Source organism: Streptococcus oralis, from assembly GCF_001075875.1.
Taxonomy (GTDB): domain Bacteria; phylum Bacillota; class Bacilli; order Lactobacillales; family Streptococcaceae; genus Streptococcus; species Streptococcus oralis_I.
The window spans coordinates 1-51,796 of record NZ_JUOS01000134.1 but is presented as its reverse complement, the minus strand read 5'-3'; the positions used below and the strand labels follow the sequence as shown (position 1 = coordinate 51,796).

Below are 51,796 nucleotides of genomic sequence, written 5' to 3'. Positions count from 1 at the left end.
CGCGGGGCTGGGACTACGAAATCGAGACTTTGTCTATCGATTTCTGTCCCACCGCCTTTTTAAAATATAATGGAGCCGGTGGGAGTCGAACCCACGTCCAAACACCTGCTAACATATTTGTCTACAACCATAGGTTATGTATTGTTTTAACAGCCCCTCGACACATAACTCAAGCCTAGAAACTGCGAGTCTATAAATCTCTTATCAAACTGCTAGACAAAGCTTGATCGTATCTCGCTAATAATAAGACCTGTCATTGAACACGAGCAATCCAAATCGGGTCACGCCTGCTGGTTTTTAGGCAGCTAGAGCGTAAGAAGTGTTATTTTTTGCAGTTATATTTAACTGAGCGTTTACGTCGCCACACGAGTCGCAAAATATGCCTCATAATGCCTGTCGAATCCGTAACGACCCCAAAAGACAATACAATTATTATACCTTATCTGAGGGGATATTGCAAAAATCAAGTAAAAAAAGAATGACACTTTGGCATGTATATGTTTTAAAAGTTACTGTTTAGAGCGATGAAGAGTCATCAAATTAGTTAGAAAATCAAGAGAAAAACTGAAAATCATGTTATAATAAAACGATAGAATCGTAAGAAAGAGTGGATGATTTTTTTGATAATTCCTACTTATAATTGGCAATTTGCTCCGCAAGTTGAGGATGCGGATTTTACAAAGATAGCTAAGAAAGCTGGTTTGGGACCTGAAGTAGCTCGTTTGTTATTTGAACGAGGCATCAAGGATGAGACTAGTCTGAAAAAATTTTTAGAACCTTCTTTGGAGGATTTGCATGATCCCTACCTTTTACATGATATGGAAAAGGCAGTGGAGCGGATTCGCCATGCTATTGAGCAAGGGGAACTGATTCTGATTTACGGGGACTACGATGCGGATGGGATGACTTCGGCTTCCATTGTCAAGGAAAGTTTAGAGCAGATAGGTGCTGAGTGCCTGGTCTATCTTCCCAATCGCTTTACAGATGGTTATGGTCCAAATGCCAGTGTCTACAAATATTTTATCGAACAGCAGGGTGTGTCTTTGATTGTGACGGTGGACAATGGTGTGGCGGGGCATGAAGCCATTGATTTGGCTCAGTCTATGGGAGTGGACGTCATTGTGACCGACCACCATTCTATGCCTGAAGTTTTACCAGATGCCTATGCTATTATTCATCCTGAACATCCAGGGGCGGACTATCCTTTCAAGCATCTAGCAGGTTGTGGAGTTGCTTTTAAGCTAGCTTGTGCCCTTTTGGAAGAAGTGCAGGTTGAGTTGTTAGACTTGGTTGCTATCGGTACAATTGCCGATATGGTCAGCCTGACGGATGAAAATCGTATCATGGTCCAATATGGTCTTGAGGTCTTGCGCAATACTCAACGAATGGGTCTGCAAGAAATGTTTGAAATCGCTGGGATTTCGAGTAGTGATGTGACAGAAGAAACGGTCGGTTTTCAGTTAGCACCACGTTTAAATGCCCTAGGACGCCTGGATGATCCCAATCCAGCTATTGATTTGTTGACTGGATTTGACGATGAGGAAGTGCATGAAATCGCCCTTTTGATTCATCAAAAGAATGAAGAACGTAAGGAAATTGTTCAGTCGATTTACGATGAAGCCAAAGGCATGGTAGATCCTGAGAGAAGTGTTCAAGTTTTGGCTAAAGAAGGCTGGAATCCGGGAGTTCTTGGAATTGTAGCTGGGCGCTTACTTGAAGAACTGGGTCAGACAGTCATTGTCTTGAATATCGAAGAAGGACGCGCCAAGGGGAGTGCTCGTAGCATTGAAGCAGTCGATATCTTTGAAGCCTTGAACCCGCATCGAGAACTATTTATCGCCTTTGGTGGTCACGCAGGCGCTGCAGGTATGACCCTTGAAGCGGATAAGTTGGAAGTCTTATCTGATCTTTTGGAAGCCTATATCCGAGAAAAAGGCGCAGATGCCCAAGGTAAAAACAATCTATTTTTAGATGAAGAACTGGATTTAGAGACCTTGAGTCTGGAGACGGTGAAAAGTTTTGAACGTCTAGCTCCTTTTGGGATGGATAACCAAAAACCTGTCTTCTATACTCGAGATTTTCAAGTTGAAAATGCTCGCGTTATGGGGGCTGGGAATGCTCATCTCAAGCTGAAAATTTCCAAAGGTGAAACCAGTTTTGAGGTGGTCGCTTTTGGTCAAGGGAAATGGGTGACTGAGTTCTCGCAGACCAAGCAACTGGAATTGGCGGTGACTCTCTCTGTCAACCAATGGAATGGACAAACCACCTTGCAGTTGATGATGGTTGACGCCCGTGTAGAAGGTGTCCAGCTTTTTAACATTCGTGGCAAGAATGCCCTGTTACCAGAAGGGGTAGCCGTTTTGGACTTTACACAAGAGTTACCTGATGTGACCTCTTGTTCTGCTATTGTCGTAAAAAATATCCCTGAGGATATATCCCTCCTTAAGAAAATCTGTCAGGAGCAGGAATTTTCAGCTCTTTACTTTAAAAATGATATAGCTAAGGCTTACTACTTGACGGGCTATGGCACAAGAGAGCAGTTTGCAAAATTGTATAAAACCATCTATCAGTTCCCAGAGTTTGATATTCGCTATAAACTCAAGGATTTGGCGGCCTATCTCAAGATTGAGCAAATCTTGTTAGTCAAAATGATTCAGATATTTGAAGAGCTTGGCTTTGTGACCATTGAAAATGGAGTCATGAGGGTGAATAAAGAGGCTGAAAAGCGTGATATAGCTGAGAGTCAGATTTATCAAAAGCTGAAACAAACTGTTAAAGATCAAGAGATTATGGCTCTTGGAACAGTTCAGGAAATCTATGATTTCTTAATGGAAAAAAGTGAATAGAGATAGAAAGAGTTGGCTTGCTGACTCTTTTTGTTTGATGTCAAGTGGAAGTTAGTTGAAGTAGAAAATGGAGAAAGAAGTGGAAAAGAAATTCCTGATAGATTACAAACCCTAACAGGGAAAAGGATTGAAGTGAGTTTATCTTTGTTCAGGGGATGCTTTTGGATATGTATGATTTTTGTGATAAGAGATAAAGTTGCTTGCCATGATGATTTTTATTAGAAGCTTATGTCTAAAGGTATGTGATATAAAGGTTGATGAGGGAGAGATGTTGGGAGCAAAGAGACCTGCTGTGGCCGAGAAGTACTTGTTAATCTTGTCGAAGTAGTTGAAGATTCGAGGTAATCTGACGGCTTAGTCGGAATTTAGCCATCTTGTAATTATAAGATAAAAACAGATGGTTGAAGTCGGATTATCTGTGAGATTCATTTTGAAAATTAGTAAAAAAATGGTATAATGAATGGAAAAGATTCGGCTGAAAGTGAATTGGACTTTCAGAAAAAGAGAGCATTTAAAGCTCTACAAACAGTTGAAGTGACTATTCGGAGGAAAAATGAATACTATTAAACTAACAACACTTGGGGGTGTACGTGAAAATGGTAAAAACATGTACATCGCAGAAATTAACGACTCGATTTTTGTATTAGATGCAGGTTTGAAATATCCTGAAAATGAACAGTTGGGTGTCGATGTCGTTATTCCCAATATGGACTATTTGTTTGAAAATAGCGACCGTATTGCTGGGGTTTTCTTAACACACGGGCATGCGGATGCGATTGGCGCCCTTCCTTATCTCTTGGCAGAAGCTAAGGTTCCTGTATTTGGCTCAGAGTTGACCATCGAACTGGCTAAACTCTTTGTTAAGGGAAATGACAGCGTCAAGAAATTTGATGATTTCCATGTGATTGATGAAAATACAGAGATTGATTTTGGTGGAACGATAGTGTCCTTCTTCCGTACAACCCACTCTATCCCAGAAAGTTTGGGTGTTGTTTTGAAAACATCTGAAGGCAACATCGTCTATACAGGGGATTTCAAGTTTGACCAAACGGCTAGTGAATCTTACGCCACTGACTTTGGACGTTTGGCAGAGATTGGTCGCGAAGGGGTCTTGGCTTTGCTTAGTGACTCAGCAAATGCAGATAGCAATATCCAAGTAGCTAGTGAAAATGAAGTTGGTGTAGAAATCACGCAAACCATTTCTGACTGGGATGGACGTATCATCGTTGCTGCAGTTGCAAGTAACCTTTCTCGTATCCAGCAAGTTTTTGATGCAGCTGCGGAGACAGGGCGCCGTGTTGTCTTGACAGGATTTGACATTGAAAATATCGTCCGTACAGCGATTCGCTTGAAAAAATTGTCTCTAGCAAGTGAAAATCTTTTGATTAAGCCAAAAGATATGTCTCGTTTTGAAGACCATGAATTAATTATCCTTGAAACTGGACGCATGGGTGAACCCATTAACGGCCTACGCAAGATGTCTATTGGTCGTCACCGTTATGTTGAAATCAAAGAAGGTGACCTAGTTTATATCGTTACAACACCATCAATCGCCAAGGAAGCAGTGATGGCACGTGTAGAAAATATGGTTTACCAAGCAGGTGGAATTGTCAAACCAATTACTCATAGCTTGCGTGTGTCAGGACATGGGAATGCGCGTGATTTGCAATTGATGATCAATCTCTTGCAACCTAAGTATCTCTTCCCAATCCAAGGAGAATACCGTGAGTTGGATGCCCATGCCAAGGCTGCTATGGCAGTTGGTATGTTGCCGGAACGGATTTTTATCCCTAAAAAGGGAACAACCATGTCTTATGAGCATGGAGACTTTGTTCCATCTGGTGCAGTTACAGCAGGCGATGTCTTGATTGATGGGAATGCCATCGGAGATGTCGGTAATGTCGTTCTTCGTGACCGTAAGGTCTTGTCAGAAGATGGAATTTTCATCGTGGCTATCACTGTTAACCGTCGCGAGAAGAAAATCATTGCTAAAGCTCGAGTGCACACGCGTGGATTTGTCTATCTCAAGAAGAGCCGTGATATCTTGCGTGAAAGTACAGAGCTAGTCAATCAAACAGTAGAAGACTATCTACAAGGTGAAGACTTTGATTGGGCCGAACTCAAAGGTAAGGTACGTGATCATTTGGCCAAGTTCCTCTTTGACCAAACCAAACGTCGTCCAGCTATCTTACCAGTAGTCATGGAAGCAAAATAGGATCAAATAGCAAGAGAAAGTCGAGTTTCGGCTTTTTCTTATCTTAAACGAATAAGGAGCAAGTTATGGCAGTAATGAAGATTGAGTATTACTCAGAAGTTTTAGATATGGAGTGGGGAGTGAATGTTCTCTACCCAGATGCGTCTCGGGTTGAGGAGCCAGATTCTACGGATATTCCTGTCCTCTATCTCTTACATGGGATGTCAGGAAATCATAATAGCTGGCTCAAACGGACTAATGTAGAGCGCTTGGTGCGAGGGACTAATCTAATTGTTGTCATGCCAAATACAAGTAATGGCTGGTACACAGATACTCAGTATGGCTATAACTACTGTACAGCTTTAGCAGAAGAACTGCCTAAAGTGCTCAAACGCTTCTTCCCTAATATGTCTAGCAAGCGTGAAAAAACTTTTATCGCTGGCCTTTCAATGGGAGGCTACGGTTCCTTCAAGTTGGCTTTGTCAACCAATCGTTTCTCACACGCAGCTAGTTTTTCTGGTGCTCTTAGTTTCGAAGAGTTTTCTCCAGAAAGTCAAAATCTTGGAACGCTTGCTTACTGGCGAGGAGTTTTTGGCAAGCTTGATAACTGGGAAACTAGTCCTTATTCACTTGAAACCCTTGCTAACAAGTCAGACAAGAAGACCAAGCTTTGGGTTTGGTGTGGCGAGCAAGATTTTTTGTATGCTGCCAATAACCTAGCGGTGAAGAACCTCAAAAGGCTTGGTTTTGATGTGACCTATAGCCATAGTGCAGGAACTCATGAATGGTATTATTGGGAAAAACAATTGGAACGGTTTTTGGCTACACTGCCGATTGATTTTGTTTTGGAAGAGAGATTGAGCTAGTTTTTTATCGATAAAATAATATAGACTATTTCTCTAAGGTTAAAAATGAAAATGAGAGTTTATTTTCACTAGACTTTTTAATTGAAAGTAGTAAAATAGTAATGAGATACTAGGTGAAAGAGAGTGAGATATGTATCGTTATCAAATTGGTATTTCTTCGTTAGAGCATGATCGATTTATCGAACAACATGAGTTGGTCAATATATTACAAAGCAGTGCCTGGGAAAAAGTGAAATCTGATTGGAATCATGAGAGACTTGGTGTTTATGAAGGGAAAACATTACTGGCTGTGGCTAGTATTCTCATTAAGTCTCTGCCTTTGGGGTATAAAATGTTTTATATTCCAAGAGGTCCCATATTGGATTATAGGGATACAGAACTTTTAAAGTTTGTCCTGCAGTCTATTAAGTCTTATGCTCGCAGTAAGAGAGCGGTTTTTGTGACTTTTGACCCAAGTATTTGCCTATCTCAAAGTTTAATCAATCAGGAAAAGACAGAATATCCTGAAAATTTGGCTATTATTGATAGTTTGCAACAAATGGGAGTAAGGTGGTCAGGAAAAACGGAGGAAATGGGAGACACTATTCAACCTCGTATTCAGGCGAAAATATACAAGGAAAATTTTGAAGAAGATAAACTTTCTAAGTCAACAAAACAGGCTATTCGAACAGCGCAAAATAAGGGAGTAGAGATCCAATTTGGTGGAACTGAATTATTAGCGCCTTTTTCCTTTTTGATGAAAAAAACCGAGAAGCGAAAAGAGATTCATTTGAGGAATGAAGATTATTATAAAAAATTGTTAGATAATTTTAAGGACAAGGCCTATATCACGTTGGCAACCTTGGATGTCTCTAAACGTTCGCAAGAATTAGAAGAACAGTTAGCGAAAAATAGAGCCTTGGAAGAGACGTTTACTGAGTCGACTCGCACTTCAAAAGTAGAAGCGCAGAAGAAGGAAAAAGAACGTTTGTTAGAGGAATTGACTTTCTTGCAGGAATATATAGATGCAGGTCAAGCAAGAGTTCCTTTAGCAGCTACCTTGACTTTAGAATTCGGACAAACTTCTGTCAATCTATATGCTGGTATGGATGATGTTTTTAAACGTTATAATGCACCAATTTTAACTTGGTATGAAACAGCTCGCTATGCCTTTGAGCGAGGTATGGTGTGGCAAAATTTAGGTGGTGTTGAAAACTCTCTCAATGGTGGACTTTATCATTTTAAGGAGAAATTTAATCCAACGATTGAAGAATACTTGGGTGAATTTACAATGCCCACTCATCCTCTCTATCCTCTGTTAAGACTTGCTCTTGATTTCCGTAAAACATTAAGAAAAAAACATAGAAAGTAAGTACATGGCACTAATTACACTCACGAAAGAAGAGTTTCGTACTTACTTCTAATCAGGTTTCTTCTCGTTCCTTTATGCAATCTGTCCAGATGGGTGATTTGATAGAAAAAAGAGGAGCTCAAATTGTTTATCTTGCTTTAAAACAAGAAGGAGAAATTCAAGTTGCAGCTCTGGTTTATAGCTTGCCTATGCTAGGTGGTCTGCATATGGAGCTCAATTCGGGGCCGTTTTATACCCAACAAGATGCCCTTCCAGTTTTTTATGCGGAGTTAAAAGAATATGCCAAGCAAAATGGTGTATTAGAGTTGCTTGTAAAACCCTATGAGACCTGTCAAGCTTTTGACAGTGATGGGAAGCCAATAGATGAAGAAGAAAAAGTATTATCCAAGATTTGTGTAATTTAGGCTACCAATTTGATGGTTTGCCAACCGGTTATCCTAATGGCGAAGTTTTTTGGCATTTTATCAAAGATTTGGAGGGTTACGATGAGAAATCTTTGCTGAAATCCTTTAATAAAAACAGTATTCGAAATATTCAATCAGCATATGATTTTAATCTGATTGTAAGAAATATAGAACGAGATGAAATTTCGAAATTCAAACAAATTATTGAAGAAACAGGGAAAAGACAAGGGTTTAAGGATAAGAATTTAGATTATTACTGTAAATTGTATGATGCTTTTGAGGACAAGGCGGCTTTTCTAATTGCTGAAGTGAATCCTAAAAAATCAATCGAAGCTCTCGATGTGAAGCAGGCTGGTCTTGATGAAAGATCAAAGCAATTTAAACAGCAATATCAAGCTTTACAAAAGAAAAAAGATCTTTTGAGGAACTTGGATAGTGAATCTGACAACATTGCTTTAGCTTGTGCTTTAATCATTTACACAAATACGTAAGTAGCATATTTGTTTGGAGGCTCATTTACAGAGTATCAGAAGTTTTCTGCTCCGTTTTTGCTTCAATATCATGCAATGAAGCAGGCTCTGGAAAGAAAAATTGGCAAATACAACTTTCTGGGTATTCAAGGGATTTTTGATGGAAGTAATGGCGTATTACGATTTAAGCAGAACTTTAATGGTTATATTGTGAGAAAGGCAGGAACTTTCCGATATTATCCAAATCCAATCAAGTTTAAGTGTTTACAATTTTTGAAAAAAATAATCGGAAGATAAGTGAACAAAGTGGTTTTAGTTTTCTTTCAGCTTACTAGAGTAAAATAAGGAATCTATCTTTAGAATGGGAATCCATGGCTTAAAGATGGGTTCTTATTTTTTTAGAAAGGTGGGCAATTATGGGCTGGATTATTCGTGTGTTATGTCGATTTTTACTAGGGATTTTTCGCATTTTTTGGCGCCTTATATGGACGCTTATCTTCTTCATTCTCATCACTTTTGGGATCCTCTGGTATGTGACAGGTGATTTACCTGCTACTTTAAATCAAGTTAGCAAAGTGGTCCAAGTCGGCCAAGCAGGTTGGCAACAATGGCAAGAAACTGGCACGTTGCAAGGTTTGTCTCAGACAGATCATCATCAAGATTCAGGAGCAAAATGGTCAAAGGCGCAAGCAACTATCTATATTGATTCTCAAATGGATGCCACTTTCCAAAAGGCCTACCTTGAAGCTATTGCCAACTGGAACCAGACTGGTGCTTTTAATTTTGAGCTTGTAACCGAACCGGACCAGGCCGATATTTTCGCTACTGAAATGAATGATGGTTCGACAGCTGTAGCAGGTGAGGCGGAGAGTCAGACAAATCTCCTAACCAAACAATTCATTTCAGTGACCGTTCGCTTGAATCATTATTATTTATCCAATCCAAACTATGGCTATACCTATGATCGTATCATGCATACAGCAGAGCATGAACTAGGTCATGCGATTGGTTTGGAACATACCAATGAAGTTTCGGTTATGCAACCAGCAGGCTCTTATTATGGAATCCAAGCTCAAGATGTAAAAGAAGTTCAAGAACTATATGAGTCTGGAGAATAAGTGATTTTCTAAGGGAACTGGAGCTCTCTGATTTAAGCAATACAGGGCGCTTTTTGCTATAATGGAACTATGAATAACTTAATTAAATCAAAACTGGAGCTCTTGCCGACTAGCCCTGGTTGTTACATTCACAAAGATAAAAACGGCACTATCATTTATGTAGGGAAGGCTAAAAATCTGCGCAATCGGGTGCGGTCCTACTTCCGTGGGAGCCATGATACTAAGACAGAAGCCCTGGTGTCTGAGATTGTGGATTTTGAGTTTATTGTCACGGAGTCTAATATTGAGGCCCTTCTTTTAGAGATTAATCTCATCAAGGAAAACAAGCCTAAGTACAATATTATGCTCAAGGATGATAAGTCCTATCCTTTCATCAAAATCACCAATGAGCGCTATCCTCGCTTGATTATCACCCGTCAGGTCAAGAAGGACGGAGGACTCTACTTTGGTCCCTATCCGGATGTGGGCGCGGCCAATGAAATCAAACGGCTATTGGATCGGATTTTCCCTTTTCGCAAGTGTACCAACTCGCCCTCTAAAGTCTGTTTTTACTACCACATCGGGCAATGTATGGCCCACACCATCTGTCAGAAAGATGAGGCCTATTTCAAGTCTATGGCTCAGGAGGTTTCTGACTTCCTAAAAGGACAGGATGACAAAATCATCGATGATCTCAAGGGTAAAATGGCAGTGGCAGCCCAAAGTATGGAGTTTGAACGTGCAGCGGAATACCGTGATTTGATTCAGGCTATTGGCACCCTTCGGACTAAGCAACGAGTCATGGCTAAAGACCTCCAAAACCGTGATGTATTTGGTTACTACGTGGATAAGGGTTGGATGTGTGTTCAGGTTTTCTTTGTCCGTCAAGGTAAACTGATTGAACGCGATGTCAATCTCTTCCCTTACTACAACGATCCAGACGAGGATTTCTTGACCTATGTGGGGCAATTTTACCAGGAGAAATCTCACCTGATTCCCAATGAAATCCTGATCCCTCAAGATATTGACGAAGAAGCTATCAAGGCTTTGGTGGATACAAAGGTTCTCAAGCCCCAACGAGGGGAGAAGAAGCAACTGGTTAATCTGGCTATCAAAAACGCTCGTGTTAGTTTAGAGCAGAAGTTTAATCTGTTAGAGAAATCAGTTGAAAAGACTCAAGGAGCTATTGAAAATCTTGGACGACTTCTACAAATTCCAACCCCAGTCCGTATCGAGTCTTTTGATAACTCTAATATTATGGGGACTAGTCCAGTCTCTGCCATGGTTGTTTTTGTTAACGGAAAACCGAGCAAGAAGGATTACCGTAAGTATAAAATCAAGACTGTGGTCGGACCAGATGACTATGCAAGTATGCGAGAGGTTATTCGTAGACGTTATGGACGAGTCCAGCGTGACGGTTTGACACCACCAGATTTAATCGTCATCGATGGTGGTCAGGGTCAGGTCAATATCGCTAAACAGGTCATTCAAGAAGAGTTGGGGTTAGATATTCCGATCGCAGGCCTGCAAAAGAATGACAAGCACCAAACCCATGAATTGCTCTTTGGAGACCCACTTGAGGTGGTAGAGTTGTCTCGCAATTCTCAAGAATTTTTCCTCCTGCAACGCATTCAGGATGAAGTCCACCGCTTTGCCATTACCTTCCACCGACAACTACGTTCTAAAAATTCCTTCTCCTCTCAATTGGATGGAATTGAAGGCTTGGGTCCCAAACGCAAGCAGAATTTGATGAAATATTTCAAATCTCTGACAAAAATCAAGGAAGCCAGTGTGGATGAGATTGTCGCTGTTGGTATACCAAGAGCAGTGGCAGAGGCAGTTCATCATCACCTGAATCCAGAAGTAGACTCAGGGCTAGCTCAAGTAGCTGAGAAGCCTGTCGAGTATAAGGAATAAAGCAACAGTGGAATGTTTTAGCTTTAGCGAGTGCAAGCTAGTCAGAATTGTGGTAAAATAGATAAGATATGACTAAAGAATTTCATCATGTAACGGTCATGCTCCATGAAACTATTGATATGCTTGATGTGAAACCTGACGGTATTTACGTTGATGCGACCTTGGGTGGAGCAGGCCATAGCGAGTATTTATTAAGTAAACTAAGTGAAAAGGGGCATCTCTATGCCTTTGACCAGGACCAGAATGCCATTGACAATGCCCAAAAACGTCTGGCACCTTATATCGAAAAAGGAATGGTCACCTTCATCAAGGATAATTTCCGTCATTTGAAGGACCGCTTACATGACTTAGGTGTGACTGAAATTGATGGAATTTGTTATGATTTAGGTGTGTCAAGCCCGCAGTTAGATCAGCGTGAACGTGGTTTTTCCTATAAGAAGGATGCACCACTGGATATGCGCATGAATCAGGAAGCTAGTTTGACCGCTTATGAAGTCGTTAATCACTACGACTACCATGATTTGGTAAGAATCTTTTTCAAATATGGAGAAGATAAGTTTTCCAAGCAGATCGCTCGGAAGATTGAACAGGCGCGTGAGTTGAAACCGATTGAGACAACGACTGAATTATCCGAGATTATCAAGTCTGCTAAGCCTGCCAAGGAACTCAAGAAAAAAGGTCATCCGGCCAAGCAAATTTTCCAAGCCATCCGTATTGAGGTCAATGATGAACTTGGGGCTGCAGATGAGTCCATCCAACAAGCTATGGAATTACTAGCAGTGGATGGAAGAATCTCAGTCATTACCTTTCATTCGCTGGAAGATCGCTTGACCAAGCAATTGTTCAAGGAAGCTTCAACAGTGGAAGTGCCAAAAGGCTTGCCTTTCATCCCAGATGATCTTAAGCCCAAGATGGAATTAGTCTCTCGCAAACCGATTTTACCAAGCAAGGAGGAGTTGGAGGCCAATAATCGTTCCCACTCAGCCAAGCTACGAGTAGCTCGAAAAATTCACAAGTAAGGGGATAAAATGGTAGAAAAAAGAGAAACGACGAGCCAATTACTACAAGCTCGTATCAAGAGATTTTCACGTGTTGAGAAGGCTTTTTACCTTTCGATCGCCATTACAGCCCTTGTCTTAGCCATCAGTGTTGTTTATATGCAGACTAAGCTCTTGCAAGTCCAGAGTGAACTAACGACTGTTAATGCTCAGATTGAAGAAAAGAAGACAGAGCTGGATGATGCTAAGCAAGAAGTCAATGAATTGATCCGTTCAGAGCGTCTGACAGGAATTGCGGATTCGCAAGAACTGCAACTGAATAATGAAAATATCCGATCGGCGGAGTAGTATATGAAAACCTGGAAAGAAAAAATAGTACACTTTGCCATTAAGAATCGCAAATCTCCCCTTGAAAACCGCAGACGAGTTGGGAAGAGCCTTAGTCTCTTAGCCGTCTTTCTCTTTGCTGTTTTTTTGGTTAACTTTGCGGTGATTATTGGTACGGGGAAGAAGTTTGGCGTTGACCTGGTCAAAGAAGCCAGTAAGGTTCACCAAACGACTCTAACAGTTCCTGCTAAGAGGGGAACCATTTATGATCGTAATGGAACTCCGATTGCAGAAGATGCAACCTCCTACAATGTTTATGCGGTCATTGATAAGGATTATAAGTCTGCGAATGGAGATATTCTATATGTTGAGGAATCTCAGTACAATAAGGTAGCCGAAATTTTCCATAAGTACTTGGATATGGAGGAAACCTACGTTAAAGATCAACTCTCTCAACCAAATCTCAAACAGGTTTCCTTTGGTGCTAAAGGAAATGGGATTACCTACGCTAATATGATGTCCATTAAACAGGACTTAGAAGCTGCCAAGGTCGAGGGTGTCAATTTTACCACTAGTCCCAATCGAAGTTATCCAAATGGAAAATTTGCTTCATCCTTTATTGGTTTAGCCCAGTTACATGAAAATGAAGATGGCACGAAAAGTCTAATTGGGACATCTGGTATCGAGAGTTCCTTAAATAGTTTATTGGCAGGGACAGATGGTATTATTACATACGAAAAAGACCGTCTAGGTAATATTGTTCCTGGTACAGAACAAGTCACCCAACAGACCGTAAACGGGAAAGACGTCTATACGACCCTATCTAGTCCTTTGCAGTCCTTTATGGAAAGTCAAATGGATGCCTTCCAAGAAAAACTAAAAGGCAAGTATATGACAGCAACCTTGGTCAGTGCTAAAACAGGGGAAATTCTTGCAACGACGCAGAGACCAACCTTCGATGCTGATACTAAGGAAGGGCTGACTAAGGACTTTGTTTGGCGTGATATCCTCTATCAAAGTAACTATGAGCCGGGGTCAACCATGAAGGTTATGACGCTCGCTGCTGCTATTGATAATAACACTTTCCCAGGAGGAGAAGTTTTCAATAGCAGTGAATTAAAAATAGCGGATGCGACGATTCGAGATTGGGATGTTAATGCTGGTTTGACTACTGGTAGGATGATGACTTTCTTACAAGGTTTCGCTCTCTCCAGTAATGTTGGAATGAGTCTACTTGAACAAAAAATGGGAGATGCTACTTGGTTGGATTATCTCAATCGCTTTAAGTTTGGGGTGCCGACGCGTTTTGGTCTGACTGATGAGTATTCAGGTCAATTGCCTGCAGATAATATTGTCGATATTGCCATGAGTGCATTTGGTCAGGGGATTTCTGTAACGCAGACCCAGATGCTACGTGCTTTTACAGCCATTGCGAATGACGGAGTTATGTTAGAACCAAAGTTTATTAGCGCCCTTTATGATCCAAATGATCAGTCAGTTCGGAAGTCGCAAAAAGAAGTTGTGGGTAATCCTGTTTCTAAAGAAACGGCTAGTTTGACTAGGGAAAACATGATTTTGGTTGGTACAGACCCTATTTATGGGACCATGTATAATCGTAATGATAATAAACCAGTAATTACTGTTCCTGGTCAGAATGTTTCTGTCAAATCTGGAACAGCTCAAATTGCCGATGAGCAAAACGGAGGATATTTAGTTGGGAAAACCAATTATATCTTTTCTGTAGTAACCATGCATCCTTCTGAAAATCCTGATTTTATTCTTTACGTAACAGTTCAACAGCCAGAACACTTTTCTACACCTTGGTTTGGAGAATTTGCTAATCCTATTCTTGAACGAGCTTCTGCCATGAAAGATATTTTAAATCTTCAATCAACTGCTAAGAATTTAGACCAAATAACTACTACAACTAGTTATGCTATGCCTAGCATTAAGGACTCTAGCCCTGGAGATTTAGCTGAAGAACTCCGTCGTAACCTTGTACAACCAATTGTTATCGGTTCGGGAACAAAAATCAAAGAAAGCTCTGTAGCAGAAGGAACCAATCTAGACGCAAATCAGCAAATCTTACTCCTTTCAGATAAGGTAGAAGAGATGCCTGACTTATATGGCTGGTCTAAGAAAAATGTTGAAACCTTTGCCAAATGGCTGAATCTTGAAGTTGAGTTTGAAGGCACAGGAGAAACTGTTAAAAAGCAAAGTGTTCGTTCTAATACAGCTTTAAAAGATTTACAGAAAATAAAAATAACATTAGGAGATTAGAATGCTTATTTCTATCTTTGCTGGAGTGATTGCCTTTATTCTAACAGTCATAGGAATTCCAGCCTTTATCCGTTTTTACCATAAAGCACAGATTACCGGTCAACAGATGCATGAGGATGTCAAACAACACCAAGCAAAAGCTGGGACACCAACAATGGGAGGACTCGTCTTTCTCCTAGCAGGAGTTTTAGTTAGTCTGGTCCTTGCTCTCGTGACTAATCAATTAACCAATAATGTCGGAATGATCCTCTTTGTCCTGGTCTTATATGGTTTGGTCGGTTTCTTGGATGATTTCCTCAAGGTTTTCCGCAAAATCAATGAAGGACTCAATCCTAAACAGAAGCTTTTGCTTCAGTTGGTCGGAGGGGTTATCTTCTATTTCTTCTATGAAAGAGGAGGAGATATCTTAAATGTATTCGGTTTTCCCTTGCATTTAGGTGTTCTTTATATTCTCTTTGCCCTCTTCTGGTTGGTCGGTTTTTCAAATGCAGTTAATCTGACTGACGGAATCGATGGCTTGGCAAGTATTTCGGTGGTGATTAGCCTATCTGCCTATGGAGTCATTGCCTATGTGCAAAATCAGCTTGATATCTTACTAGTGATTGTAGCTATGATTGGTGGTCTTCTTGGCTTCTTTGTCTTTAACCACAAGCCTGCTAAAGTTTTCATGGGAGATGTTGGTAGCCTAGCTCTTGGAGGGATGTTGGCGGCTATTTCCATGGCGCTACACCAAGAATGGACGTTACTCTTGATTGGTTTGGTCTATGTTTTTGAAACCACATCTGTTATGATGCAAGTCACCTACTTTAAGTTGACTGGAGGAAAACGTATCTTCCGTATGACACCAGTTCATCACCATTTTGAGTTGGGTGGTTTTTCTGGGAAAGGTCAAGCTTGGAGTGAGTGGAAGGTCGACTTCTTCTTCTGGGGAGTGGGCTTGCTCGCTAGTCTCTTGACTTTAGTTTTCATGTATTTGTTCTAAAAAGAGAGTGTGAAATTATCAGATAGAGAAGGATTAAGTTCCTTCTCTTTTCTATTTCCATCAGTTTATTGCATCCCCTTCTCAAAAATAGGTAAATTTATGGTAAAATGGAAATAGAAAGTTGAAATGATGAGTTATTTTAAAAAGTATAGATTTGACAAATCCAAGTTTAAGTTAGGGATGCGAACTTTCAAGACAGGGATCGCTGTTTTTTTAGTTCTCATGATTTTTGGTTTTTTTGGTTGGAAAGGACTTCAGATTGGAGCCCTGACTGCAGTGTTTAGTTTGAGAGAAGACTTTGACAAGAGTGTTCATTTTGGTACTTCTCGTATTCTCGGAAATAGTATCGGTGGTTTTTATGCGCTGATGTTCTTTCTCTTGAACAACTTTTTTCATGGAGCCTTTTGGGTAACTCTCCTTGTGGTTCCGATTTGCACCATGTTAACCATTATGACAAATGTTGCAATGAACAATAAAGCAGGTGTTATCGGTGGAGTTGCGGCTATGTTGATTATTACCTTATCAATTCCAAGCGGTGAGACAGTTTTGTACGTGTTTGCCCGAGTTTTTGAAACCTTTATGGGTGTTTTTGTAGCAATTCTTGTAAATTACGATATTGATCGTTTACGGAGTATTTTATTGAAAAAAACAAAATAATGTCACAAGATATAACATTATTGATTGACGATTGAATTTTTTTAGACTATAATAGACAGAAAGAAGGAAGTGTACATGAAGGAAAAAGAATTTCGTCGCAATATGGCAGTTTTTCCAATTGGTAGTGTTATGAAACTGACCGATCTTTCGGCGCGCCAAATTCGTTATTATGAAGACCAGGAATTGATTAAGCCTGATCGTAACGAGGGCAATCGTCGTATGTATTCTTTGAATGACATGGATCGATTACTTGAGATTAAAGATTATATCTCTGAAGGTCTTAACATTGCTGCCATCAAGAAAAAATATGCTGAACGTGAGGCGAAGTCTAAGAAACCAGTGAGTCAAACTGAAGTACGAAGAGCCCTTCGGAATGAAGTTCTCCAACAAAGTCGCTTCGCTTCTCAACAATCACCTTTTGGTCGCGGTTAGGCAACCGCAAGTCGTCATATATAAGGAGAAAAACCATGCCAATCACAGCTGCAGATATTCGTCGTGAAGTTAAGGAAAAAAATGTAACCTTTATCCGTCTCATGTTTTCAGATATTTTGGGAACTATGAAAAACGTCGAAATTCCTGCTACAGATGAACAACTAGACAAGGTCTTGTCAAATAAGGCTATGTTTGATGGATCTTCTATTGAAGGGTTTGTTCGTATCAACGAATCAGATATGTACCTCTACCCTGACTTGGACACTTGGACAGTCTTTCCTTGGGGAGATGAGAACGGTAGTGTCGCAGGATTGATCTGTGATGTCTATACAACAGAAGGGGAACCATTTGCAGGAGATCCTCGTGGAAACCTCAAACGTGCTCTTCGTCACATGGAAGAAGTTGGATTCAAATCTTTCAACCTTGGACCAGAGCCAGAATTCTTCCTATTTAAGCTTGATGAAAATGGAGATCCAACTCTTGAGGTGAATGACAAGGGCGGTTATTTTGATTTGGCGCCTACAGACCTTGCGGATAATACCCGTCGTGAAATTGTTAACGTCTTGACCAAGATGGGATTTGAGGTAGAAGCAAGTCACCACGAAGTTGCCGTAGGTCAACATGAGATTGACTTTAAGTATGATGAAGTTCTTCGTGCTTGTGACAAGATTCAAATCTTTAAACTTGTTGTAAAAACAATTGCGCGTAAACATGGTTTGTATGCAACCTTTATGGCTAAACCTAAATTTGGTATCGCTGGTTCAGGAATGCACTGCAATATGTCCTTGTTTGATGATGAAGGGAACAACGCTTTCTTTGATCCAAATGATCCAAAAGGAATGCAATTGTCAGAAACAGCTTATCACTTCCTTGGTGGTTTGATCAAGCACGCCTACAACTACACAGCTATCATGAACCCGACCGTTAACTCATACAAACGTTTGGTTCCAGGCTACGAAGCGCCGGTTTACATCGCTTGGGCTGGTCGTAACCGTTCACCACTTGTCCGCGTTCCTGCTACTCGTGGAATGGGAACACGTTTGGAATTGCGCTCAGTAGACCCAATGGCAAATCCATATATCGCAATGGCTGTTCTTTTGGAAGTTGGTTTGCACGGTATCGAAAACAAAATCGAAGCACCAGCGCCAATCGAAGAAAACATCTATATCATGACTGCAGAAGAGCGTAAAGAGGCTGGTATCACAGACCTTCCATCAACTCTTCACAACGCTTTGAAAGCTTTGACAGAAGACGAAGTGGTTAAAGCAGCTCTCGGTGAACACATCTACACTAGCTTCCTTGAAGCCAAACGAATTGAGTGGGCAAGCTATGCAACCTTCGTTTCACAATGGGAAATTGACAATTACCTAGATCTTTACTAATGATAAATCAGAAAGATTGTCCGTGAGGACGATCTTTTTTTTCTTGCAAATTATATCGAGATGTGATATATTTTATATAACGAGGTGCGATATATCGAACTAAATAGGAGGACTGATTAAATGGAATTAACAGATAAGATTAGGCGTGTCTACCTTCCCATGACTGAAACGGGTTTTTATATTCTATTCTGTCTGCAAAAGGAGAACCATGGCTATGGTATTACTCAAAAGGTCAAAGAGATGACAGATTCACAGGTTTCCATTAGTCCTGGGACCATGTATGGAACCCTGTCAAAGATGGAAAAGGATGGTTTGGTTTCCTTTGTCCGAGAAGAGGAAAAACGAAAAATCTATCAGATAACAGACTTGGGTCGAAAAGTTTTAGAGATTGAGTTGAAACGTATTGAGCGACTCTATAGAAACAGTCGGGAGGAGCTTTGATGGAAAAGAAAGTTGTTTATAGAATTGCTACCATTGCGGATTATGATAGAGAGGCTCTCTATCTCAGAGAAATGCATGCTCAAGGCTGGAAACTTAAGGAAGCAAGTTACTCTAACTTAGTAGTTGCGGTTAAGTATACTTTTGAAAAGTGCCAACCGGAGCAGGTGGTTTATCAGTTGGACTTTTATCCTATGAAAAAATCAGAAAGAGCTTCCTATTTACAACTATTTAAAGATTGTGGGTGGGAACATATTACAGACTTTAATGGTTTTTCCTACTTTAGAAAGCTTTATTCTGGAGTTGAGTCGGATGTCGAGTTTGAAATTTATAATGATGCGGCCGGGAAGTTAGCAATGGTCAAGAAGATTTTAACAATGCGGATGCTTCCTATTTTGCTTCTCTTTTCAGCGCTACTACCGATTTTCTCAAAGTTACTCAGTGGAAGAAGTTATTTCAGTGGGGGAATGTTTTTGATTGTTATCATAGACTGTACTTTATTGATAGTTTTCACGATTCAGATTTCTTATATTTTTTGGAGATTGTTTCAAAAGTGGAAAGAATTATCTGATAAATAAAACCATTTTGGAGGTCACACAATGAATAGCAAAGTACAATTTCGAATGTTTACCATTTTTGATTTGGATAAGGTAGAAGATTATTTACATGAGATGCATCTGAAAGGTTGGAAATTTAAATCGAATCGTTTTGGCTTTTTCTATTTTGAGCAATGTCGACCAGATGATGTGATGTACCGTGTGTGGAATACTAGCTACCTTAGAAAGAATGAGGTAGATTTACAAAGTATTAAGGATAGAGGATGGGAATTTGTGGAAAATTGTTCTTATACTGTTTTTCGAAAAGCAACTTGTGATATAGATTCAAATAATCAATCTTTCATGGACAATCGTCTTCGATGGGCTGATGTGAAATCTAGACTTCGTACATCTACAGTTTCTATCTCTGGCGGTCTAGTTATTTGTATGAGCTTGTTTCGTGAAAGTCTCTCTCAATCTTTCTTCCTTGTTTTTGCCCTTTATGCCCTCATGATTTCCTATCTAATCTATAGTTTTTATAGACTTAAAAAGAAATATCTTGAGAATGTAAGATGATTTTCTAGGTCCTCAGACTGATTTTTAGCACTCTTGGTAAAAGAGTGCTAATTTTTTGAGTTTTTGTCTTGACATTCTTTTCTAAGGGTGTATAATAGAATCATAAGTTAGCACTTGGATGTGTCGAGTGCTAAAAAGATCTATCAGAGAGGAGTGACGAGATGGTTACGGAACGTCAGCAGAGTATTTTAAATCTGATTATTGACATCTTTACCAAAACGCACGAACCTGTTGGATCCAAAGCCTTGCAAGAGTCTATCAACTCTAGTAGTGCTACCATTCGAAATGACATGGCGGCTTTAGAAAAGCAAGGTTTGCTTGAAAAGGCACATACTTCCAGTGGTCGGATGCCGAGTGTGGCTGGTTTTCAATACTATGTCAAACACTCCTTATCCTTCGACCGTTTAGCCGAGAATCAAGTTTATGAGATTGTAAAAGCCTTTGATCAAGAATTCTTCAAGCTAGAGGATATTCTTCAAGAGGCAACGAAAATTTTGTCAGACTTGAGTGGTTGTACGGTTGTAGCGCTGGATGTCGAACCAAGTAGGCAGAAGCTGACAGCTTTTGATATTGTTGTCCTCGGGCAACATACAGCTCTTGCTGTTTTTACGCTTGATGAGTCTAGAACAGTTACCAGTCAGTTTTTGATTCCGAGAAATTTCTTGCAGGAGGATTTAAATCGCCTCAAGACCATGATTCAAGAACGTTTCTTGGATCAGACTGTTTTGGATATTCACTATAAGATTCGGACAGAGATTCCGCAGATTATCCAACGTTATTTCACAACGACGGACAACGTTATGGATCTCGTCGAACATATCTTCAAAGAAATGTTCAATGAAAATATCGTAGTTTCTGGCAAAGTCAATCTTCTGAATTTCGCAAATCTAGCGGCCTATCAATTTTTTGACCAGCCACAAAAGGTAGCTTTGGAAATTCGAGAGAATCTGATTGGCGACCAGATGCAAAGTGTCCGAGTTGCGGATAGCCAAGAATCCTGTTTAGCTGACTTAGCAGTGATTAGCAGTAAGTTCCTGATTCCCTATCGTGGATTTGGAATCCTTGCGATTATAGGTCCCGTTAATCTGGATTATCAACAATTGGTCAATCAACTCAATGTAGTTAATCGAGTTTTGACTATGAAGTTGACGGATTTTTACCGCTATCTCAGCAGTAATCACTATGAAGTGAATTAAGATTGAAATCATTAAAGGAGGCGAAAATGGCCCAAGATATTAAAAATGAAGAAGTAAAAGAAGAGGAAGTTGTGGAAACAGCTGAAGAAACAATTCCTGAAAAGTCTGAATTGGACTTGGCCAATGAACGTGCCGAAGAATTTGAAAATAAATACCTTCGTGCTCATGCAGAAATGCAAAACATTCAGCGCCGTGCCAACGAAGAGCGCCAACTCTTGCAACGCTATCGCAGTCAAGATTTGGCAAAAGCAATCTTGCCATCACTTGATAACCTCGAACGTGCCCTTGCCGTCGAAGGATTGACAGATGATGTGAAGAAGGGCTTGGAAATGGTCCAAGAAAGTTTGGTACATGCTCTGAAAGAAGAAGGAATTGAAGAAATTCCAGCGGACGGTGAATTTGACCATAACTACCATATGGCTATTCAAACAGTTCCAGCTGATGATGAGCATCCAGCAGACACCATCGCACAAGTCTTCCAAAAAGGCTACAAACTCCATGACCGCATCCTAAGACCGGCTATGGTAGTTGTCTACAACTAGGCAATTCTGACGGTAGCTAAAGCAACTCGTCAGAAAACGGCAATCGCTATGGCGTTTGCCTAGCCTCCTTACTAACTCGTCGTTGAAATAAAATCGATTTCGACTTCTCGTGTCGCAATTTAAATAATAGAAAACTTGTCCGAAACGACACTAAACTATGAAAGAATGATAAAAAGCAAGCCTCCGGCTTGCAAGGAAGATATTTCCCGCCGTGGTGAAAGTTTCAGTAGCTTGTGCTACTGAAACAGGGGATTTTTGAGACAATAGGCTCAAAAATAAGTGATGAAATCCCGAAGGGAGTTGCTCACGTCCCCACCACTTAAGGGGAAATATCAAAAAGAAAAAAAGAAGATAAATTTAAGGAGAAAAACACATGTCTAAAATTATCGGTATTGACTTAGGTACAACAAACTCAGCAGTTGCAGTTCTTGAAGGAACTGAAAGCAAAATCATCGCAAACCCAGAAGGAAACCGCACAACTCCATCTGTTGTGTCATTCAAAAACGGTGAAATCATCGTTGGTGACGCTGCGAAACGCCAAGCAGTCACAAACCCAGATACAGTCATCTCTATCAAATCTAAGATGGGTACTTCTGAAAAAGTTTCTGCTAACGGCAAAGAATACACTCCACAAGAAATCTCAGCGATGATTCTTCAATACTTGAAAGGTTACGCTGAAGAATACCTTGGTGAAAAAGTAACCAAGGCTGTTATCACAGTTCCAGCTTACTTCAACGATGCTCAACGTCAAGCAACTAAAGACGCTGGTAAAATCGCTGGTCTTGAAGTAGAACGTATCGTCAACGAACCAACTGCAGCAGCTCTTGCTTACGGTTTGGACAAGACAGACAAAGAAGAAAAAATCTTGGTATTCGACCTTGGTGGTGGTACATTCGACGTATCTATCCTTGAATTGGGTGATGGTGTCTTTGATGTATTGGCAACTGCAGGGGATAACAAACTCGGTGGTGATGACTTTGACCAAAAAATCATCGACCACTTGGTAGCAGAATTCAAGAAAGAAAACGGTATCGACTTATCAAACGACAAGATGGCTCTTCAACGTTTGAAAGATGCAGCAGAAAAAGCGAAGAAAGACCTTTCTGGTGTCACTTCAACTCAAATCAGCTTGCCATTTATCACTGCTGGTGAGGCTGGACCTCTTCACTTGGAAATGACCTTGACTCGTGCTAAATTCGACGATTTGACTCGTGACCTTGTAGAACGTACAAAAGTTCCAGTTCGCCAAGCTCTTTCAGATGCAGGTTTGAGCTTGTCAGAAATCGACGAAGTGATCCTTGTCGGTGGTTCAACTCGTATCCCTGCCGTTGTTGAAGCTGTTAAAGCTGAAACTGGTAAAGAACCAAACAAATCAGTTAACCCTGATGAAGTAGTTGCTATGGGAGCTGCGATCCAAGGTGGTGTCATCACTGGTGATGTCAAAGACGTTGTCCTTCTTGACGTAACACCATTGTCACTTGGTATCGAAACAATGGGTGGAGTATTTACAAAACTTATTGATCGCAACACTACGATTCCAACATCTAAATCACAAGTCTTCTCAACTGCAGCAGACAACCAACCAGCCGTTGATATCCACGTTCTTCAAGGGGAACGCCCAATGGCAGCAGATAACAAGACTCTTGGACGTTTCCAATTAACAGATATCCCAGCTGCACCTCGTGGTATCCCACAAATCGAAGTTACATTTGACATCGATAAGAACGGTATCGTATCTGTTAAAGCCAAAGATCTTGGAACTCAAAAAGAACAAACAATTGTTATCCAATCGAACTCAGGTTTGACTGATGAAGAAATCGACCGCATGATGAAAGATGCAGAAGCAAACGCTGAAGCAGATAAGAAACGTAAAGAAGAAGTTGACCTTCGTAACGAAGTTGACCAAGCTATCTTTGCGACTGAAAAGACAATCAAGGAAACTGAAGGAAAAGGCTTCGATGCAGAACGTGATGCTGCACAAGCTGCCCTTGATGATCTTAAGAAAGCTCAAGAAGACAACAACTTGGACGACATGAAAGCAAAACTTGAAGCATTGAACGAAAAAGCTCAAGGACTTGCGGTTAAACTCTACGAACAAGCCGCAGCAGCGCAACAAGCTCAAGCAGGAGCAGAAGGTGCACAAGCAACAGGAAACGCAGGCGATGACGTCGTAGACGGAGAGTTTACGGAAAAATAACTCGTTAAGAATGACTAATCACTAAAGTGATTGTCATTCTACGGCAATCGCTATGGCGACTTGCCTAAACGCCTTACTAGTTCTAAAACAAAGTATAATCGACTTTGTTTTAGAACGTCGTAATGATAGGAAGAAATCCAGAGGTTGCAACCCAGCCTCTGTTTTTCGGTAAAATAGAGGATGTTGCGTATGAAAAAAGTACTTTGTATCATTTATCCTAATTTTTCTCTTTATGAGATAACCACTTTAACAAGTACTTTAGCCCTGTCTTTTGACGTAACAATTGATTATGTGGCTTCAGAACATTCGATAGTTATATCTGAGGATGGCTTGCCCTGTCAACCGATCAAAACATTGGATCAAATCCGTATAGAAGAGTATTCTTGTGTGATTTTGCCAGGAATGGTTAACATTGGACCTGCTCTACAGGATGAAAAATTGATATCGTTTTTGAGGGGGCTTGGTGAGCAAGATGTCTTAATTGCAGCTATTTCTTCAGCCCCCCTTTTATTAGCCAAAGCAGGCTTGTTGAAGGACACGAAATTTACAGGTGGAATTTGGCAAAACTTCTTTGACTATTTTGAATTTCTTCCACGTGAGAATTTCCAACCGAAAGTTCTTGTGCAAGATAAACAGATCATTTCGGCTATAGGATTCGCACATCAAGAGTTTGCAAGAAAAGTAATTCTTAGTCTAGGTTTGGCAGAAAATACGGGCAACTATTTTAAAGAAAAAAACGAGTACTCTGAAGAGGATTTGATATTTACTCTATCAGATGAAGAGTTTGATCAAGTGAAGCGAAGTATAGAAAACACCCTCTAAAGATTTACATGAAAATTATAGAAAGGAACAAAGAGTGTTTGGGGAATTGTAGCCGAGCTCTGAAGTTTCTTACTCAATATAAAAGAAAGGAATTGAACCCGACCTACATCGAGGTTTGATTTACAACATCAATAGAAAGGAACAAATGTGTTCGCAACTGAACACGGGCTACGGACTGTGCCAAAAAGATAGTTTTTTCTAGGACGTAAGCGTCCGTCGTCAAAACTCCTATTTTGCCTGTGTCCGTTTAACGCCCTTTGTATCTTGAATTATGAACAATACTGAATTTTACGACCGTTTGGGCGTTTCGAAAAATGCATCTCAAGATGAGATCAAGAAAGCCTATCGGAAATTATCTAAAAAATATCACCCAGATATCAACAAGGATCCTGGTGCTGAGGACAAGTACAAGGAAGTTCAAGAAGCTTATGAAACTTTGAGCGATGAACAGAAACGTGCTGCCTATGACCAATACGGTGCTGCTGGTGCCAATGGTGGTTTTGGTGGTGCTGGCGGTTTCGGAGGCTTCGACGGAGCAGGTGGCTTTGGCGGATTTGAAGATATCTTCTCCAGCTTCTTTGGTGGTGGCGGTGCATCACGTAATCCAAACGCCCCTCGTCAAGGTGACGACCTCCAGTATCGCGTTCATTTGACTTTTGAAGAAGCTATTTTTGGTACAGAAAAGGAAGTCAAATACAATCGTGAAGCAAGCTGTCGTACTTGTAATGGGTCTGGTGCTAAACCTGGAACAAGTCCAGTTACTTGTGGACGCTGTCATGGTTCAGGTGTGATCAATGTTGATACCCAAACACCTCTCGGTATGATGCGTCGCCAAGTAACCTGTGATGTCTGTCATGGCCGTGGTCAAGAAATCAAAGATCCATGTACAACCTGTCATGGAACTGGTCATGAAAAACAAGCCCATAGCGTACACGTAAAAATCCCTGCTGGTGTGGAAACAGGTCAACAGATCCGCCTAGCTGGTCAAGGTGAAGCAGGATTTAACGGTGGACCATATGGTGACTTGTACGTGGTGGTTTCAGTTGAAGCTAGTGATAAGTTTGAACGTGAAGGAACCACTATCTTCTACAATTTGAACCTCAATTTTGTTCAAGCAGCACTTGGTGATACAGTAGACATCCCTACAGTTCATGGTGATGTAGAATTAGTCATTCCAGAAGGAACTCAGACTGGTAAACGATTCCGTCTACGTGGTAAAGGTGCGCCTAGCCTTCGTGGTGGTGCCCTTGGTGACCAATACGTGACTGTCAATGTCGTGACTCCAACAGGCTTGAACGAACGACAAAAAGCAGCCTTGAAAGAATTCGCAGCTGCAGGTGATCTAAAAGTCAATCCAAAGAAAAAAGGCTTCTTTGACCATATTAAAGATGCCTTTGAAGGAGAATAAAGCATAAAGTAAAAAGAGCCTTCGGGCTCTTTTTTCGTGCAATCTTAAGACTTTTAGCATAGGAGAAAGAATCTCCAACTGGTCTACTATTGATATTTTTGAATGAGTAAGCCGGCCGCATCCATCTCCTGAATGAGTTGCTTGAGTTCTGCTTCCTTACCAGGCTTAACGGTGACGGTATCAATGTGTTTAATTGCCGAATTGTCCTGGATATCCACCAAGGTCAAAGCTTTTTCATAGAATGCGATTCCCTTTTTCATGCTTTCTGGATCCCTCCAAGAGAGAATAAAGTAAGAAGGATTTGATTTCTTTCCGATTTCTTGGAAATATTTCCTGCTTTCCTCCTCTAAAAATTGGAATAAACCATGATTGAATAAGTTGTCTTCTACTGAATGGTAGGAAATATCTCCTGTGTTTAAGACATAGACTTTGAGTTTGTTTTTAGTGAGGTTTGGACTTTCTTTTAGGACTGGGTGGCTATTGACGAGTTCATCAGAGAATGTCACATAAAAATCTAAGCCTCCACCCTCGAATTGATAGCTTCCATTTGATTCTACTTTTTCAGGAGGGAGATCAAGGGAGATAAAGATTTGTTTTAAGGCTTCATTCCCTTCTCGGATGTCACTTGGTGAGGCCTTGAAAAGATTGGCCAGTATTAGAAATGCCAGAGCTGCAAGAAGGCAGAGGCCACCACAAATAATCAGGATGATCCGCGTCAAAACTTTAAAAAACTGTTTCATTTTCATGCCCTCCCTGGTCTGTTAGGATCTGCTGACCCAAAATGGCTTTAAAGGGGAATAAGGAAAGTTGGAGATTTTCTTTACATTAGTTTTCTTCAGTTTCCTGCAATTCTTTTAGTACAGCTAATCTTGTTTGAACGTCTTTTTCCAAGACTTTAAACTTGTAGGTTAAATCTTTTTGATATTCCTTGATGAGTTCTTTTTGTTGGTCGATAATTTGCAGGCTATCTTGGATGATATCCAAGTCATCCTTAATGGCTTCAACGCGATCAGTTGTATCTAGAACCTCTTCAGTGATAGCTTGGCGGTTCTTAACGAGGAGGTATGAACCGACTGCAGAGCCTGCAAAAAGTAGTAAATTTGATAGTTTCATAGTGACTCCTTAAGCGTTTTTGATTGTTTCAGCGACTTGGGCAAGTTTGTCGAAGTCTGATTCATGTGCGACAAAGTCAATTTTTAGGTCGTCATCTGCACTATAGCGAGGAACGAGGTGGACATGGGTATGGAAAACCGTTTGTCCAGCGACTTCTTCACAGTTAGCGATGATATTCATACCTTCAGCTTTGGTAGCTTTCATGACTTTTTGAGCAATCTTTGGAACTTGGGCGAAAAGTTGGCTAGCGCTTGCAGCATCCATTTCTAAAAGATTGCGATAGTGTTCTTTTGGTACAACCAAGGTGTGACCAGGCGTTACTTGTGAGATATCAAGGAAGGCAAGAACTTGATCATCTTCGTATACCTTTGATGCGGGAATCTCCCCTGCGATAATTTTACAAAAAATGCAATCTGACATAAAATCTACCTCTACTGTATTGAATTTTGATATAATATAGCTACATTATACCAGATTTGGAGAAAATATGTTAGAAATTAAAAACCTGACAGGGGGCTATGTTCATGTCCCTGTCTTGAAAGATGTGTCCTTTACAGTTGAAAGCGGACAGTTGGTCGGTTTGATTGGGCTCAATGGTGCTGGTAAATCGACGACAATCAATGAAATTATCGGTTTGTTGACACCTTATAGTGGAGAAATAAACATCGACGGGCTAACCTTGGGTGCTAATCCTCGTGAATATCGTCAGCAGATTGGTTATATTCCTGAAACTCCTAGTTTGTACGAAGAATTAACTCTCAGAGAGCATATCGAGACGGTTGCCATGGCCTATGGTATTGAGCAAAATCTAGCTTTTGAACGTGTAGAACCTCTTTTAAAAATGTTTCGTTTGGATCAGAAGTTGGAATGGTTCCCTGTTCATTTTTCGAAAGGGATGAAACAGAAGGTCATGATTATCTGTGCTTTTGTCGTGGATCCTAGTCTCTTTATCGTCGATGAACCCTTCCTTGGTCTTGATCCCTTGGCAATTTCTGACTTGATCCAGCTTTTGGACCTTGAAAAGAAAAAAGGCAAGTCTATCCTCATGAGTACCCACGTTCTTGACTCTGCTGAAAAAATGTGTGATTCTTTTGTCATTCTTCACAAAGGACAAGTGAGAGCTAAAGGGGATCTTGAAGAGTTGAGACAAGCTTTTGCCATGCCCCAAGCAAGTCTCAATGATATCTATTTGGCTTTGACCAAAGAGGAGGACCGATGAAAGACTTGTTTCTAAAGCGAAAGCAGGCTTTTCGTAAAGAGTGTGTCGGTTATCTGCGCTATGTGTTCAATGACCACTTTGTCCTGTTTTTACTGGTCTTGGTAGGTTTTCTAGCCTATCAGTATAGTCAACTGCTCCAGCATTTTCCTGAGAATCACTTACCAATCCTATGTTTAATTGGAATTGTCTCTGTTTTACTCATGCTTTGGGGTGGGATAGCGACCTATGTGGAAGCGCCTGATAAGCTCTTTCTCTTAGTAGCTGAAGAAGAAGTAAGAGAACATATCCAAAAGCAAAGCCTAGTTTCCTTCATCTTTTGGGTCAGTGTACAGACTCTCTTTTTGCTTCTTTTTGCCCCTCTATTTTTAGCCATGGGCTTGGGCTTAGGAGTTTTTGGTGTTTATGTTCTTCTTTTGGGAGTCGGAAAATATTTCCTTTTTCAGAAAAAGGCTGGCAAGTTTTTTAGTGCAAATCATCTGGACTGGGACTATGTGATTGCCCAAGAAAGTAAACGCAAGCAGTTCTTGCTTCGCTTCTTTGCCCTCTTTACCCAAGTCAAGGGAATTTCAAACAGCGTCAAGCGTCGTGCCTATCTAGACTTTATCCTTAAAGTTGTCCAGAAGGTTCCGAGCAAGATTTGGCAAAACCTCTATCTTCGTTCTTATCTACGAAATGGAGACCTCTTTGCCCTCAGTCTTCGTCTCCTCTTTCTATCTTTGCTGGCTTTGATCTTTATCGAGCAAGCTTGGATAGCGACTGCAGTAGTGGTTTTATTTAACTACCTCTTGCTCTTTCAGTTGCTGGCCCTCTATCATGCCTTTGATTACCAATATTTGACCCAACTTTTCCCGCTAGATAAGGGTGAGAAGGAGAAAGGGTTACAGGCAATTGTCCGAGGATTGACTAGTTTTGTTTTATTGGTTCAGCTGGTAGTTGGGTTGATTACCCTCCAAGAAAAATTAGCTCTTCTAGCCTTACTAGGTGCTGGATTGGTCTTGCAAATCTTGTATCTCCCTTATCAGGTGAAACGCCAGATGCAGGACTAATACTCTTCGAAAATCTCTTCAAGCTAGGTCAGCATCCATCTGCAACCTCAAAGCGATGCTTTGAGCAACCTGCGGCTAGCTTCCTAGTTTGCTCTTTGATTTTCATTGAATATAACATTGCTTAGATGATACTAAAAAAGAAGTTGAGTTCAATCTGTCTCAGCTTCTTTTTAGTTACTACAGGATAATGGTTGGTCCGTAGAGACTCAACTTGGTTTTGACTTGATCAAAGTGAAAGCGGTCATAGGCTCTCCAAGCGGCGCGAGTAAGGGCATCTGGATTGAGGGCACTGAGGCCCATGAGAAGACTGGAGGTCTGGTAAAATTTTTCCAGCTCAATCAAGAATCGATTATCCACTGTCTCAGCTTTAGAGAGAAAGCGGAGGATATTGTCCAGTTGCTCCTGAAAGCGGACATCGTCAGCTGTTGCCTTTTTGCAGACTTGGTAAGCTTTGTTTAACTCAGTTATCAGTGTCTGAGCTCTTTTGATGGGGTCTGAATCCGTCATGAGAATTCCTCCTTTGTGATGGTTTTAAAGTTGTTTTAAGCCTTTGTCTTTCTATAATCCTAGCCTATCACTTTTTACTCTTTTTTTACCTTCAAATCTTTAATTGTCATTGAAATTTCCTGAATGGTAATAGCGGGATTTTATGATAAAATAGTTGTAAGGTTATCATAGTTATTTTGTAAAAACTTCGACACTTTAGGAATTTTTAAGAACCGTTTAGGATTTGGCAAAAAATGGATTCTAGACTTATGCTATCCTCTCTTCAGGAGGATTTTTATCCATGATTTATATCATCATCCAAAAAGAGAAAGAAATTTTCAAATTAAACATAAAGGATATCTACTATATCCAAACGCATCCAAGTAAAGCCCATACCGTGCAAATTGTTACAGAAGACGCTAGCTTTGATTTGTTTCAAAATTTAAGCAAGCTTGAGAAACAATATGGGGAAACCTTAACGAGATGTCATCGAAATTGTCTGGTCAATCTTGAACGAGTAAAATCCATGGAACTCCAGTCAAAGACTCTTTTTCTTGGAGAAGAAGGTCAATATGCTGTTCAGTATTCCAGACGTCGTTATAGAGAAATTCGCCAAAAATGGTTGAAACAAGGAGAATAAGAAGATGAGAATATTTGTTTTAGAAGATGATTTTTCCCAACAAGCTAGGATTGAAACGACGATTGAAAAACTTTTGAAAAAACAGAGTATCATCCCCAGTTCTTTTGAAGTCTTTGGCAAGCCAGACCAACTGCTGGCAGAGGTGCATGAAAAGGGGGCGCATCAGCTTTTCTTTTTGGACATTGAGATTCGAAATGAAGAGATGAAGGGGCTAGAAGTGGCTAGAAAGATTCGGGATCGGGATCCTTATGCCCTGATCGTCTTTGTGACGACTCACTCAGAGTTTATGCCCCTGTCCTTTCGCTACCAAGTGTCTGCTTTGGACTACATTGATAAGGCCTTATCGGCAGAGGAGTTTGAATCTCGGATCGAGACAGCTCTCCTTTATGCCAATAGTCAAGACAGTAAGAGTCTGGCGGAAGATTGCTTTTACTTTAAATCAAAATTTGCCCAATTCCAGTACCCTTTTAAAGAGGTCTACTATCTCGAAACGTCACCCAGAGCTCATCGTGTTATTCTCTATACCAAGACAGATAGGCTGGAGTTTACAGCGAGTTTAGAGGAGGTTTTCAAGCAGGAACCCCGTCTCTTGCAGTGCCACCGCTCTTTTCTCATCAATCCTGCCAATGTAGTTCGTTTGGATAAGAAAGAAAAACTCCTTTTCTTTCCCAATGGTGGAAGCTGTATGATCGCGCGTTATAAGGTCAGGGAAGTGTCTGAGGCTATTAATAACTTGCACTAGGTGGGGAGAATTTATGTATATTTTTTGGATGATATTGTATTCACTAGCTATTATTGGGCTAGAAATTATCATGTTCTTTAAGGTAGATGGAATTAGTCTCACTTTCGATAGAATTTTTAAGGCCTTTCTTCTAAAATTTCTTCTAGCAGCAATTGTTACAACTTTTAAATTTTTAGTCTTGACTGACTATCTGTCATACTTTATAGAACCCTTGTTCGGCATCAGCTTATCTCTCTTATTGTTAAGAGGGCTTCCTAAAAAACTCCTTTTCTTTTATGGTCTCTTTCCAATTGTATTGATGGATATCTTTTACAGAAGTGTTTCCTATTTTGTGTTTCCGTTTTTGGGGCAAGGGATTGTAGATGGAGATGGAAATCCTCTCTTTTTGTTGATTATGCTATTCGTTTGCTTCATAGTATTAGTCTTTTTGAAATGGTTGGACTATGATTTTACTAGATTGAGAAAGGAGTTTCTCGATAAAGGCTTTCAACAGTCCCTGACTAAGATTAACTGGATAATGGGGGCTTACTTTCTAGTCATGGAAAATCTGTCTTACTTTGAATATGCATACGATATCCAATCAAAGACTATTCGCCATTTGATTCTAGTGTTTTACTTGCTCTTTTTTATGGGGATTATCAAGAAGCTGGATACCTATTTGAAGGACAAACTTCATGAGAGATTGGACCGAGAGCAGGCCTTGCGCTACAGAGATATGGAACGCTATAGTCGGCATATAGAGGAACTTTACAAGGAAGTCCGGAGCTTTCGCCATGACTACACTAACCTCTTGACCAGCTTACGTCTGGGCATTGAAGAGGAGGATATGGAGCAGATAAAAGAGGTCTACGACTCCGTCTTGAAGGACTCTAGCCAAAAATTGCAGGACAATAAATATGACCTGGGCAGATTGGTGAATATTCGGGATCGTGCCCTCAAAAGTCTTCTAGCTGGAAAATTTATAAAAGCTAGAGAAAAGGACATTGTCTTTAATGTCGAAGTTCCTGAGGAGATTCAGGTCGAGAGTATGAGTCTGCTTGATTTTCTAACCATTGTGTCTATCCTTTGTGACAATGCTATTGAAGCCAGTGTAGAGGCCAGTCAACCTCGCGTTTCAATCGCCTTTTTAAAAAATGGAGCACAGGAGACCTTCATTATTGAAAACTCCATCAAAGAAGAGGGAATAGATGTTTCTGAAATCTTCTCTTTTGGAGTTAGTTCTAAAGGGGAGGACCGAGGTGTTGGTCTCTATACCGTCATGAAGATTGTGGAAAGTTATCCCAATGCCAGTCTCAATACCACCTGTCAAGATCAAGTCTTTCGTCAGGTTTTGTCGGTTCATTTGCTGTCAACTTCTGATTAGAGAATGTGTGAGCAAGAGGACCTTGGCATTTTAACTTGAAAAAAACTGCAACTATTTATCCTTATACAGCCTGACTTTTTACAATATTCGAGGAAAAATAAATGAAACAGAAGTCTTATTTTATAGCTTGTTCTGTACTAATCATCCTATCAAATCTTCTCATGTTTTCTCTAGTCAATGAGGAAGAAGGTACAGGAGCTAATCTGATTATAATTGTTGCAACCTGTGTCTTGCTACCAGCCTTTTTACATGCAGTTGAAAATCAGCAGACATCATTGGTTAGGGCAGAATCCTTGCTCCTCATTCAGATGGCAGTGGTATCCTTAGTCCGTCTCATCAGCCGAATAGAGAGGACACCTGAAATCTTACATACAGGCCTCACCCTTCTAGTCTTAGCAAGCTGGCTAGCCTTTATCCTCCTAGCTATTATGAGAATGTATCAGAAAAAAGAGAAGTAAGGATGAGAGCATTTTGCTTGGTTATGGTTTATTAGGGCAAGCATATTTTTCGTGCTTGCTTTTTTTCTACAATTTAGGAGGTTTCGATGACCATTTATGATTTGGGGGAATTAAGGTCAAAATGAGTGCTATACTGGCAGTGTAAAGGTTTTTGCTCAACAAATATTTAGGGGGAAGTCTTATGAAGAAAAAAATACTTGTCATTTTCATCTTGTATCTAATCATGTCTCCGCTTGGAGAGAGTAATTGGTATCATTTATTTTATACCATAGCCTATCTGATTGCAGTTATAATCTATTTTGCTTTAATGAAAAAGAAAGGAGCAAAGAAATGAAAACTATTCTTGCTAAAAAACGGAACATCTTCCTTGCGAGATTGTTCCTAGGTCAGTTGCCCTTGCTTGTCTCTACTTATCTATTTCTATCACGTCAGTTTATACATTTTTCCTTAGTTTTCCAATTTCTTTTAGTGATTATTAACTTGGCTTCTATTTTGGTAATTGTTTACCTCACTAGGGAAATGAGAATGAGAAAGTTTGAAGATGATGAGTTGGTCAATCCGAGAACCAATCAACTCATGTTCATTGGATTGACAGGTTTTATGTCTATTATCGGTTTGTATAGAGGTATGACGGCGGCAGAATCCTATCAACAACTGATTGGTTATATTGCTTCTGTTCTCTGCTTAATCATCATGCTGCTGCTCATTTGGGGCTTGAAGTATTATAAAAAGTAAGCTCACAAAAAGAACTTACAGGCAGTGTTTTCAGACTGCTGGTCTTTTTAAGAGAAGTTCTTGCAATTTAAGAGTTTTTGACGACCGTTTAAGATTTGGATGCAAAGCCTAAAAAAGTAGTGCTATACTAAAAGTGAAAAATTACAAGGATACCAATGCTAAACTGAAATAAAGGAGTGATTCTTATGGCGAAAAAAATAATTACGATTGTCATCTTGTATGTAATCATGCAAACTTGTCTTTATCCGCTTAGGGGAAATGAGTGGTATTATGTAATGGATGCACTAGCATACTTTGCTTCGGTTTATATCTTCGTTCAGTTCAATAAAAAATGGAGAAAAAGCCACTTTGAATCTTGAACATAGAAGTTTTATAGGTCTGGAATAGATCATCAAAATAAGATGGATGATTTTAAAATAATATCTGCTAAGTATTATCTGTAAAATGCAAAATTCTTGCATCCTTATTTTGATGATTCTAAATAGGAGAGAGGTTGTGTTTATGACTATTTTTAATAAATGTCATGCTGTGTTTGTTGGATTTTTAGCCTTTATAATAGTTACTACAGTAGGCTATACCATCAATCAAGGGGATTTTTTTCAAAACGAGTACCTATTTATTACGGCAAATACTTTCTGGATTTCACTGAGTGTTGCCTATGCGAAATGGTTTGATATGGTTTCGCTAAGAAGGTTAACGAAGAAAGAAATTCTACTTTTTATTGGAAGCTTTCTTATTTGTGTGCTGGTAAATATAGGTTATTATAGTTTTTTTACAGTATCTTCTGGTGCTGGATATCAACACCTTGAGGCTACTAGTACAGGAATTTCATTATCCTTTATTGCAAGCGTGACAGTTTTTGGGCCTATTCTGGAGGAATTTGTTTTCAGAGGTATCCTTCAAGGTGCGGTTTTTGAAAATTCTTGGTTGGGGCTTGTACTGACTGCCTCTCTCTTCTCTTTCATGCATGCACCTTATGATTTTCCTTCGTTTTTCTATTATCTATTTGGAGGTTTGATGCTGGGCTTTGCTTATAAGAAGAGTCAAAATCTATCGGTGCCTATCTTAGTCCATATCTGTTACAATTGTTTATCATTCTTCTAGTAGTTTTCAGTAGTTAAATTTACAAAGGAATGTAGAGGATGATCAGTTAGCGTCATAGTGCCTAGGGAACTGACCTGGTAGATGTGAAATCAATAGATGGAGGAATCAGATGAAAAAGTATGTCGAATTGTTAGATTTATTTGCCCGAGTTGTAATAATATTGCTTTCTCTTGTTCTTTGTATAAGAGTACTCATGATTTCAACAGAACTCTGGAGACATGTTCTTGTACTGGTAAGTACCCCTGTTACGATCTATAGTCTGGTAAAACATAGACTAGGCAAGAAGAACATAAAAACCCTGTGAGAATCTTAAAAGAAATATTAAAAAGATGCAAGCAAAATATAAAAATCAAATAGTAGAAGTTTGGGAAATTGGTAAAGATACTCCTAAATCAAGTTGGGTAGAAGATGCCTTGCAAAAGAATTACATAGTATGGCTAGACAATCATGTCCGAATTTTAATGGCAGGACTTCAGTCTTCTCTTGTAAACAATCTCAAAATTGGCCTAGTCGGAACGGCAGGAGGAGGTTTTGCTGGTTATAGTATGTATGTCCTTGGCTATCCAGGAGATTATCTTGACCTCACAAATCATAGAGTGGTATCTGCCACAGCTTTTCATCGAGACTATCAAGTTTTATAAAATGATTAGGTAGAAAAAGGATGATGGTCTATCATTTTGAAAAGAATTGACTGCCTAGATGATGAAAAATATAAAGTTTTTAACAGCAACAAAAGTACACAAGGGTAGATGTATTGGCTTATCAAAGTCATGGTGATAGCTACCGAGACTGAATGCTGGAGGATTAAATGATAATTGGTGGCGGGTACGATAGCAAAGCTATTAGGGAGTTTCTATGAAAAAATATTCTATTCTTTTCAAAACGAGTGCAGTCCTTTCTTATTTATTTTTGTTTTTCGGATTGTCTTGGACAACCCAATTTTGGAGAAATTATTGGGAGTTCTCGTCTTGGGTAGGAAATCTTATCTGGATTCGAAACATCATCAGTGTTTTCTTTATCGGTTTGATGATGTGGTTCTTGGTTAGGTCGGGCCATGCTTATCTCTTTCGTATCCCCAGGAAAAAGTGGTTGAGTTATTCTGTTCTGACGATGTTAGCAGCTGTCGTTCTTATAAGCTTTAACTATCTGACAGCTAAACATGTTCAGGGGACAAACGAAGGTTGGAATTTTTTTATTGCTTATAGTGAGACCAATTTTGCGGAGTTCGGTGTTTACCTAACCTTAATAATACTAGGACCTCTGATGGAAGAATTGGTATGTAGGGGACTGCTTCAACATGCCTTCTTTAAGAATTCAAGATGGGGACTGGATATTCTATTTCCGTCAGTTTTGTTCGCCTTACCTCATTTTTCAAGTTTTCCTAGTCTATTAGACCTTCTGGTTTATACAGCAGTTGGATGTATATTTGGTGGTTTGACACGCTATACAAAGACTATCTATCCTTCTTATTCGATTCATATTGTTAATAATATCATCGCAAACTTACCATTTATCATGACTTTTTTGCATAGGGTATTTGCATGATGAGAACCAGTTAAGAGCTTGAATTATCAGATTAAGCATAGATTTTTTCCTTACAATTTACTGCTAAAAAAATTGAATGAGCAAGGCTAGGCAGATCTCTCTGCTTGCCTTTTTCTTTTAACAAAATTGGATAAAGGGCTTTTATTTGAGAATCAGGTCTGGACTGGTTGACGAATAGCCTAAAAACTAGTAGAATAGTAAGGAAACTTTATACGGAGGAAAGAAATGGACTTGGGTGATATTGAGCTAACGCTGACCCCTATACCTGGGAAAAGCGGAAAAGCTTATATGGGAAGCTATCCTGATGGGAAGCGCGTCTTTATTAAAATGAACACCTCTCCAATCCTACCTGGTTTAGCCAAGGAACAAATCGCTCCTCAATTATTATGGACTCGCCGTTTATCGGATGGGCGTGATATGTGTGCCCAAGAATGGTTGAATGGTAAAATTTTGACCCCTTATGATATGAATCGCAAGCAGATTATCAATATTTTGAGCCGCTTGCATCGTTCGCGTCCTTTGATGACGCAATTGACTCGTTTGGGCTATTCTTTAGAAACACCTTTTGACTTGCTTCAGGCTTGGTTAAAAGATGCTCCAGAATCCTTGAAGAACAATCAATATCTAAGAATGGTAGTAGAGGATTTGCGAGGAAGTTTGCCAAACTTTAGGGAAGATTATGCAACGATCGTTCATGGAGATGTACGACATAGTAATTGGATTGAGACAGAGAGCGGTCTTGTTTATTTAGTGGATTGGGATTCCGTTCGTTTAACGGATCGCATGTTTGATGTGGCGCATATGCTATGTCACTATATTCCAGACTATCAGTGGAAAGAGTGGTTGACTTATTACGGTTACAAATACAACCAAACAGTCATCAACAAACTATTTTGGTATGCTCAGTTATCCTTCTTGAGCCAGATTGCCAAATATTATACAAATGAAGATCTAGAAAATGTCAATCGGGAGATTTATGCCTTGCGTATCTTCCGTGACAAGTATGGAAAGAAGAGATGAGAGTTAGAAATCGTAAAGGGGCAACAGAATTACTAGAGGCTAATCCTCAGTATGTTGTCTTAAATCCTTTAGAAGCCAAAGGTAAATGGCGCGACCTCTTTGGAAATGACAATCCTATCCATGTTGAGGTTGGTAGTGGTAAGGGAGCCTTTGTGACAGGTATGGCCAAACAAAACCCTAATATCAACTATATCGGGATTGATATTCAAAAGTCTGTTTTGAGTTATGCCTTGGACAAGGTTTTGGAAGTCGCTGTACCCAATATTAAGTTATTGTGGGTTGATGGTTCTGATTTGACCGACTACTTTGAAGATGGTGAGATTGATCGCTTGTACCTAAACTTTTCAGATCCGTGGCCTAAAAAGCGCCATGAAAAGCGTCGTCTAACTTATAAGAGTTTCTTGGATACCTTCAAGCGTATCTTGCCTGAACACGGTGAGATTCATTTCAAGACAGATAACCGTGGCTTATTTGAATATAGCCTAGTGAGTTTTTCTCAATATGGCATGAAGCTCAACGGAGTTTGGTTGGACTTGCATGCCAGCGACTTTGAAGGCAATGTCATGACAGAATATGAAGAAAAATTCTCAAGTAAGGGTCAGGTTATCTATCGAGTTGAGGCAGAATTTTAAGAAAAAGCTTAAAATCAAGCCTTCTGAGTGCTTATACTTTACATAAGTAGTCAAAAGTGCTACACTGTAAGTAAGAATATGAGAAAGTGAGGCGGGGAAATATCTTCGCCTCTTGCTTATGAGGAGGTGGACGCAATCGCAACTATCGTAGAATTAGTCAGAGAAGTCGTAGAACCGGTCATTGAAGCTCCCTTTGAACTCGTGGATATCGAGTACGGAAAGATTGGCAGTGACATGATTCTTAGTATTTTTGTAGATAAACCAGAGGGAATTACCTTGAACGACACAGCGGACTTGACAGAGATTATCAGTCCTGTCCTAGATACTATCAAGCCAGATCCCTTCCCAGAACAATATTTCCTAGAAATCACCAGTCCAGGCTTGGAGCGTCCTTTGAAAACCAAGGAAGCAGTCGCTGGAGCGGTTGGGAAATACATCCATGTTGGACTTTACCAAGCCATCGATAAGCAAAAGGTCTTTGAAGGAACCTTGCTAGCCTTTGAAGAGGATGAGTTGACTATGGAATATATGGATAAAACTCGTAAGAAAACTGTCCAGATTCCATACAGTTTGGTATCAAAAGCACGTTTAGCAGTAAAATTATAGTAAAAGAAAGGAAGCTTTTGAAGATTCAAAAGTGAATAGAAGATGAGTAAAGAAATGCTAGAGGCCTTCCGCATTTTGGAAGAAGACAAGGGAATCAAAAAAGAAGACATCATTGATGCAGTGGTGGAATCACTTCGTTCAGCCTATCGCAGACGCTATGGTCAATCAGACAGTGTAGCCATTGATTTCAACGAAAAGACAGGTGACTTTACAGTTTATACTGTTCGTGAAGTTGTTGATGAAGTATTTGATAGCCGTTTGGAAATCAGCTTGAAAGATGCTCTTGCCATTAACTCAGCTTACGAGCTTGGGGACAAGATTAAATTTGAAGAAGCACCAGGTGAGTTTGGTCGTGTAGCAGCTCAATCTGCCAAACAAACCATCATGGAAAAAATGCGCAAGCAAACACGTGCCATCACCTACAATACTTACAAAGAGCATGAGCAAGAAATCATGTCTGGTACGGTAGAGCGTTTTGACAATCGCTTTATCTATGTCAACCTTGGCAGCATCGAAGCTCAATTGTCAAAACAAGACCAAATCCCTGGAGAAGTTTTTGCTTCTCATGATCGTATCGAAGTTTATGTCTACAAGGTTGAAGACAATCCTCGTGGTGTGAATGTCTTTGTAAGTCGTAGCCACCCTGAAATGATCAAACGTTTGATGGAACAAGAAATTCCTGAGGTTTATGACGGAACTGTTGAAATCATGAGTGTTGCTCGTGAAGCAGGTGACCGTACCAAGGTTGCTGTTCGTAGCCACAATCCAAACGTGGATGCGATCGGGACAATCGTCGGACGTGGTGGTGCTAACATCAAGAAAATTACTAGCAAATTTCACCCAGCTCGCTACGATGCTAAGAGCGATCGTATGGTTCCAATCGAAGAAAACATTGACGTTATCGAATGGGTAGCCGATCCAGCTGAATTTATCTACAACGCTATCGCTCCAGCTGAAGTTGACCAAGTTATCTTTGATGAAAACGACAGCAAACGTGCCTTGGTCGTTGTGCCAGATAACAAGCTTTCTCTTGCGATCGGTCGTCGTGGACAAAACGTTCGTTTGGCAGCTCATTTGACAGGATATCGTATCGATATCAAGTCTGCAAGTGAGTTTGAAGCCATGGAAGCAGCAGAAGAAGCTGACCAGGTAGAAACAGACGAATTGGTCGAAGAATAAAAGCTGATCAGAGGAGGGAAGGATGAAAACTAGAAAAATCCCTTTGCGCAAGTCTGTTGTGTCTAATGAAGTGATTGATAAACGCGATTTACTCCGTATTGTCAAGAACAAAGAGGGACAGGTCTTTATCGACCCGACAGGCAAGGCTAATGGTCGTGGCGCTTATATCAAGCTAGACAATGCAGAAGCCCTTGAGGCCAAAAAGAAAAAAGTCTTTAACCGTAGCTTTAGTATGGAAGTTGAAGAAAGCTTTTATGACGAGTTGATTGCCTATGTCGATCACAAAGTGAAAAGAAGAGAGTTAGGACTTGAATAAGCAAAAAATTGCCAATCTCTTGGGACTTGCTCAAAGAGCAGGGAAAATCATCTCGGGTGAAGAAATGGTGGTCAAGGCCATCCAAGACCAGAAAGTAAAGCTGGTATTTCTCGCTCATGATGCCGCCCCCAACCTGACCAAGAAGATTCAGGATAAAAGTCATTATTATCAAGTAGAAGTTATTACCGTGTTTTCAACACTGGAATTAAGCATAGCAGTCGGAAAATCAAGAAAAGTTTTGGCTGTGACAGATGCTGGATTTACAAAGAAAATGAGGTCTCTTATGGAATAGAAGAGGAGGACATGATTTGTCTAAGAAAAGATTGTACGAAATCGCAAAAGAACTTGGAAAAGAAAGTAAAGAAGTTGTAGCGCGTGCAAAAGAGTTGGGCTTGGATGTAAAAAGCCACTCATCAAGTGTGGAGGAAGCAGCTGCTTCAAAAATCGTAGCAAGTTTTAAACCTGCTCCTGCTCCAAAGGTAGAGTCGAAACCTGTGGCTCCAAAGCCAGTTGACGCTAAGAAAGAGGCAAAACCAGCAGCAGCTGTTGCCCCTAAAGAAGAAAAAGTGGCACCAGCAAAACCGCAGAGTCGAAACTTTAAGGCTGAGCGTGAAGCACGTGCAAAAGAGCAGGCTGAACGACGCAAGCAAAATAAGGGTAATAACCGTGACCATCAACAAAATGGGAATCGTCAAAAAAATGATAACCGTAATGGTGGTAAACAAGGTCAAGGCAATCGTGACAACCGTCGATTCAATGATCAAGGTAAAAAACAACAAGGTCAGCAAAATCGCGGAAATGATCGCCGCAAGCAAGAGGACAACCGTCCAAATCAAGCAGGCCCACGTGTTGACTTTAAAGCCCGTGCAGCTGCTCTAAAGGCAGAGCAAAATGCAGAATATGCTCGTTCAAGTGAGGAACGCTTCAAGCAAACTCAAGCAGCTAAAGAAGCCTTGGCCCAAGCAAACAAACGCAAGGAACCTGAGGAAATCTTTGAAGAAGCTGCTAAGTTAGCTGAACAAGCGCAGCCAGTTCAACCAGTGGTTGAAGTTGCTCCTGCAGCTAAAGAACCTGTAGTGGATACACGTCGTAAGAAACAAGCCCGACCAGACAAAGAACGTGATGATTTCGATCACGAAGAAGATGGTCCTAGAAAACAACAAAAGAATCGAAGTAGTCAAAATCAAGTGAGAAATCAAAGAAATAGTAACTGGAACAATAACAAAAAGAATAAAAAAGGCAATAACAAAAATAACCGTAATCAGGCACCAAAACCTGTTACAGAGCGTAAGTTCCATGAATTGCCAACAGAATTTGAATATACAGATGGTATGACCGTTGCGGAAATCGCAAAACGTATCAAACGCGAACCAGCTGAGATTGTTAAGAAACTCTTCATGATGGGCGTGATGGCGACACAAAACCAGTCCTTAGATGGTGAAACAATCGAACTCCTCATGGTAGATTACGGTATTGATGCGAAACAAAAGGTTGAAGTCGACAATGCTGATATCGAACGTTTCTTCGCTGAAGAGGGTTATCTCAATGAAGATGAACTCGTAGAGCGTCCACCAGTTGTAACGATCATGGGACACGTTGACCATGGTAAAACAACCCTTTTGGATACCCTTCGTAATTCTCGTGTTGCAACAGGTGAAGCCGGTGGTATCACTCAGCATATCGGTGCCTATCAGATTGAGGAAAATGGTAAGAAGATTACCTTCCTTGATACACCAGGACACGCAGCCTTTACCTCTATGCGTGCGCGTGGTGCCTCTGTTACCGATATTACCATCTTGGTCGTAGCGGCAGATGACGGGGTAATGCCTCAAACTATCGAAGCCATCAACCACTCAAAAGCAGCTAATGTCCCAATCATCGTAGCTATCAATAAAATCGATAAACCAGGTGCTAATCCAGAACGTGTTATCGGTGAATTGGCTGAACATGGTGTTATGTCAACAGCTTGGGGTGGCGATTCTGAGTTTGTAGAAATCTCAGCTAAATTCAACCAAAATATCGATGAACTCTTGGAAACTGTTCTACTTGTGGCTGAAATCCAAGAACTCAAAGCAGATCCAACAGTTCGTGCCATTGGTACTGTTATTGAAGCTCGTTTGGATAAAGGAAAAGGTGCAGTTGCGACCCTCCTTGTCCAACAAGGTACTTTGAACGTTCAAGATCCAATCGTTGTCGGAAATACTTTCGGACGTGTCCGTGCTATGACCAACGATCTCGGACGTCGTGTGAAGGTCGCAGGCCCATCAACACCAGTATCGATCACTGGTTTGAACGAAGCGCCAATGGCGGGTGACCACTTTGCTGTTTACGAAGATGAAAAATCTGCGCGTGCAGCTGGTGAAGAACGTGCCAAACGTGCTCTTATGAAGCAACGTCAAGCTACTCAACGTGTTAGCCTTGAAAACCTCTTTGATACCCTTAAAGCAGGAGAACTCAAGTCAGTTAACGTCATCATCAAAGCCGACGTACAAGGTTCTGTTGAAGCTCTCTCTGCATCACTTCAAAAGATTGATGTGGAAGGCGTTAAAGTAACCATTGTTCACTCAGCAGTTGGTGCTATCAATGAATCTGACGTGACTCTTGCCGAGGCTTCAAATGCCTTTATCGTTGGTTTCAACGTGCGTCCTACACCACAAGCTCGTCAACAAGCAGAAGCTGACGATGTAGAAATCCGTCTCCACAGTATCATTTACAAGGTTATCGAAGAGATGGAAGAAGCCATGAAAGGGATGCTTGACCCAGAATTTAAAGAAAAAGTTATTGGTGAAGCGATCATCCGCGAAACCTTCAAGGTATCTAAAGTGGGAACAATCGGTGGATTTATGGTTACCAGCGGTAAAGTTACTCGCGACTCTAAAGTCCGTGTCATCCGTGATGGTGTCGTTATTTACGATGGTGCCCTAGCTAGCTTGAAACACTATAAAGATGACGTTAAAGAAGTTACAAACGGCCGTGAAGGTGGTCTCATGATTGACGGCTACAATGATCTTAAGATGGATGATGTGATTGAAGCCTATATCATGGAAGAAATCAAGAGATAATTTTTTGCTCCTTTCTTAAGTGGCGAAGGACGCAAGCAAACCCATGGTTTCATTGCTTATTTTTGAGACTAATGTCTCAAAAATCCCCTGTTATGAAACCGCTAGTGCAGTTCCATAACTTTCACCACGACGAAAGAAGCGAGTAGTTTCAAATTGAAATTCATTTCAATTTGAAATGGTTATCAATAACTCAAGAAAAGCTAGGTCTGCTGGCCTAGCTTTTGGTTCAATTGAGAGAAAGGAAGAAATATGGCAAATCATTTCCGTACGGATCGTGTGGGCATGGAGATCAAGCGCGAAGTCAATGAGATTTTGCAAAAGAAAGTCCGTGATCCACGTGTCCAAGGTGTGACTATCACTGATGTTCAGATGCTAGGTGACTTGTCTGTTGCTAAGGTCTACTACACTATTTTGAGTAACCTGGCTTCAGATAATCAAAAAGCTCAAGTCGGACTTGAAAAAGCAACTGGTACTATCAAACGTGAACTTGGTCGCAATTTGAAATTGTACAAAATTCCAGACTTAACTTTCGTCAAAGACGAATCCATCGAATATGGAAACAAGATTGACGAGATGCTACGCAATCTGGATAAAAACTAAGTAGAAAGAGGGGCAACCCTCTTTTTTGTGGCTATAAGTCGGTCATTGTCTAGTCAGATTATATAAATAGAAATTCAGAAAATAAAATAAATCTTGAAAATATCATTTATTCCATAAATATGATAAGATAAAGCTTGATATGAATGAAAAATGGAGATAGAGATGGCTAAAGAAGATGTGGCGATGCAAGTGTTGCAACAGGTAGTAAAACTTCCTGTCGTCAAAGTGAACCGGTCAAAATTTTTAATGGACAAATTCTCTAAGGAAGTGGCTTCAAAGGATATTCCTAGATTATTGGAAGAAGGGCCGACAGCTTTATTACCTCAGGAAACCTTAGATCGAGTGGCTAATGCATGTATTAGAGATAATGTATTGCTAGCAAGTGGAACATCTGTTTTAGCAGGTTTGCCTGGAGGTATTGCCATGGCAGTTACCATTCCGACAGATGTAGCCCAGTTTTACGCATTTTCACTGAAACTAGCTCAGGAGCTAGGTTATATTTACGGCTATGATGATCTTTGGGCTTCGCGAAATGAGCTGAGCGAAGAAGCTAAAAATACCCTTTTGCTCTATCTGGGAGTGATGTTGGGAGTAAATGGTGCGGGCGCTCTACTTCGTTCTGGTGGTGTTACAGTTGCTAAGCAAGTGATGAAAATCGTAAACAAAAAGGCTTTGACAAAGACTCTTTGGTATCCAATTTTGGAAAAAGTTCTGAAAATCTTTGGAGTGAATCTGACCAAGGGAGGATTGGCTAAGGGGATGGGGAAAGTTATTCCTATCATAGGTGGAGTCCTATCAGGTGGCTTAACCTTTGCGACCATGAAACCCATGGGAGAAAGATTGCAAAAAGAATTGTCCAAATTGATTAACTACGATGAAGCACAATATCAAAGAGATGTTGCCACTATCCGAAAAGAAGTGGAAATCATAGAAGGAGATTGACATGGGGATCATAACAGTACTGGCCAAAACCTACGGTAATTATCTTCTAACAAGGCAAGCTTTAAAAGTTGCAGAAACCATAAAAAAAGATGAAAACACAGTAGTTAGTTTGGGAAAATTATTTCTCGTAGATAAGCTTATGGATACAGCTACTTGGTTAATGAAGCCGGAGGATAAAGAATGAAATCTTTTTGGAGGTTCTTTACTCTTCTTTTTATAACACCAATTGTTGGTCTGATAAAAATACTCTGGTTCCTAATCTCTTTCGCCTTCCAATTACTGTTCTATAGGATTCTTTTCAAGATCATAGATTGGTTTTTCAAACTTCTCTGATGATCATGGTAAGGATAAGACTTTGAGGTTTTACTAGGAAGAGTCTATATAATTGGAAATAATGAAATTATACGAAATAAACTAGCAAGTCTTCTACTGCTAGTTTTTTAATCTTTGCCCTTGTGGTATAATAAAAAAGAAAAAACTGTTAGAGAATATGATGGAGGTTATGATGGACAATATCATTGATGTATCTATTCCTGTTGCGGAAGTTGTGGACAAGTATCCAGAAGTTTTAGATATCCTAGTAGAACTCGGTTTTAAACCTCTTGCAAATCCTTTGATGCGAAATACAGTCGGACGAAAAGTATCGCTCAAACAGGGGTCTAAACTGGAGGGAACCCCTATGGATAAGATTGTACGCACACTTGAAGCAAATGGTTACGAAGTGATTGGAATAGACTAATGGCAGATGAACGTATTCATATCCTACGGGATATTTTATTAGAATTGCATAATGGAGCCTCCCCTGAATCCGTTCAGGAACGCTTTGATGCAACCTTTACAGGTGTATCAGCTATCGAGATTTCTCTCATGGAGCACGAGTTGATGAACTCTGACTCAGGTGTGACATTTGAAGACGTCATGGAGCTCTGTGATGTTCATGCCAATCTCTTTAAGAATGCTGTTAAGGGTGTCGAAGTTGAAGATACAGAGCATCCAGGTCATCCTGTGCGTGTTTTTAAGGATGAAAATCTAGTCCTCCGTGCTGCCTTGATTCGTGTTCGAAGATTGTTAGACACATATGAGTCTATGGAAGATGAGGAAATGCTTGCAGAGATGCGTAAGGGGTTGGTTCGTCAGATGGGGCTTGTAGGTCAGTTTGACCGTCACTACCAGCGCAAAGAAGAACTCTTCTTTCCTATCATGGAGCGTTATGGACATGATTCTCCTCCCAAAGTCATGTGGGGAGTCGATGACCAGATTAGGGAACTCTATCAAAAAGCCTTGGGGACAGTTAGGTCACTACCAGAAGCATCCATTAGTATTGTAAAGGCAGATTTTGAGGCTTTTGCGACTGAATTTGAGAGTATGATTTTCAAGGAAGAGTCCATCCTCCTCATGATTCTGCTCGAATCCTTCACCCAGGATGACTGGATTCAGATTGCCGAGGAAAGTGATGCTTATGGCTATGCCATTATCCGGCCATCTGAAAAATGGGTTCCTGAACGTAAAAGCTTTGTTGAGGAAAAAAGTGTAGAAGAACCAACTCAGCCAGAAACTGTAGATGGACAGGTTCAACAAGTGATTGATACGCCAGAGGGGCAGTTTACTATCACCTTTACACCTAAGGAAAAGGAAGCAGTGATGGACCGAAATAGTCAGCAGGCTTTTGGAAATGGCTATCTTTCAGTTGAACAAGCTAATCTTATCCTCAACCACCTGCCTATGGAGATTACCTTTGTTAATAAGGATGATATCTTCCAGTATTACAATGACAATACGCCAGCAGATGAGATGATTTTCAAGCGGACACCGTCTCAAGTTGGACGAAATGTCGAACTATGTCATCCGCCCAAGTATTTGGATAAGGTAAAAACCATTATGCAAGGTCTTCGTGACGGGGTCAAGGAAAAGTATGAGATGTGGTTCAAGTCCGAGTCACGAGGCAAGTTTGTCCATATCACTTATGCTGCTGTACACGATGAAAATGGAGAATTTCAAGGAGTCTTGGAGTACGTTCAGGATATCCAGCCATACCGTGAGATTGACACAGATTACTATCGAGGAATAGAATAAGGAGAAACAATGAGTTACGAACAAGAATTTATGAAGGAATTTGAAGCCTGGGTTAATACCCAAATCATGATTAATGATATGGCGCTCAAGGAAAGCCAAAAGGTCTATGAAGAAGATCAAGATGAGCGTGCTAAAGATGCTATGATTCGCTATGAAAGCCGCTTAGATGCCTACCAGTTCTTGCTAGGCAAGTTTGAAAATTTCAAGGCAGGCAAGGGATTCCATGATTTACCAGAAGATTTATTTGGAGAGAGAAACTATTAAGTTTTCAATATTGGTAAAGGGGAGGGGGACTCCCTTTTTCATTGTTCCTTGAGCCTTTTTGTGTTACAATGTTAGCATGAAAACGAAAAATATTATTAAAACAGGTTTAGTCGTGGCAGGACTCGGAGCTCTTGTTTTTGGAGCAAAGAAAATAGCTGATGATCACAAACTCATGAAGACACAGGAAGAGTTGACTGCTATTGTGCGTGACTACTTTTCAGAAATGGGAGAGATTGGAACTCTCTATGTCCAAGTGTATGAAAGTAGCTTAGAACGTCTTGTTGGTGGTGTTATTTTTGAAGATGGTCGTCACTATACCTTTGTCTACGAAGATGAAGATCTCATCTACGAGGAGGAAGCCATATGATTTCTCCTAAAAGTATAGAAGAATTAGCAAATCTAGTAGAACAGGATGGCAAGAAGGTCTTCCTTTTTGTTGCGGATTGGTGTGGCGATTGTCGCTATATCTATCCAGCTCTGCCAGAGATTGAAGAGACCAATCCAGAGTTTACCTTTATACGAGTAGACCGAGATGAGTACATGGAACTTGCAAAACTATGGGATGTATACGGGATTCCAAGTCTTGTTGTTTTAGATAAGGACAAGGAGATTGGACGCTTTGTCAATCGTGACCGTAAAACCAAGGCACAAATTAACGACTTTTTAGCAGGATTAAAATAGGAGAAAAGAAAGAATGATTTTTACATATAACAAAGAACATGTCGGTGATGTCCTTATGGTCATCGTGAAAAACAGTGGCGATGCCAAACTAGATGTCGAGCGTAAAGGCAATGTAGCGCGTGTTTTCCTAAAGGAAACTGGTGAAACTGTTGCTTGGAACATTTTTGAAGTTTCTAGCATGTTTGAAATCGCTGAACGTGGCCAAATATTTTTGACAGACGACCAAGTAGCTCGTTTGAACCAAGAATTGCAAGCTCAAGATTTTGCCGAAAAGATTATCAATGACAAGGAACCGAAATTTGTCGTTGGTGAAATTGTAGAGATGGTGGCACATCCAGATAGTGATCACCTCAATATCTGCCAAGTGGCAGTTGCGAGTGATAAGACAGTGCAAATCGTTGCAGGAGCTCCTAATGCGCGTGTTGGTTTAAAAACCATTGTTGCTCTTCCAGGAGCTATGATGCCAAAAGGCAATCTCATTTTCCCAGGGGAACTTCGTGGTGAAAAGAGTTTTGGGATGATGTGCAGTCCTCGTGAACTTGCCTTACCAAATGCTCCACAAAAGCGTGGCGTCATTGAATTGTCAGAAGACCAAGTTGTTGGTACTCCATTCGACCCAGCAAAACACTGGACAGCTTAAATTTGTTAAGTTAGATAGGAGAAAGTAAGATGGCAAAAAATGTTGTGATCACAGGTGCAACATCAGGTATTGGTGAAGCAATTGCGCGTGCCTATCTAGAAAAAGGTGAGAATATCGTTCTCACAGGGCGTCGAACAGAAAGACTTGAAGCTCTCAAAACTGAGTTTGCAGAATTCTTTCCAAATCAAAAAGTTTGGACCTTTCCCCTTGATGTGACCGATATGACAATGGTTAAAACTGTTTGTTCAGAAATTCTTGAAGCAGTAGGTTCGATTGATATTTTAGTTAATAATGCCGGGCTGGCTTTAGGCTTAGCTCCCTATCAGGACTATGAAGAGTTGGATATGCTGACCATGCTGGATACCAATGTCAAGGGCCTGATGGCTGTTACTCGTTGTCTCTTGCCTTCTATGGTGACTGCAAATCAAGGCCATATCATTAATATGGGTTCAACCGCAGGTATTTACGCTTACGCTGGTGCAGCAGTCTATTCAGCAACCAAGGCTGCAGTCAAAACATTTTCAGATGGACTACGGATTGATACCATCGCAACGGATATCAAGGTGACGACTATTCAGCCAGGTATTGTAGAGACTGACTTTTCTAAGGTCCGTTTCCATGGAGATGAGGAACGGGCTGCAACGGTCTATCAGGGACTCGAAGCCTTGCAGGCACAAGACATCGCAGATACTGTAGTTTATGTGACCAGTCAGCCACGTCGTGTGCAAATCACAGATATGACCATCATGGCTAATCAACAGGCCACTGGATTTATGATTCATAGAGAATAACATTATTTTTAAAAAAGTTACAAATTTTGTAACTTTTTTCTTTTACCTTCGAATAGATAAGTAGGAGGATGAAAAATGTATAATAAAGTTATTATGATTGGACGCTTGACGTCTACACCAGAATTGCACAAAACCAACAATGACAAGTCCGTTGCACGAGCAACTATCGCAGTGAATCGCCGTTATAAAGATCAAAATGGGGAACGTGAAGCAGACTTCATCAATATTGTGGTCTGGGGCAAATTGGCTGAAACCTTGGCTAGTTATGGAAGCAAGGGTAGTCTCATTTCTGTGGATGGGGAACTTCGTACCCGTAAGTTTGAGAAGAATGGCCAGACCAACTATGTAACAGAAGTTCTCTGTACAGGTTTCCAACTCTTAGAAAGCCGTGCCCAACGTGCTATGCGTGAAAATAATGCAGGACAAGATTTGGTAGACCTGGTCCTGGAAGAGGAGGAACTTCCATTTTAAAATGACAAGAGTTTGAGAGTTTTCTCCAACTCTTTTTATGCTATAAATCAGACTTTTTTCTTGACTATTTTTGACCAAGTGATACAATAGAAATATGGTTTAGCACTCGTGTACAAAGAGTGCTAATAATATGATTGAATTATGGAGGAAAACAGATGTTGAAACCATTAGGAGACCGTGTAGTCTTGAAAATTGAAGAAAAAGAACAAACTGTTGGGGGATTTGTCCTCGCAAAATCAGCCCAAGAAGAAACGAAAACAGCTACAGTAGTGGCTACTGGACAAGGTGTTCGTACCTTGAGCGGTGAACTAGTCGCTCCAAGTGTAAAAGTTGGAGATCAAGTTTTAGTCGAAGCTCATGCAGGTATCGAGGTCAAAGATGGGGATGAAAAATACCTCATCGTAGGTGAGGCTAGCATCTTAGCAATCGTTGAAGAATAAGAGGAGGAAATAAGTATGTCAAAAGAGATTAAATTTTCATCTGATGCACGTTCAGCTATGGTCCGTGGCGTTGATATCCTAGCTGATACAGTTAAAGTAACCTTGGGGCCAAAAGGACGTAACGTTGTTCTTGAAAAATCATTCGGTTCACCATTGATTACCAATGATGGTGTGACAATCGCTAAAGAAATTGAACTAGAAGACCATTTTGAAAATATGGGTGCCAAATTGGTATCAGAAGTAGCTTCTAAAACCAACGATATTGCTGGTGACGGAACGACAACTGCAACTGTCTTGACTCAAGCAATTGTTCGTGAAGGAATCAAAAACGTTACTGCAGGTGCAAATCCAATTGGTATTCGCCGTGGGATTGAAACTGCGGTCGCTGCAGCTGTAGAAGCCTTGAAGAACAATGCTATTCCAGTAGCCAACAAAGAAGCTATCGCTCAGGTCGCTGCAGTATCCTCTCGTTCTGAGAAAGTTGGGGAATACATCTCTGAAGCCATGGAAAAAGTTGGTAAAGACGGAGTTATCACCATTGAAGAATCACGTGGTATGGAAACAGAACTTGAAGTCGTAGAAGGAATGCAGTTTGACCGTGGTTACCTCTCGCAATACATGGTCACTGACAATGAAAAAATGGTTGCAGACCTTGAAAATCCATACATTTTAATCACTGACAAGAAAATTTCAAATATCCAAGAAATCTTGCCACTGCTAGAAAGCATTCTACAAAGCAGTCGTCCGCTCTTAATTATTGCAGATGATGTTGATGGTGAAGCTTTGCCAACCCTTGTCTTGAACAAGATTCGTGGTACTTTCAACGTAGTTGCTGTTAAGGCACCAGGTTTCGGGGACCGCCGTAAAGCAATGTTGGAAGACATCGCAATTTTGACAGGTGGAACTGTTATCACAGAAGATCTTGGTCTTGAATTGAAAGATGCTACTATCGAAGCGCTTGGTCAAGCAGCTAAAGTGTCTGTTGATAAAGATAGTACAGTCATTGTAGAAGGTGCAGGTAATCCTGAAGCAATTGCTAACCGTATTGCTGTCATCAAGTCACAAATTGAAACAACAACTTCAGAATTTGACCGTGAAAAACTCCAAGAACGCTTGGCTAAATTATCAGGTGGAGTAGCAGTTATTAAGGTCGGTGCTGCAACTGAAACTGAATTGAAAGAAATGAAACTCCGCATCGAAGATGCTCTTAACGCTACTCGTGCAGCAGTAGAAGAAGGAATCGTTGCAGGTGGTGGTACTGCCCTTGTTAATGTTATCTCTGCTGTTGCTGCCTTGGAGTTAGAAGGTGATGAAGCAACAGGACGCAACATTGTTCTTCGTGCCTTGGAAGAACCTGTACGTCAAATCGCTTACAATGCAGGTTATGAAGGTTCAATTGTTATTGATCGTTTGAAAAATGCAGAAGCTGGTACAGGCTTCAACGCTGCGACAGGTGAATGGGTGAACATGATTGAAGCAGGTATTATCGATCCTGTTAAGGTTAGCCGTTCAGCCCTTCAAAACGCAGCTTCGGTAGCAAGCTTGATTCTAACAACAGAAGCCGTTGTGGCTAATAAGCCAGAACCTGTAGCACCAGCTCCAGCTATGGATCCATCTATGATGGGTGGTTACTAAGAAATAAATAAAAACGGCTCTATAATTTCTGTAGTGGGTAGCACCACCATAGGAATTATGGAGCCTATTTTGTTG

The 51,796-nt window shown here is 40.5% G+C and carries 55 protein-coding genes, 1 other RNA gene and 1 pseudogene; 52 read left to right on the top strand and 5 right to left on the bottom strand.

Annotated elements, in window-relative coordinates:
• Nucleotides 1–67 precede the first annotated feature (67 nt).
• Nucleotides 68–415: a transfer-messenger RNA gene (ssrA, locus tag ADM33_RS10675) on the bottom strand.
• Between the two features lie 205 nt (nucleotides 416–620).
• On the opposite strand from ssrA, the gene recJ reads away from it, so the two are divergent.
• From recJ to dnaJ, 22 genes and pseudogenes are all read left to right on the top strand, one after another.
• Nucleotides 621–2,846 carry a single-stranded-DNA-specific exonuclease RecJ gene (gene recJ / locus ADM33_RS07920; protein ID WP_049504332.1) on the top strand — a complete coding sequence of 742 codons (2,226 nt, stop codon included), beginning with the start codon at nucleotides 621–623 and terminating at the stop codon, nucleotides 2,844–2,846.
• A gap of 553 nt (nucleotides 2,847–3,399) precedes the next feature.
• Nucleotides 3,400–5,061, top strand: coding sequence for a ribonuclease J (locus ADM33_RS07910; RefSeq protein ID WP_049504327.1), 1,662 nt, complete (start codon nucleotides 3,400–3,402; stop codon nucleotides 5,059–5,061).
• Nucleotides 5,062–5,126: 65 nt separating this feature from the next.
• On the top strand, nucleotides 5,127–5,906 hold the full coding sequence (locus ADM33_RS07905; RefSeq protein ID WP_049504326.1) for an alpha/beta hydrolase: 780 nt from the start codon (nucleotides 5,127–5,129) through the stop codon (nucleotides 5,904–5,906).
• A gap of 130 nt (nucleotides 5,907–6,036) precedes the next feature.
• The gene (locus ADM33_RS07900) at nucleotides 6,037–7,257 is read left to right on the top strand and encodes an aminoacyltransferase (RefSeq protein WP_049494141.1); all 1,221 of its coding nucleotides are present in this window, start codon (nucleotides 6,037–6,039) and stop codon (nucleotides 7,255–7,257) included.
• A 4-nt stretch (nucleotides 7,258–7,261) separates the two neighbouring features.
• Nucleotides 7,262–8,428, top strand: a pseudogene (locus tag ADM33_RS07895) (peptidoglycan bridge formation glycyltransferase FemA/FemB family protein).
• Nucleotides 8,429–8,547: 119 nt separating this feature from the next.
• On the top strand, nucleotides 8,548–9,249 hold the full coding sequence (locus ADM33_RS07890; RefSeq protein ID WP_049494142.1) for a M57 family metalloprotease: 702 nt from the start codon (nucleotides 8,548–8,550) through the stop codon (nucleotides 9,247–9,249).
• Nucleotides 9,250–9,318: 69 nt separating this feature from the next.
• Nucleotides 9,319–11,145 carry an excinuclease ABC subunit UvrC gene (uvrC, locus tag ADM33_RS07885; RefSeq protein ID WP_049504324.1) on the top strand — a complete coding sequence of 609 codons (1,827 nt, stop codon included), beginning with the start codon at nucleotides 9,319–9,321 and terminating at the stop codon, nucleotides 11,143–11,145.
• Between the two features lie 68 nt (nucleotides 11,146–11,213).
• A complete protein-coding gene (gene rsmH / locus ADM33_RS07880) occupies nucleotides 11,214–12,164 on the top strand; it encodes a 16S rRNA (cytosine(1402)-N(4))-methyltransferase RsmH (RefSeq protein WP_049504322.1) in 951 nt (316 codons plus the stop codon).
• Between the two features lie 9 nt (nucleotides 12,165–12,173).
• Complete coding sequence (ftsL, locus tag ADM33_RS07875; RefSeq protein WP_000229661.1) at nucleotides 12,174–12,491, top strand: cell division protein FtsL; 318 nt, start codon at nucleotides 12,174–12,176, stop codon at nucleotides 12,489–12,491.
• Nucleotides 12,492–12,494: 3 nt separating this feature from the next.
• On the top strand, nucleotides 12,495–14,750 hold the full coding sequence (pbp2X, locus tag ADM33_RS07870) for a penicillin-binding protein PBP2X (protein WP_049504320.1): 2,256 nt from the start codon (nucleotides 12,495–12,497) through the stop codon (nucleotides 14,748–14,750).
• A gap of 1 nt (nucleotide 14,751) precedes the next feature.
• Entirely contained in the window at nucleotides 14,752–15,732 is a 981-nt protein-coding gene (gene mraY, locus ADM33_RS07865; RefSeq protein WP_049504319.1) for a phospho-N-acetylmuramoyl-pentapeptide-transferase, read from the top strand.
• Nucleotides 15,733–15,861: 129 nt separating this feature from the next.
• Nucleotides 15,862–16,389: an FUSC family protein gene (locus ADM33_RS07860; protein ID WP_049504331.1), complete on the top strand. Its 528-nt coding sequence runs from the start codon at nucleotides 15,862–15,864 to the stop codon at nucleotides 16,387–16,389.
• A 75-nt stretch (nucleotides 16,390–16,464) separates the two neighbouring features.
• Nucleotides 16,465–16,821: a transcriptional repressor GlnR gene (gene glnR, locus ADM33_RS07855; RefSeq protein ID WP_000659543.1), complete on the top strand. Its 357-nt coding sequence runs from the start codon at nucleotides 16,465–16,467 to the stop codon at nucleotides 16,819–16,821.
• 35 nt (nucleotides 16,822–16,856) lie between these two features.
• Nucleotides 16,857–18,203 (top strand): type I glutamate--ammonia ligase, encoded by a 1,347-nt coding sequence (gene glnA, locus ADM33_RS07850; RefSeq protein ID WP_049504317.1) that lies wholly within the window; start codon nucleotides 16,857–16,859, stop codon nucleotides 18,201–18,203.
• A gap of 120 nt (nucleotides 18,204–18,323) precedes the next feature.
• On the top strand, nucleotides 18,324–18,644 hold the full coding sequence (locus ADM33_RS07845) for a PadR family transcriptional regulator (protein ID WP_000423982.1): 321 nt from the start codon (nucleotides 18,324–18,326) through the stop codon (nucleotides 18,642–18,644).
• The gene (locus ADM33_RS07840) at nucleotides 18,644–19,219 is read left to right on the top strand and encodes a DUF2812 domain-containing protein (RefSeq protein WP_049504315.1); all 576 of its coding nucleotides are present in this window, start codon (nucleotides 18,644–18,646) and stop codon (nucleotides 19,217–19,219) included. Before ADM33_RS07845 ends, ADM33_RS07840 begins: the two co-directional genes overlap by 1 nt.
• 21 nt (nucleotides 19,220–19,240) lie before the next feature.
• The gene (locus ADM33_RS07835; protein WP_049504314.1) at nucleotides 19,241–19,753 is read left to right on the top strand and encodes a DUF2812 domain-containing protein; all 513 of its coding nucleotides are present in this window, start codon (nucleotides 19,241–19,243) and stop codon (nucleotides 19,751–19,753) included.
• A 161-nt stretch (nucleotides 19,754–19,914) separates the two neighbouring features.
• On the top strand, nucleotides 19,915–20,949 hold the full coding sequence (gene hrcA / locus ADM33_RS07830) for a heat-inducible transcriptional repressor HrcA (RefSeq protein WP_049504313.1): 1,035 nt from the start codon (nucleotides 19,915–19,917) through the stop codon (nucleotides 20,947–20,949).
• Nucleotides 20,950–20,975: 26 nt separating this feature from the next.
• Nucleotides 20,976–21,491 carry a nucleotide exchange factor GrpE gene (gene grpE / locus ADM33_RS07825; RefSeq protein ID WP_049504312.1) on the top strand — a complete coding sequence of 172 codons (516 nt, stop codon included), beginning with the start codon at nucleotides 20,976–20,978 and terminating at the stop codon, nucleotides 21,489–21,491.
• 373 nt (nucleotides 21,492–21,864) lie between these two features.
• A complete protein-coding gene (dnaK, locus tag ADM33_RS07820) occupies nucleotides 21,865–23,688 on the top strand; it encodes a molecular chaperone DnaK (protein WP_049504311.1) in 1,824 nt (607 codons plus the stop codon).
• Between the two features lie 189 nt (nucleotides 23,689–23,877).
• Complete coding sequence (locus ADM33_RS07815) at nucleotides 23,878–24,510, top strand: DJ-1/PfpI family protein (protein ID WP_049504309.1); 633 nt, start codon at nucleotides 23,878–23,880, stop codon at nucleotides 24,508–24,510.
• 271 nt (nucleotides 24,511–24,781) lie between these two features.
• On the top strand, nucleotides 24,782–25,918 hold the full coding sequence (gene dnaJ, locus ADM33_RS07810) for a molecular chaperone DnaJ (protein WP_049504307.1): 1,137 nt from the start codon (nucleotides 24,782–24,784) through the stop codon (nucleotides 25,916–25,918).
• 86 nt (nucleotides 25,919–26,004) lie between these two features.
• Here dnaJ and ADM33_RS07805 read toward each other — a convergent pair whose 3' ends face one another.
• The 3 genes from ADM33_RS07805 to ADM33_RS07795 all read right to left on the bottom strand — a co-directional run bounded on the left by ADM33_RS07805 (nucleotide 26,005) and on the right by ADM33_RS07795 (nucleotide 27,451).
• A complete protein-coding gene (locus tag ADM33_RS07805) occupies nucleotides 26,005–26,658 on the bottom strand; it encodes a hypothetical protein (RefSeq protein ID WP_049504306.1) in 654 nt (217 codons plus the stop codon).
• A gap of 85 nt (nucleotides 26,659–26,743) precedes the next feature.
• The gene (locus ADM33_RS07800; protein WP_045763640.1) at nucleotides 26,744–27,031 is read right to left on the bottom strand and encodes a hypothetical protein; all 288 of its coding nucleotides are present in this window, start codon (nucleotides 27,029–27,031) and stop codon (nucleotides 26,744–26,746) included.
• A 9-nt stretch (nucleotides 27,032–27,040) separates the two neighbouring features.
• On the bottom strand, nucleotides 27,041–27,451 hold the full coding sequence (locus tag ADM33_RS07795; RefSeq protein WP_049504303.1) for an HIT family protein: 411 nt from the start codon (nucleotides 27,449–27,451) through the stop codon (nucleotides 27,041–27,043).
• A gap of 67 nt (nucleotides 27,452–27,518) precedes the next feature.
• Here ADM33_RS07795 and ADM33_RS07790 point away from each other — a divergent pair, with 67 nt between their 5' ends.
• Both ADM33_RS07790 and ADM33_RS07785 read left to right on the top strand, forming a co-directional pair.
• The gene (locus ADM33_RS07790; RefSeq protein WP_049504301.1) at nucleotides 27,519–28,250 is read left to right on the top strand and encodes an ABC transporter ATP-binding protein; all 732 of its coding nucleotides are present in this window, start codon (nucleotides 27,519–27,521) and stop codon (nucleotides 28,248–28,250) included.
• Entirely contained in the window at nucleotides 28,247–29,296 is a 1,050-nt protein-coding gene (locus ADM33_RS07785) for an ABC transporter permease (RefSeq protein ID WP_049504300.1), read from the top strand. The genes ADM33_RS07790 and ADM33_RS07785 overlap by 4 nt, the downstream gene beginning before the upstream one ends.
• Before the next feature lie 177 nt (nucleotides 29,297–29,473).
• Here ADM33_RS07785 and ADM33_RS07780 read toward each other — a convergent pair whose 3' ends face one another.
• Nucleotides 29,474–29,803, bottom strand: a complete 330-nt coding sequence (locus ADM33_RS07780) for a hypothetical protein (RefSeq protein ID WP_049504298.1) — start codon at nucleotides 29,801–29,803, stop codon at nucleotides 29,474–29,476.
• Between the two features lie 280 nt (nucleotides 29,804–30,083).
• On the opposite strand from ADM33_RS07780, the gene ADM33_RS07775 reads away from it, so the two are divergent.
• The 28 genes from ADM33_RS07775 (at nucleotide 30,084) to groL (ending at nucleotide 51,721) form a co-directional block, all read left to right on the top strand.
• Nucleotides 30,084–30,422, top strand: coding sequence for a LytTR family DNA-binding domain-containing protein (locus ADM33_RS07775; protein ID WP_049504297.1), 339 nt, complete (start codon nucleotides 30,084–30,086; stop codon nucleotides 30,420–30,422).
• A 4-nt stretch (nucleotides 30,423–30,426) separates the two neighbouring features.
• Nucleotides 30,427–31,164 (top strand): response regulator transcription factor, encoded by a 738-nt coding sequence (locus ADM33_RS07770; protein WP_049504295.1) that lies wholly within the window; start codon nucleotides 30,427–30,429, stop codon nucleotides 31,162–31,164.
• A 13-nt stretch (nucleotides 31,165–31,177) separates the two neighbouring features.
• On the top strand, nucleotides 31,178–32,527 hold the full coding sequence (locus ADM33_RS07765) for a sensor histidine kinase (RefSeq protein ID WP_049504293.1): 1,350 nt from the start codon (nucleotides 31,178–31,180) through the stop codon (nucleotides 32,525–32,527).
• Between the two features lie 101 nt (nucleotides 32,528–32,628).
• A complete protein-coding gene (locus ADM33_RS07760) occupies nucleotides 32,629–32,985 on the top strand; it encodes a hypothetical protein (RefSeq protein WP_049504292.1) in 357 nt (118 codons plus the stop codon).
• 330 nt (nucleotides 32,986–33,315) lie between these two features.
• Complete coding sequence (locus ADM33_RS07750) at nucleotides 33,316–33,720, top strand: hypothetical protein (RefSeq protein ID WP_049504289.1); 405 nt, start codon at nucleotides 33,316–33,318, stop codon at nucleotides 33,718–33,720.
• 501 nt (nucleotides 33,721–34,221) lie between these two features.
• Nucleotides 34,222–34,824, top strand: coding sequence for a CPBP family intramembrane glutamic endopeptidase (locus ADM33_RS07745; RefSeq protein ID WP_049504287.1), 603 nt, complete (start codon nucleotides 34,222–34,224; stop codon nucleotides 34,822–34,824).
• Nucleotides 34,825–35,153: 329 nt separating this feature from the next.
• On the top strand, nucleotides 35,154–35,465 hold the full coding sequence (locus ADM33_RS07735; RefSeq protein ID WP_049504284.1) for a hypothetical protein: 312 nt from the start codon (nucleotides 35,154–35,156) through the stop codon (nucleotides 35,463–35,465).
• Between the two features lie 214 nt (nucleotides 35,466–35,679).
• A complete protein-coding gene (locus ADM33_RS07730; RefSeq protein ID WP_049504283.1) occupies nucleotides 35,680–36,369 on the top strand; it encodes a CPBP family intramembrane glutamic endopeptidase in 690 nt (229 codons plus the stop codon).
• A 225-nt stretch (nucleotides 36,370–36,594) separates the two neighbouring features.
• The gene (gene ccrZ, locus ADM33_RS07725; protein ID WP_000362994.1) at nucleotides 36,595–37,389 is read left to right on the top strand and encodes a cell cycle regulator CcrZ; all 795 of its coding nucleotides are present in this window, start codon (nucleotides 36,595–36,597) and stop codon (nucleotides 37,387–37,389) included.
• The gene (trmB, locus tag ADM33_RS07720) at nucleotides 37,386–38,021 is read left to right on the top strand and encodes a tRNA (guanosine(46)-N7)-methyltransferase TrmB (RefSeq protein WP_049504281.1); all 636 of its coding nucleotides are present in this window, start codon (nucleotides 37,386–37,388) and stop codon (nucleotides 38,019–38,021) included. Before ccrZ ends, trmB begins: the two co-directional genes overlap by 4 nt.
• 126 nt (nucleotides 38,022–38,147) lie before the next feature.
• Entirely contained in the window at nucleotides 38,148–38,627 is a 480-nt protein-coding gene (gene rimP / locus ADM33_RS07715; protein ID WP_000338687.1) for a ribosome maturation factor RimP, read from the top strand.
• Nucleotides 38,628–38,669: 42 nt separating this feature from the next.
• The gene (nusA, locus tag ADM33_RS07710; protein WP_049504279.1) at nucleotides 38,670–39,806 is read left to right on the top strand and encodes a transcription termination factor NusA; all 1,137 of its coding nucleotides are present in this window, start codon (nucleotides 38,670–38,672) and stop codon (nucleotides 39,804–39,806) included.
• Nucleotides 39,807–39,828: 22 nt separating this feature from the next.
• Nucleotides 39,829–40,122: an RNase P modulator RnpM gene (rnpM, locus tag ADM33_RS07705; protein ID WP_000857562.1), complete on the top strand. Its 294-nt coding sequence runs from the start codon at nucleotides 39,829–39,831 to the stop codon at nucleotides 40,120–40,122.
• On the top strand, nucleotides 40,115–40,414 hold the full coding sequence (locus tag ADM33_RS07700; RefSeq protein WP_049504276.1) for a YlxQ-related RNA-binding protein: 300 nt from the start codon (nucleotides 40,115–40,117) through the stop codon (nucleotides 40,412–40,414). The genes rnpM and ADM33_RS07700 overlap by 8 nt, the downstream gene beginning before the upstream one ends.
• Before the next feature lie 16 nt (nucleotides 40,415–40,430).
• On the top strand, nucleotides 40,431–43,184 hold the full coding sequence (infB, locus tag ADM33_RS07695; RefSeq protein ID WP_049504275.1) for a translation initiation factor IF-2: 2,754 nt from the start codon (nucleotides 40,431–40,433) through the stop codon (nucleotides 43,182–43,184).
• A 249-nt stretch (nucleotides 43,185–43,433) separates the two neighbouring features.
• A complete protein-coding gene (rbfA, locus tag ADM33_RS07690) occupies nucleotides 43,434–43,784 on the top strand; it encodes a 30S ribosome-binding factor RbfA (protein ID WP_001273602.1) in 351 nt (116 codons plus the stop codon).
• A gap of 162 nt (nucleotides 43,785–43,946) precedes the next feature.
• Nucleotides 43,947–44,726, top strand: coding sequence for a hypothetical protein (locus ADM33_RS07685; RefSeq protein WP_049504272.1), 780 nt, complete (start codon nucleotides 43,947–43,949; stop codon nucleotides 44,724–44,726).
• 1 nt (nucleotide 44,727) lies between these two features.
• Nucleotides 44,728–44,910, top strand: coding sequence for a hypothetical protein (locus ADM33_RS07680; protein ID WP_049504271.1), 183 nt, complete (start codon nucleotides 44,728–44,730; stop codon nucleotides 44,908–44,910).
• 321 nt (nucleotides 44,911–45,231) lie between these two features.
• Nucleotides 45,232–45,465, top strand: a complete 234-nt coding sequence (locus tag ADM33_RS07670) for a DUF1858 domain-containing protein (RefSeq protein ID WP_049504268.1) — start codon at nucleotides 45,232–45,234, stop codon at nucleotides 45,463–45,465.
• Nucleotides 45,465–46,799 carry a DUF438 domain-containing protein gene (locus tag ADM33_RS07665; RefSeq protein ID WP_049504266.1) on the top strand — a complete coding sequence of 445 codons (1,335 nt, stop codon included), beginning with the start codon at nucleotides 45,465–45,467 and terminating at the stop codon, nucleotides 46,797–46,799. The genes ADM33_RS07670 and ADM33_RS07665 overlap by 1 nt, the downstream gene beginning before the upstream one ends.
• 9 nt (nucleotides 46,800–46,808) lie before the next feature.
• Entirely contained in the window at nucleotides 46,809–47,063 is a 255-nt protein-coding gene (locus ADM33_RS07660) for a DUF1912 family protein (protein ID WP_049504265.1), read from the top strand.
• A gap of 76 nt (nucleotides 47,064–47,139) precedes the next feature.
• Nucleotides 47,140–47,430 (top strand): DUF4651 domain-containing protein, encoded by a 291-nt coding sequence (locus tag ADM33_RS07655; RefSeq protein WP_049504263.1) that lies wholly within the window; start codon nucleotides 47,140–47,142, stop codon nucleotides 47,428–47,430.
• Nucleotides 47,427–47,744, top strand: coding sequence for a thioredoxin family protein (locus ADM33_RS07650; RefSeq protein ID WP_049504261.1), 318 nt, complete (start codon nucleotides 47,427–47,429; stop codon nucleotides 47,742–47,744). Before ADM33_RS07655 ends, ADM33_RS07650 begins: the two co-directional genes overlap by 4 nt.
• A 13-nt stretch (nucleotides 47,745–47,757) precedes the next feature.
• Nucleotides 47,758–48,384 (top strand): YtpR family tRNA-binding protein, encoded by a 627-nt coding sequence (gene ytpR, locus ADM33_RS07645; RefSeq protein WP_049504260.1) that lies wholly within the window; start codon nucleotides 47,758–47,760, stop codon nucleotides 48,382–48,384.
• A 29-nt stretch (nucleotides 48,385–48,413) separates the two neighbouring features.
• On the top strand, nucleotides 48,414–49,175 hold the full coding sequence (locus tag ADM33_RS07640; RefSeq protein WP_049504258.1) for an SDR family NAD(P)-dependent oxidoreductase: 762 nt from the start codon (nucleotides 48,414–48,416) through the stop codon (nucleotides 49,173–49,175).
• Between the two features lie 75 nt (nucleotides 49,176–49,250).
• Complete coding sequence (locus ADM33_RS07635) at nucleotides 49,251–49,646, top strand: single-stranded DNA-binding protein (protein WP_049504256.1); 396 nt, start codon at nucleotides 49,251–49,253, stop codon at nucleotides 49,644–49,646.
• 155 nt (nucleotides 49,647–49,801) lie between these two features.
• Complete coding sequence (gene groES, locus ADM33_RS07630; RefSeq protein WP_049504255.1) at nucleotides 49,802–50,086, top strand: co-chaperone GroES; 285 nt, start codon at nucleotides 49,802–49,804, stop codon at nucleotides 50,084–50,086.
• Between the two features lie 15 nt (nucleotides 50,087–50,101).
• A complete protein-coding gene (gene groL, locus ADM33_RS07625; protein ID WP_049504253.1) occupies nucleotides 50,102–51,721 on the top strand; it encodes a chaperonin GroEL in 1,620 nt (539 codons plus the stop codon).
• The last annotated feature ends 75 nt before the right edge of the window (nucleotides 51,722–51,796 follow it).

Coding starts and splice junctions, on each gene's coding strand:
- ADM33_RS07905 (WP_049504326.1), top strand. CDS start 5,127: ATGGCAGTAATGAAGATTGAGTATTACTCAGAAGTTTTAGATATGGAG.
- ADM33_RS07650 (WP_049504261.1), top strand. CDS start 47,427: ATGATTTCTCCTAAAAGTATAGAAGAATTAGCAAATCTAGTAGAACAG.
- ADM33_RS07795 (WP_049504303.1), bottom strand. CDS start 27,451: ATGTCAGATTGCATTTTTTGTAAAATTATCGCAGGGGAGATTCCCGCA.
- ADM33_RS07805 (WP_049504306.1), bottom strand. CDS start 26,658: ATGAAACAGTTTTTTAAAGTTTTGACGCGGATCATCCTGATTATTTGT.
- ADM33_RS07800 (WP_045763640.1), bottom strand. CDS start 27,031: ATGAAACTATCAAATTTACTACTTTTTGCAGGCTCTGCAGTCGGTTCA.
- mraY (WP_049504319.1), top strand. CDS start 14,752: ATGCTTATTTCTATCTTTGCTGGAGTGATTGCCTTTATTCTAACAGTC.
- ADM33_RS07775 (WP_049504297.1), top strand. CDS start 30,084: ATGATTTATATCATCATCCAAAAAGAGAAAGAAATTTTCAAATTAAAC.
- ADM33_RS07670 (WP_049504268.1), top strand. CDS start 45,232: ATGGACAATATCATTGATGTATCTATTCCTGTTGCGGAAGTTGTGGAC.
- groES (WP_049504255.1), top strand. CDS start 49,802: ATGTTGAAACCATTAGGAGACCGTGTAGTCTTGAAAATTGAAGAAAAA.
- ADM33_RS07760 (WP_049504292.1), top strand. CDS start 32,629: ATGAAACAGAAGTCTTATTTTATAGCTTGTTCTGTACTAATCATCCTA.
- ftsL (WP_000229661.1), top strand. CDS start 12,174: ATGGTAGAAAAAAGAGAAACGACGAGCCAATTACTACAAGCTCGTATC.
- nusA (WP_049504279.1), top strand. CDS start 38,670: ATGAGTAAAGAAATGCTAGAGGCCTTCCGCATTTTGGAAGAAGACAAG.
- ADM33_RS07730 (WP_049504283.1), top strand. CDS start 35,680: ATGAAAAAATATTCTATTCTTTTCAAAACGAGTGCAGTCCTTTCTTAT.
- ADM33_RS07685 (WP_049504272.1), top strand. CDS start 43,947: ATGGCTAAAGAAGATGTGGCGATGCAAGTGTTGCAACAGGTAGTAAAA.
- ADM33_RS07860 (WP_049504331.1), top strand. CDS start 15,862: ATGAGTTATTTTAAAAAGTATAGATTTGACAAATCCAAGTTTAAGTTA.
- uvrC (WP_049504324.1), top strand. CDS start 9,319: ATGAATAACTTAATTAAATCAAAACTGGAGCTCTTGCCGACTAGCCCT.
- dnaJ (WP_049504307.1), top strand. CDS start 24,782: ATGAACAATACTGAATTTTACGACCGTTTGGGCGTTTCGAAAAATGCA.
- ADM33_RS07835 (WP_049504314.1), top strand. CDS start 19,241: ATGAATAGCAAAGTACAATTTCGAATGTTTACCATTTTTGATTTGGAT.
- grpE (WP_049504312.1), top strand. CDS start 20,976: ATGGCCCAAGATATTAAAAATGAAGAAGTAAAAGAAGAGGAAGTTGTG.
- ADM33_RS07660 (WP_049504265.1), top strand. CDS start 46,809: ATGAGTTACGAACAAGAATTTATGAAGGAATTTGAAGCCTGGGTTAAT.
- ADM33_RS07770 (WP_049504295.1), top strand. CDS start 30,427: ATGAGAATATTTGTTTTAGAAGATGATTTTTCCCAACAAGCTAGGATT.
- ADM33_RS07790 (WP_049504301.1), top strand. CDS start 27,519: ATGTTAGAAATTAAAAACCTGACAGGGGGCTATGTTCATGTCCCTGTC.
- ADM33_RS07910 (WP_049504327.1), top strand. CDS start 3,400: ATGAATACTATTAAACTAACAACACTTGGGGGTGTACGTGAAAATGGT.
- ccrZ (WP_000362994.1), top strand. CDS start 36,595: ATGGACTTGGGTGATATTGAGCTAACGCTGACCCCTATACCTGGGAAA.
- ADM33_RS07815 (WP_049504309.1), top strand. CDS start 23,878: ATGAAAAAAGTACTTTGTATCATTTATCCTAATTTTTCTCTTTATGAG.
- ADM33_RS07735 (WP_049504284.1), top strand. CDS start 35,154: ATGCAAGCAAAATATAAAAATCAAATAGTAGAAGTTTGGGAAATTGGT.
- ADM33_RS07745 (WP_049504287.1), top strand. CDS start 34,222: ATGACTATTTTTAATAAATGTCATGCTGTGTTTGTTGGATTTTTAGCC.
- ADM33_RS07655 (WP_049504263.1), top strand. CDS start 47,140: ATGAAAACGAAAAATATTATTAAAACAGGTTTAGTCGTGGCAGGACTC.
- rsmH (WP_049504322.1), top strand. CDS start 11,214: ATGACTAAAGAATTTCATCATGTAACGGTCATGCTCCATGAAACTATT.
- ADM33_RS07785 (WP_049504300.1), top strand. CDS start 28,247: ATGAAAGACTTGTTTCTAAAGCGAAAGCAGGCTTTTCGTAAAGAGTGT.
- ADM33_RS07750 (WP_049504289.1), top strand. CDS start 33,316: ATGAAAACTATTCTTGCTAAAAAACGGAACATCTTCCTTGCGAGATTG.
- rnpM (WP_000857562.1), top strand. CDS start 39,829: ATGAAAACTAGAAAAATCCCTTTGCGCAAGTCTGTTGTGTCTAATGAA.
- ytpR (WP_049504260.1), top strand. CDS start 47,758: ATGATTTTTACATATAACAAAGAACATGTCGGTGATGTCCTTATGGTC.
- ADM33_RS07680 (WP_049504271.1), top strand. CDS start 44,728: ATGGGGATCATAACAGTACTGGCCAAAACCTACGGTAATTATCTTCTA.
- dnaK (WP_049504311.1), top strand. CDS start 21,865: ATGTCTAAAATTATCGGTATTGACTTAGGTACAACAAACTCAGCAGTT.
- trmB (WP_049504281.1), top strand. CDS start 37,386: ATGAGAGTTAGAAATCGTAAAGGGGCAACAGAATTACTAGAGGCTAAT.
- glnR (WP_000659543.1), top strand. CDS start 16,465: ATGAAGGAAAAAGAATTTCGTCGCAATATGGCAGTTTTTCCAATTGGT.
- hrcA (WP_049504313.1), top strand. CDS start 19,915: ATGGTTACGGAACGTCAGCAGAGTATTTTAAATCTGATTATTGACATC.
- groL (WP_049504253.1), top strand. CDS start 50,102: ATGTCAAAAGAGATTAAATTTTCATCTGATGCACGTTCAGCTATGGTC.
- glnA (WP_049504317.1), top strand. CDS start 16,857: ATGCCAATCACAGCTGCAGATATTCGTCGTGAAGTTAAGGAAAAAAAT.
- ADM33_RS07665 (WP_049504266.1), top strand. CDS start 45,465: ATGGCAGATGAACGTATTCATATCCTACGGGATATTTTATTAGAATTG.
- ADM33_RS07900 (WP_049494141.1), top strand. CDS start 6,037: ATGTATCGTTATCAAATTGGTATTTCTTCGTTAGAGCATGATCGATTT.
- ADM33_RS07640 (WP_049504258.1), top strand. CDS start 48,414: ATGGCAAAAAATGTTGTGATCACAGGTGCAACATCAGGTATTGGTGAA.
- ADM33_RS07780 (WP_049504298.1), bottom strand. CDS start 29,803: ATGACGGATTCAGACCCCATCAAAAGAGCTCAGACACTGATAACTGAG.
- ADM33_RS07840 (WP_049504315.1), top strand. CDS start 18,644: ATGGAAAAGAAAGTTGTTTATAGAATTGCTACCATTGCGGATTATGAT.
- ADM33_RS07845 (WP_000423982.1), top strand. CDS start 18,324: ATGGAATTAACAGATAAGATTAGGCGTGTCTACCTTCCCATGACTGAA.
- rbfA (WP_001273602.1), top strand. CDS start 43,434: ATGGCAAATCATTTCCGTACGGATCGTGTGGGCATGGAGATCAAGCGC.
- ADM33_RS07765 (WP_049504293.1), top strand. CDS start 31,178: ATGTATATTTTTTGGATGATATTGTATTCACTAGCTATTATTGGGCTA.
- ADM33_RS07635 (WP_049504256.1), top strand. CDS start 49,251: ATGTATAATAAAGTTATTATGATTGGACGCTTGACGTCTACACCAGAA.
- ADM33_RS07890 (WP_049494142.1), top strand. CDS start 8,548: ATGGGCTGGATTATTCGTGTGTTATGTCGATTTTTACTAGGGATTTTT.
- pbp2X (WP_049504320.1), top strand. CDS start 12,495: ATGAAAACCTGGAAAGAAAAAATAGTACACTTTGCCATTAAGAATCGC.